Here is a 55,694-nt window from a genome sequence, read left to right as displayed (position 1 = left end):
TGCACCGGTGATGGTGAAGCCTTGGTCATACAAGAGGTCGCGGATGCGGCGAATCATCAGCACTTCGTGGCGCTGGTAATAGCGGCGATTACCGCGACGCTTCATGGGACGCAGCTGCGTGAATTCCTGCTCCCAATAGCGCAGCACGTGCGGCTTGACGCCGCACAACTCGCTCACTTCACCAATGGTGAAATAGCGCTTGGCTGGAATGGGAGGAAGGAGGGATTTCTCCATGAAAATCAGTAGCTTGTAAACGGGACCGCAGAGGTTACACGAAGAACAGCCCTGAATCTTATCGCCTGACAGTTTTATCAAAAAAAAGAGGCCTGCTCGGCCTCTTTTTCAATCAGTTGTCAACTTTGGAATTACTGTCGCCCTGTATTTGCTCTTTCAATTTGTGACTCGCATGGAAAGTCACCGCACGTCGCGCCTCAATCGGAATTGACTCCCCTGTGCGCGGGTTACGACCAGGTCGTGGTGCCTTGGTGCGAATCTGAAAATTGCCGAAGCTTGAAATTTTCACATCGGTGCCATCGACCAAACTTTGTGCGATGAGATCAAAGAAGGCATCAATCATGTCTTTGGACTCACGCTTGTTCAAACCGATTTGCTCAAACAACAAATCAGCCAACTGCGCTTTGGTCAAGGCTGGCGTTTCTAAGCTCTCAAAAGAAAGTTCCATACGGTTCTCTTGTTAACGTGTGAACATCAAGCGCGCAAACGCGCAGAGACTTGAGCGGCCAATTCGGCCAGCACGGCTTGCACCACACCTTCGATTTGGGCTTCGTTCAACGTAGCTTCATCGCTGTTGAGCGTGAGGCGCACGGCCAAGCTCTTCTCGTCCATTGCCATGGCGGCACTTTCAGCCTTGGGGCGATACACGTCAAACAACACGGCGTTGCGCAGCAAACCTTGTGTTTTGGCGGCGTGCACGGCAGCCATCAATTGGGCGTGCGTGACGCTGTCTTTGACGATCACAGCAATGTCGCGCTCGACGTTAGGGAACTTGGCCACACCGGTGGACTTGGGCACATCGCGGTGCAACACGGCATCGAGCGAGAGCTCAAACATCACAGGGGCTTGGGCCAAGTCCCAGCTTTGACGCCAGCGTGGGTGCAACTCACCCACATGACCCACGGCTTGGCCATTGACCAACACCTTGGCACAACGGCCGGGGTGCATGGCTGGGTGCTCAGCCGCTTCAAACTGCGGGACAGCGGGGGCCAACAGAGCTTCCACATCAGCTTTCACGTCGAAGAAGTCTGCGGCTTGTTCTTTGGTGCCCCATTGCAAAGGTGCAGCGCTGCCAAAAGCAATGCCTGCCACTTGCATGGGCTGGTCAAAGCCTTGCACGGTGGTGTCTGTGTTTTGCACCGAAGCGTCTTTGTGAAACACGCGACCCAGCTCAAACACGCGCACGCGTGAGGCCTTGCGATCGACGTTGAACTTCACCACGTTGAGCAAGGAGCCCAATAAGGTGGACCGCATCACGCTCATTTGGCTGGCAATGGGGTTGAGCAATTTGATGGGGTTGGCATTGCCTGCCAACTCGTGCTCCCAACGCTCATCCACAAAGCTGTAGTTGATGGTTTCTTGGTAGCCCAAAGCTGCCAAGTGGTGGCGCAAAGCGTGTGGGCTACGTTGCGCTTCTTGACACGCGCTGGCCGTGATGGGTGCCAACGGTGGCGTGGTGGGCAGGTTGTTGTAACCCACCATGCGCGCCACTTCTTCGATCAGGTCTTCTTCGATTTGTAAATCGAAACGGAAGGATGGGGGCTGCACGGTGACAACACCTTCGCCTTCTGTCACGGGCAAGCCCAAGCCACGCAAAGCATCCGCCACGCGTTGCTGGGTCAGCGGCATGCCAATGACTTTTTCAGCACGTGCCACGCGCAACGTGACAGGCTTGGCCACAGGCATGTTCACACGTTGATCATCAACCGGGCCCACGGTCGTGTTGGGTGTGCCGCAAATGTCGATCACCAACTGGGTGATGCGCTCGATGTGCTCCACCGTCAACTCAGGATCCACACCACGTTCAAAGCGGTGGCCAGCATCGGTGCTGAAGTTGAAGCGGCGTGAGCGGCCTGCAATGGCCGAGGGCCACCAGAAGGCGGCTTCGATATAAATGTTTTGCGTGTCGTCATTCACGGCAGTGGCGTCGCCGCCCATGATGCCAGCGAGTGACTCGACTTGATGCGCGTCAGCGATGACGCCCACTTTGTCGTCCACGGTCACGGTGTTGCCGTTCAAGAGCTTAAGCTGTTCACCGGCTTTGCCCCAACGCACCTCCAAGCCGCCTTGAATTTTGTCGAGATCAAAGATGTGTGAAGGACGACCCAGCTCGAACATCACGTAGTTGGAGATGTCGACCAAGGGGCTCACGCTGCGCTGACCGCAGCGGGCCAAGTGGTTCACCATCCATGCAGGGGTTTGTGCCTTGGTATTCACGCCACGCACCACGCGGCCAGAGAAACGGCCGCACAAATCAGACGCGCTGATCTTCACAGCCAAGGTGTCTTGGTTTGTCGCGGCGATGCTTGAGAAAGTAGGCGCCTTCAAAGGTGCACCTGTGAGGGCTGACACTTCGCGGGCAATGCCGTACACGCTCAAGCAATGCGCCAAGTTAGGCGTGAGCTTGCATGTCATCAAGGTGTCGTCGAGGTTCAGGTACTCGCGGATGTTTTGACCCAAAGGTGCATCGGCTGGCAACTCAAGCAAGCCACCGTTGTCGTCAGCAATTTTGAGTTCTTTGGCCGAACACAACATGCCTTGACTTTCCACGCCACGCAGCTTGCCCACTTTGATTTTGAAAGGCTTGCCGTCTTCGCCGGGCGGCAGTTCAGCGCCAACAGTGGCACATGGAATTTTGATGCCCACGCGTGCATTCGGTGCGCCGCACACGATGTTGAGCAATGCGCCCTGCCCCACGTCCACTTGGCAAATGCGCAAGCGGTCAGCGTCTGGATGCTGCACGGCTTCTTTGATTTCACCGACGACGATGCCTGTGAAAGGCGGTGCAACGGGTTGGAGTTCTTCCACTTCCAAACCGGCCATGGTCAATATGTCGGCCAGCTCTTGGGTGGTGAGTGAGGGGTTGCAGAATTCGCGCAACCAGGATTCGGGGAATTGCATGATGAATCTCGTGTGTGCGTGAAGTTATTGGAACTGGCTCAAGAAGCGAATGTCGCCATCGAAGAACAAGCGCAAGTCGTTCACGCCGTAACGCAGCATGGTGAAACGGTCCATACCCATGCCAAAGGCAAAGCCGATGAAACGCTCAGGATCGAGGCCCATGTTGCGCACCACGTTCGGATGCACTTGGCCTGAGCCACCCACTTCGAGCCAACGGCCCGCCAAAGCGCCGCTTTGGAATTGGATGTCAATCTCAGCGCTGGGCTCTGTGAATGGGAAGAAGCTGGGGCGAAAGCGCAGCACCAAATCGTCGCTCTCAAAGTAAGTGCGGCAGAAATCGGTGATGACCACTTTGAGGTCTTTGAAACTCACATTCTCACCAATCCACAAGCCTTCGCATTGATGGAACATGGGCGAGTGCGTGGCATCGCTGTCCACACGGTAGGTGCGGCCGGGTGCGATGACGCGAATTTCGGGCATGCCTTGACCGGCATCCAAACGTGCTTGGTAGCGCTTGACGTGTTGCACGGCGTGGCGCACTTGCATGGGGCTGGTGTGTGTGCGCAACAAGTTGGGCGCTTCGGCGCTGCCACCTTCCACATAGAAGGTGTCGTGCATGGAGCGTGCAGGATGGTCTTCCGGCGTGTTGAGCGCGGTGAAGTTGAACCAATCGGTTTCGATCTCTGGGCCTTGGGCCACTTCGAAACCCATCGATCCAAAAATGGCTTCGACGCGTTCAAGTGTGATGGTCACAGGGTGCAAGCCACCAGCCATGCGAGCGCGACCGGGCAAGGTCACATCCAAGGCTTCGGCTTTGAGTTGGGTCTCGAGTTCGGCATCGGCCAAGGCTTGGCGGCGTGCCGTGAGCGCGGCTTCAATCGCTTGCTTGGCCACGTTGATGGCGGCACCGGTCGATTTCTTTTCTTCGACGCTCAATGCGGCCATGCCTTTCATCATCTCGGTGATGCGGCCTGACTTGCCCAAGAACTGGGCCTTGGCGTTTTCAAGATCAGCCGGTGTGGTGCTTTGTGCAAACAGGGCCTGGGCACTGGCGACCAGAGAGTCCAACTCGTTCATAAGAATTTGGGGAGAGGAGAAAACAAAAAAAGGGATTGAAGCTGTGTAGCCCCAACCCCTTTACTCGTGGGTGGTTAACCCTTGACTATCAAGCGGCCAATTTGGCTTTGACTTGATTCACGATACTGGCGAAAGCAGCCATGTCGTGAACGGCCAAGTCGGCCAACATCTTGCGGTCGATTTCGATCGCTGCCTTTTTCAGGCCGTTGGCGAATTGGCTGTATGTCAGACCGCACTGACGTGCAGCAGCATTGATACGAGCGATCCACAGCTGACGGAACACGCGCTTTTTAGTGCGGCGGTCGCGGTAAGCATATTGACCAGCCTTCATCACCGCTTGTTTAGCGATGCGGAAGACGTTACCGCGACGACCGCGGAAACCTTTGGCTAAAGCCAGAACTTTTTTGTGACGGGCACGGGCCGTAACACCACGTTTAACGCGAGGCATATTTTTTCTCCTTGTTCGTCAGTTAATTACAGGCCGCACTTGGGCAGCATTTGCGCCATGTGACCCATGTTGGTCTCATGCACATTCACTGCACCACGCAAGTGACGCTTGTTCTTGGTCGTCTTCTTAGTCAAGATGTGACGTTTGAAGGCTTGACCGCGTTTAACGGTACCGCCTGGACGAACGCGGAAGCGCTTTTTAGCGCTGCTTTTGGTCTTCATTTTGGGCATTTAGATGCTCCTTTAATTTGTGCTCGCGAGGCGCCTACGCAGGGTGCGTAGTCTTGTAAGCCCCGAGACACTAATCTGCGTCGCCTTTTATGCAGACGCTGCCGGAGCAGCTTCTGCAGCGGGTTTGGCGGCGCCACCCGATTTCTTCTTACCAGGCGCGATCATCATGATCATCTGACGCCCTTCAAGCTTGGGGAACTGCTCAACAACGATCAGGTCCGCCAACTCATCACGGATGCGCTGCAACAGCGCCATACCGATTTCTTGATGCGTGATCTCGCGGCCACGAAAGCGCAGCGTGATCTTGCATTTGTCACCGTCATCTAAGAAGCGCTTGATGTTGCGCATCTTGATGTTGTAGTCACCATCATCGGTACCGGGACGGAACTTGATTTCCTTGACCTCGATGACCTTTTGCTTGGACTTCGCTTCGGCAGCCTTCTTTTGCTCTTGGTACTTGAACTTACCGTAGTCCATCAAACGGCACACCGGCGGCACAGCCGTGGCGGCAATTTCAACCAAGTCAACGTCAATCTCACCGGCCATACGCAAGGCATCAGCCAAGCTCACGATACCGAGGGGTTCGTTGTCAGGACCTGAAAGGCGGACTTCCGGGGCCATGATTTCCCGGTTAAGGCGGTGTTTGCGTTCCTCGCGCTGGCGGCGGTCGCGAAATTCTGTAGCGATGGTGACTATCCTTAAAAATCAAAAACAAACCGACACACGTGTGCGACGCACAACTCTTGGCAATTCCTAAATGAAATTAGCTTTTGAGAGAGATGTCAGAGGCAATCTTTTGGGAGAAGGCTTCGAGGGACATCACACCGAGGTCTTGGTTGCCTCGGGCGCGCACTGCGACGGCGCCAGCTTCCTTCTCTTTGTCGCCTACGACCAAGATGTAGGGAAGCTTTTGCATTGAATGCTCACGTATTTTATACGTGATTTTCTCGTTGCGGAGGTCTAAATCGACCCTAAGCCCTTGATTTCGCAGTGTTTTCGCAACTTCTTTGCAATATTCAGCTTGTGAATCGGTGATATTGAGCACCGCCACTTGGGTTGGCGCCAGCCAAGTGGGCAAGGCGCCAGCGTGCTGTTCGATCAAAATTCCAATGAAACGCTCCATGCTGCCCACGATGGCGCGGTGCAAGATGACGGGGCGTTGACGTGAGCCGTCTTCAGCTGTGTACTCGGCATCCAAGCGCTCTGACAGGTTGAAGTCGACCTGAATCGTGCCGCACTGCCACTCACGGCCAATCGCATCTTTCAGGGTGTATTCAATCTTGGGGCCATAGAAAGCGCCATCGCCTTCAGAGATGACGTACTCGCAACCCGACGCCGTCAAGCTGTCCATCAATGCCTTTTCGGCCTTATCCCACAACTCGTCTGAACCAATGCGGGCTGCCGGACGGGTCGAGACTTTGTACAAAATGTTGGTGAAGCCAAAATCTTCGTAGACCTTCTTGAGCACCTTGGTGAAGGTGTCGCACTCAGGCAAGATTTGGTCTTCGGTACAGAAGATGTGGCCATCATCCTGCGTGAAACCACGCACACGCATGATGCCGTGCAAGCCGCCCGATGGCTCGTTGCGGTGACATTGGCCAAACTCGCCGTAGCGCAGTGGCAGGTCGCGGTAGCTCTTGATGCCTTGCTTAAAGATCAAGATGTGGCCAGGACAGTTCATCGGCTTCAGAGCGTAGTCACGCTTTTCAGACTCGGTGGTGAACATGTTGTCGCGGTACTTGTCCCAGTGACCAGTTTTTTCCCACAGCGACTTGTCAATGATTTGCGGGCCTTTGACTTCAAGGTAACCGTTGTCACGGTAAACCTGGCGCATGTACTGCTCGATGGTCTGCCACACGCTCCAACCCTTGGGGTGCCAGAACACCAAACCAGGGGCGTGTTCGTCGATGTGAAACAAATCAAGTTCGCGACCCAGCTTGCGATGGTCGCGCTTCTCAGCCTCTTCGAGGCGCTTGAGATAGAGCTGCAAATCGTCTTTGCTGGCCCAAGCTGTGCCGTAGATACGTTGCAGCATTTCGTTTTTGCTGTCGCCGCGCCAGTAGGCACCAGCCACTTTCATCAGCTTGAAATGCTTGAGCTTGCCAGTGCTGGGCACGTGTGGTCCACGGCACAGATCTTCAAAATTGCCTTCGCGGTACAAGCTCACGTCTTCGTTGCTAGGAATGCTGGCAATGATTTCTGCTTTGTAGTGCTCGCCCAAGCCCTTGAAATAAGCCACGGCTTCGTCGCGCGGCAACACACGACGGACCACGGCCTCGTCTTTGTTCGTCAACTCGGTCATGCGCTTTTCAATGGCGGCCAAGTCTTCAGGCGTGAAGCCACGCGTGAATGAAAAGTCGTAAAAGAATCCGTCGTCAATAACAGGGCCAATGGTGACTTGCGCCTCGGGGAACAGCTCCTTCACCGCATAGGCCAACAAATGGGCGGTGGAGTGACGAATCACCTCCAAGCCTTCAGCGTCTTTGGCTGTGATGATGGCCAAGCTCGCGTTGCTGCTCATCGTGTAGCTGGTGTCCACCACCTTGCCATCGACCTTGCCTGCCAATGCAGCCTTGGCCAAACCAGCGCCAATCGATGCGGCCACCTCGGCCACGGTCACGGGGCCTGGAAATTCACGTTGCGAACCGTCGGGAAGAGTAATTTGAACCATGTGTTTTCAATGAAAAAAGCGCGGCAAAGGCCGCGCTTGGAATGAGTGCCTAAACGCCAAGCAATGATTTTAGCGCTGAGCCTCACAGATGCAGGTTACAAAAAATTTCTCACTTTTGACTTTGGTACGAACCAGGTACTTGGCAACTCTTTTGATTCATCAAATTAGCCAAATTAACCTTACGGTTTTCTGCCGCTGCAATCGCTTCGTTTGCATTCATATATGTGCCGATGATGGCTGGCCAAAACAGCAAGCGCGCTGCGTTACCACCCGTTACGCCCTTTTCGCCCTCTGCTTCTTTTTTGAAGCGATCTGCATCTGAGTATTCATTTTGCAATTGAGCACAAGACAAACCCGCGTCACCAGGTTTCATGCTCTGAACAACCGTTGGTGACGCGCAACCGATCAATGACGCAACAACTACCAACAAAAAAAGGTATGTATTTTTCATATTTTTTCCAAATTCTTTAAAAAGTTCATTTCGTTTTAAACGGACACCTTCATTTGAGAAGCAAACTCCGTAGATGCAAGCTTAGCATATTGGGATGCTTCTAGGGTGTCAGCCAAACCAACTCCTCCCAAAAAGAAACCCGCGAAAAATGACCTCCGCGGAGTACTTGCATGGCATATCCGGACGCTGCGGGTTGAAAAAGGATGGTCGCAAGAAAAATTAGCCCTCTCCTGCGATCTCGACAGAACTTATGTGTCAGCGGTCGAGCGAAGTGTTTGGAACGTGTCGTTGGCTAATATCGAACGCCTCGCCGAAACTTTAGGCGTTGAGCCATGGATGCTGTTAGCACCAATTGATATGCACATTAATTCAAAATAAGAGGCTATTCACCACATGACACTCAATGCAGGAATATGCACAACGAAGTTGAAGCTTCTCAGTGGCTGCATCATCTCGACATCCTTGTTGATGGGGTGCGCCAACAGCTTCCTCAAACCAGCCGCGGGCTCTGAACGCGTATTGCTGATGAAGACCAATCAAGTGACACACTGTCAGTCACTTGGCAAAGTCAATGTAATTGTCGTCACCAAAGTGGGCATCTACAACCGCGACGCGGATGCCGTAGAGGCCAACTTGCTGCAGCTTGGGCAAAACAATGCGGTGGAATTAGGCGGCGACACGCTGGTGAAAGACGCCACACCAGAATTTGGCAAGCAGATATTTGCGGTCTACAAATGCAAGCGCTGACCGTCTGAATAAAAAACCACCCAACGCTCGCGCGCTGAGTGGTCTCAAGCCCTATTTAAACCAAGAGACAGCCTTCTCAGGCCATCTCTTCATTGACGTGCTTGGTGGAACTGTTTTTCTTCAGTAGAACCTGTGAGGGCTTTCACAGAAGATGAACCGCCTTGGATCACAGTAGTCACGTCGTCGAAGTAGCCTGCGCCCACTTCTTGTTGGTGTGACACGAAGGTGTAACCCTTGTCGCGTGCTGCGAATTCAGGCTCTTGCACCATGTTGACGTAGTGCTTCATGCCTTCGCCGTTAGCGTAGGCATTGGCGAACTGGAACGTGTTGATCCTTCCGAGCCAGTTGAAAACTCTAATAGTTTCATTAGCTTAGGGATAAAACGGCGGCACTAAAAGGACACCACGCACCGGCATCCCAAAGTCACACCAGAAACAGAGCTGATTTTCCAGATCGGGGGCACCAAAACTCGTTAGGGGTGACCTCCCACCAAATTTTCATCGGTAGAAGTTGGGGGAAGGATGGAGGGGAAAAATTATCAACACGTTTCCAACGCCCCTGCGCTTTGTTAAGCCAAGGTAAAGCCTCGTTCAAGAGGAAGCAATATAAATATAAGCATGCTTTAATATAAAAACTTAGAAGGATCAAAAAATGAAGAACGTCGGTAAATTAGATCAATTCATTCGAATCGCAATTGGCACAATGTTCATCGTCATGTCATTCTTCTGGCTAGCACAGCCATGGATGATCGCTAGCTACATCGCAGGTGCAATCATGCTTGTTAGCGCAGTCTTCAGCTTCTGCCCACTATATCGATTGGTACATTGCAAAACAAATGCTGCATCGTCGGTCAGCACGAAAGCATGGCTCGTTTTAGCACTCATTGTTTGTAGTGCTGCGTATGCAAGCGCTTGGTTCACAAAGAAGAACTTCCTTGAAGACTTCAATCAAATGAACAACCATTACAAGCAAACGCTATTTTTGACAGGCAAAGGCGAGCGCTCATCAGCAATCGCCAACTATGAAAAATGGGCTCCAGCCTATTCTGAGTTCCAACTTAAATACGCGAACTATCGACCATTTGCATTAAAAACAGATAAGCAATTCGATAGTGATCTAAAAACTGTCAGCACCATTCTTCGTGACGTTGAAGTTTTAGTTCGCACTGGTGACTTACACCAAGCACACCTAGACCTTGAGAAGGTTCGTCCTGTTTTTCAAGAACTTTTTAAACGCAATGGTTTTTCAATGCTATCTATCGCATTGATTGATTTCCACGATGCAATGGAGCTTATTCTTGAAGCTGCTGAACACAAAGATGCCAGCAAAACAACGACACTGTATGAAGAAGTGTCTGGCAAACTGAAGGCCGTTGAAGAAGTTGCCAATGACCCTGAAATTAAAGCCATTCGAGCGAACTTAGACAGCCTTCAGCAATCGGCTCTCCGCGGTGAAAAAGAGGTACTCCCCACAAAAGCTGCCACGCTGAAAAGCAGCTTTGTTAAGGTGTATTTGACTCGCGGCTAATCAAAAAAACCCAGCTCACCAATTGTGTAAGTGAGCTGGGGTTTCCTAACTACGAGCCCCCACAGGGTCCCAGTTCACATCTATAGCTTGAGCCACTGAATCAGCCGCAGCAGAAAGCGTCTCTTGCGATAGATGCGAATACCGCTCTGTATTCTTGAGCGATGCTGGCATTCACGGATTACCAACAAACTCAGCAATCTTGCCTGTCATCATCCAATCTGCTATAGCTTCCAAAGCATCAAGCTCCCGTCCTTGGTAAGAGTGATAGTGACCTGCTCTACATGGGTCCCCTTCAGGAATACCGCCTCGAACTGTGATGAGATTTTTTCCTGCAATCGCTTGTATCGGTGCATAGGCGGTACCAGCACAGGCGTCAGATTCGTTGTGAACGAAAACCCAAGGCGCACTCGCCTTACTCATATCCATCTGTTTAATGGAGCGACCGTAATCAAAAAATCGCCCACCACCCGAAATAGACATAGAAGCGGAATGAATGCTTCCTTGAATTTGGTCACCCAATCGGGTAGCTAGCCAGCGTGAAGATACGCTTCCGTAACTGTGGCCCCAAATGAAAACTCGCTCAATTCCTTTTTGATCTTTCAGATGTTTGATTAATTGAGAGATGTCTGCGGCGTGCTGCTCTGATGAACGGTAAGTGTCACTACAGCCAAAAGGATCAGCAGATCTAACGCTACTACCCCACTGATCTGTTGGGCAATCTACAGCTACAAAGGTCACGCCTTTAGAGGGGAAAAAATCAATCTTGGTAAAAGCATACAAGCCGCTTCTGCTTGCGGCTTTTAGAAATCTTTGAGGATCAAGTTTTTCAGGTATCCAAAGAATCCCTGGCCATCCTGTAAAAAACAGGACTGCGGTTTTTGGTTTTGTATTTTCAACATTCGCGGATATCGCCCTCAGCACTGCAGGTGACTTGCTGAAAAGTCCATACTCACGGCCAAGATCAATTTGAATCGTCTCGACATCTAACGCTTGCGATCTGGCTGTCGTTGAAGCGAGCCCGAGGAATATTGAAAAAGCTAGTTGGAGAAGTATTTTCATAAGGACCAAGATAAATTAATGTTGATCTGACAAATTTAATCACAAACACTTTACCCAAGAAAAAACCACCCAACGCTTTCACGCTGAGTGGTCTCAAACCTTGTTCAATCCAAGAGACAGCCCTTACAGACCATCTCTCAATTGAAGTGCTTAGTGGAACTGTTCTTCTTCAGTAGAACCTGTGAGGGCTTTCACAGAAGATGAACCGCCTTGAATCACGGTAGTGACGTCGTCGAAGTAGCCTGCGCCCACTTCTTGTTGGTGTGACACGAAGGTGTAACCCTTGTCGCGCGCTGCGAACTCAGGCTCTTGCACCATGTTGACGTAGTGCTTCATGCCTTCGCCGTTGGCGTATGCATTGGCAAACTGGAAGGTGTTGTACCAGTTGATGTGGATACCAGCCAATGTGATGAACTGGTATTTGTAACCCAATGCTGACAAGTCTTCTTGGAACGAAGCGATTTGGCTGTCGTTGAGGTTCTTCTTCCAGTTGAAAGAAGGTGAGCAGTTGTAAGACAACAGCTTGCCTGGGCATGCAGCGTGCACAGCTTGTGCGAATTCGCGAGCGAAGCCGATATCTGGCACGCCTGTTTCGCACCACACCAAGTCAGCGTAAGGAGCGTATGCAACGCCGCGGCTGATGGCTTGTTCCAAACCGTTTTTGACGCGGTAGAAACCTTCTTGAGTACGCTCGCCTGTCAAGAATGGCTTGTCGTTGGCGTCGTGGTCAGAAGTGATCAAGTTAGCAGCTTCAGCATCGGTACGTGCCAACACGATGGTGGATGTACCCATGACGTCAGCAGCGAAACGTGCAGAGATCAATTTCTCGCAAGCTTCTTGTGTTGGCACCAACACTTTGCCGCCCATGTGACCGCATTTCTTCACAGCAGCCAATTGGTCTTCGAAGTGAACGCCAGCAGCGCCAGCAGTGATCATGTTCTTCATCAATTCGAAAGCGTTCAGCACGCCACCGAAACCGGCTTCAGCGTCAGCCACGATTGGCAAGAAGTAGTCGATGAATTCTTTGTCGCCTGGGTTGATGCCACGGCCCCATTGAATTTCGTCAGCGCGTTTGAATGTGTTGTTGATGCGGCGAACCATGGTTGGCACAGAGTCGTACGCGTAGAGCGATTGGTCTGGGTACATGGTTTCAGATGTGTTGCCGTCAGCAGCAACTTGCCAGCCTGACAAGTACACAGCTTCCAAGCCAGCTTTGGCTTGTTGCATGGCTTGACCAGCAGAGATCGCGCCGAATGCGTTGACGTAGCCTTTCTTGGCGCCACCGTTGACTTTTTCCCAGAGCTTTTCTGCACCGCGCTTGGCAAGTGTGTGCTCGATAGGCATGCTGCCGCGCAAGCGCACGACGTCAGCAGCAGAGTAACCACGCTTCACGCCTTTCCAGCGTGGGTTGGTCGCCCAGTCTTTTTCGAGGGCGGCGATTTGTTGTTCGCGGCTGAGTTGTTCGTTCAGTGATTGAGGCATGGTTCGCTCCAGAAAGTTAAGTGGTTATCGATGGATCGACTATAAGTCTTATAGAAGACTTGATTCGCGTCTTATGTCTTATATAAGAATTTATTTTTATTCAATCAAATCAATATGTTACTGAACTTATTCTGCATTGTGGAACTTGATTTCTCATATCAAGAAAAAATATTGCACCGCAGCATATCTATATATTGCAATATGAAATGATTTTTCAAATATGAGCAAGCGCGACAGCACAGTCCTGATTCAGAACATGCGTCGCTGGCACAGACACACTGGGCATGTCATGACAACCCCTCGCAAAAAACAACATCCTCCAATGAAAAAGTTGTTTTTAGCTTGGAAAGACGTGCGTTCTCAATTAGCATCCGCATTGCTCTAGAGCGATATCTCTAAGGCTTGCAAACAAAAACTTCTAGAAGGAAATCAACCATGGCAACTGCAAAAAAAGCTCCGGCTAAAAAAGTGGCAGCAAAGAAAGCTGCTCCAGCTAAAAAAGTAGCAGCGAAAAAAGCTGCACCTGCTAAAAAAGTAGCGGCGAAAAAAGCTGCACCTGCTAAAAAAGTAGCGGCTAAGAAGCCTGCCGCTAAAAAAGTAGTTGCTAAAAAAGCCCCAGCGAAGAAAGCTGCCCCCGCTAAAAAGCCAGTAGCCAAAAAAGTTGCTGCTAAAAAGGTTGTCGCCAAGAAAGCCCCAGCTAAAAAAGCTGCGGCCAAAAAAGCACCTGCAAAGAAGCGCACGCCCAATGCTGCGTTCATGAAAGCCCTCACACCTAGCGCCGCATTGGCTGCTGTGATCGGTAACACTGCAGTGCCACGCACTGAAGTCGTGAGCAAAATGTGGACGTACATCAAAAAGCACGGTCTGCAAGACAAAGTCAACAAGCGCAACATCAACGCTGACGACAAGCTCAAGCAAGTGTTTGGCAAAGCCCAAGTCACCATGTTTGAATTGGCTGGCTTGATCGGCAAGCACCTGAAGTAATTCAGACTCTGCCTCAATGAAAAAGGGACCTCACGGTCCCTTTTTTATGGCCTGTACATGTCAATCAGACATGCGCAGTTCTGCGCCCCACCCCCAGCGCCACGCCCACACTGAGCATCAACACCACAGCGGCGCCTAGCAAGGTGGCACCGTACCAGCCGTGATCCATGAAGACACCAAAGATCAATGGTGAAATGGCAAAGCCCGTGTCCAACCCCGAATACACCATGCCATACACGCGACCTGTGGCTCCCTTGGGCGTGGCTTTCTTGATCATCATGTCACGCGATGGACCGCCAACGCCAATGGCCAAACCCGTGGCGGCCAAGATGACCATGGTGAGTTCTGCACTCAACCACCCACTGCCACACAAGGCCATACAAATGGCACCTGCTGTCATGCAGCCTGCCACCACCTTGTCACTTTGGCGAGGCCAACGTGCAGCCACAAAGCCGCCTACAAACATGCCAGCTGCGGCGCACAGCATGTACGCCGTCAAGGTGAAGGTGGCCGCTTCAAAGGTGACGTGGTGCAGTGCTTGCAAAATTGACACAGCAAAGCTTTGCACCACGGCCAGGGTCATGGTGGAGAGCAAGAAAAAACCAAAGCACCACCACACCACGGGGATTTTTAAAAAGTCCAAAGTACTGGCGTCTCCCGCCGTGGGCTTGTGGCTCACCACATCAGCGTGTAGTAAATCACGCTGCCACAGCAACACTGCCAAGATCGCAACAAACAAGAGGGCAGCACACACATAGGCCGTGCGCCAATCAAACGCTGCACTCAAGCCCACCATGAACACGGGCGCCAGTGCCCAGCCCAAATTACCCGTTAGCCCGTGTGCGCTGAAGGCATAGCCCAAGCGAGGCGCGGACACTTTTTGGTTGAGGATGGTGAAGTCCACCGGATGAAACGAACAGTTGCCCAGCCCTAGCAACGCAGCGCCCAACATCAGCCCCACATAGCTGTCAGCTACCGACACGACCAAACAGCCTGCGGCCATCAACAACAACGCAACAAACAACACGGGGCGTGCACCCAAACGGTCCACCACAAAACCCGCTGAGGCTTGGCCGATCCCCGAGACGACAAAAAACACCGTCATCAAAAACCCAAGCTCCGAATAGCTCAAGCCAAACGTGCTGATGAACACCGGGAACATGAGGGGCAACAACAGGTGCGAGAAGTGCGAGCTGGCGTGTGCAACGCCCACCAAGCCAATGACGGCAGCATCATCGCGCCAAGGGTTGGATGCGGGGTTTAAGGAAGTCATAAAAAAAGCGCAGCAGTGTGGGATGAAACATCCTAACTGCTGCGCTTGATGAACGCGGTCGACTGAGGGACAAGCCCCCTGACCCGACAAGGGGCAAGCCCACTTAGCTGCCGAGTGTCAAACCTCGGCTTTGGTGAAGGCAAACTCGCCGGGCGCACGCACGGGATCGACGTTGACCGCAATCGTGTCTTTGGGCAAGAACTTGCCCTCCAGCAGCAACTTCGACAACGGGTTCTCAATGCGCTGTTGAATGGCACGCTTCAACGGACGCGCACCAAACACGGGGTCAAAGCCCACCTTGGCCAGCTCGGCCAATGCGGCGAGTGACACATCCAAGGTCAAGTCCATCTTGGTCAATCGTGCACCCAAGATTTTGAGCTGAATGCCCGCAATGCTGGTGATGTGCTCGGCATCCAAAGCGTGGAACACCACGGTCTCGTCAATGCGGTTCAAGAACTCAGGACGGAAGTGCGACTTGAGTTCATCCCACACCGCATCTTTGATGTCTTGCGGGTCTTGCCCCACCATGCTTTGGATGATGGGCGAGCCGATGTTAGAGGTCATAACGATGACGGTGTTTTTAAAGTCCACCGTACGGCCTTGGCCATCGGTCAAACGGCCGTCGTCAAGCACTTGCAGCAAGATGTTGAACACATCAGGATGAGCCTTCTCCACCTCGTCCAGCAGCAACACGCTGTAGGGGTTGCGGCGCACGGCTTCGGTCAAATAGCCGCCCTCGTCGTAGCCCACATAGCCAGGGGGCGCACCCACCAAGCGGCTGACCGAATGCTTCTCCATGAACTCGCTCATGTCGATGCGAATCATGTGGTCTTCGCTGTCAAACAAGAAGCCGGCCAAAGCCTTGCACAGCTCAGTTTTACCCACACCGGTTGGGCCAAGGAACAAGAACGAGCCTGTCGGACGATTGGGGTCACCCAAACCAGCACGCGAGCGGCGAATGGCGTTGGCCACCGCCGTGATGGCCTCTTCTTGGCCCACCACACGGTCATGCAACTTGTCTTCCATTTGCAAGAGCTTGTCGCGCTCGCCTTGCATCAGCTTGGACACAGGGATGCCTGTGGCACGCGCCACCACTTCTGCAATTTCTTCAGCACCCACTTGCGTGCGCAGCAAGCGGTTACCGCCTGCCGCATTGGCCTTGCCGCTTTCGCGCGCGTTGGCTTCCTTCATGCGCTTTTCAAGCTCGGGTAATTTGCCGTATTGCAACTCGGCTACTTTGTTGAACTCGCCCTTGCGCGTGAGCTCTTCAATTTGATGACGCAAACGGTCAATCTCTTCTTTGAGTTGCGCACCGCCGTGGGCAGATGATTTTTCGGCCTTCCAAATCTCGTCCAGATCGGCGTACTCTTTGCCAATCTTTTCAATCTCTTCTTCGAGCAGCTCCATGCGCTTCTTAGACGCTTCGTCTTTTTCTTTGCGCACGGCTTCGCGCTCAATCTTGAGCTGAATCAGGCGGCGGTCGAGCTTGTCCATTACCTCGGGCTTAGAGTCGATTTCAATTTTGATTTTGGCGGCTGCCTCGTCAATCAAGTCAATCGCTTTGTCGGGCAAGAAGCGGTCGGTGATGTAGCGGTGGCTCAACTCGGCCGCTGCCACGATGGCGGGATCGGTGATCTCTACCCCATGGTGCACTTCGTACTTCTCTTGCAAGCCACGCAAAATGGCAATGGTGGCTTCGACCGAAGGTTCGCCCACGATGATTTTTTGAAAACGACGCTCTAAAGCTGCATCTTTTTCGATGTACTTGCGGTATTCATCCAAGGTGGTCGCGCCCACGCAGTGCAGCTCGCCACGCGCCAAAGCGGGTTTGAGCATGTTGCCTGCGTCCATCGCGCCTTCGGCCTTGCCAGCACCCACCATGGTGTGGAGCTCGTCGATGAACACAATGGTTTGGCCTTCGTCTTGCGCCAATTCTTTGAGCACACTTTTCAAGCGCTCTTCAAACTCACCACGGTATTTCGCGCCGGCCAGCAATGAGGCCATGTCGAGCGACAACACGCGTTTGCCTTTGAGCGAATCAGGCACCTCGCCTGCCACGATGCGCTGTGCCAAGCCCTCGACAATCGCGGTCTTGCCCACGCCTGGCTCACCGATGAGCACGGGGTTGTTTTTGCTGCGACGTTGCAGCACTTGAATGGCACGGCGAATTTCATCGTCACGGCCAATCACGGGATCGAGCTTGCCAAGCCGCGCACGCTCAGTCAGGTCCATGCAGTATTTTTTGAGCGATTCGCGTTGGCCTTCGCTCTCGGCGTTGTCCACTTTTTGGCCACCGCGCACGGCTGTGACCGCGGCCTCTAGCGATTTACGATTTAGGCCGTTTTGCGTGGCGAGCTTGCCCCAGTTGCCTTTGTTGTCGCACATGGCCAACAAGAACAATTCGCTGGCTACAAACTGGTCGCCGCGTTTGATGGCTTCTTTTTCAGCGGCCTGAATCAAGGACACGGTGTCGCGCCCCACTTGCACCTGCTCTTGGCCTTCGACTTTGGGCAATCGGTTCATCGCGTCTTCGGCTGAGGACAGCAAGCCCGACACATTGGCACCCGCGCGCTGCAACAGGGATTTAGGGCCATCGTCTTGGCGCAGCATGGCGACCAACACATGGGACGGCTCGATGTAGGCGTGGTCGCCCCCGAGGGCGAGCGACTGGGCATCGCCCAAAGCTTCTTGAAACTTGGTGGTGAGTTTGTCAATACGCATGGAAACTCCGAGTTATTTGTTGAATTAGTCAGTATTTGAGGCTACTGGCCGCTATTTCAAGTGGGCCTAGAACAGTCGGCTTTGACGTGGATCAAAGCACCGCAGATTCAACCATTCGCCCACGCCTTTGTCCGTGCGGTGGCGCACACCGTTAAGGCGCGACGGTATTGCTGGCTTGTATGCCCCAACGAGCCAAGGCTTGGTCGTCACTCACACGGGCATCGACCCAGCGTGCGCCTTCGGGCGTGACTTCTTTTTTCCAAAATGGCGCTTGGGTTTTGAGGTAGTCCATCAAAAACTCGCAAGCCTTGAAGCTCTCGCCGCGGTGGGCAGAGGTCACCGCCACGAAGACGATTTGATCTTCTGGGTGCAACAAACCCACGCGGTGGATCACACGCGCAGCAAAGATGTCAAAGCGTTTCTTGGCTTCGTCCATCATGGCCGAGATGGACTTCTCGGTCATGCCGGGGTAATGCTCTAGCTCCATGCTGGCGACCGAGCTGCCGTCATTGCGCTCGCGCACTGTACCTAAAAACGAGCACACCGCCCCCACCCGCGCATCGCCCGTACGCAAGGCGGCAAGCTCTTGGCTCACATCAAAGTCTTGGGTTTGGATGCTGACGGTGAAGGACATGGTTTGCCTTCTGCGTTAACCGCCGGTGACGGGCGGGAAGAAGGCCACTTCGCAGCCTTCGCTCAACATAGCCGTGTCTTCGCACAGATCTTGGTTTAAGGCCATGCGCACGGCGCGGCCATGGGCCAGCACTTCGGCGTAAGCGCCACCGCGAGCAATCAGTTCATCACGCAAAGCTTTGAGCGTGGCGGCTTGTGTGCTCACGCTTTCGCTGCCCTGCCCAATGGCTTCGCGAATGGACGCAAAGTACTTGAGGTTCACGCTGTAGGTCACGCTCATGCCAGCCACTCCGCAAAGGAAATAAAGCGAACGGTATCGCCTTTGGCAATGGTTTGACCAGCAGGGTTATCCACCACGCCATCGCCCCACACCGCCGAGGTGAGCACACCGGAGCTTTGGTTCGGGAACAAATCGAGACCACCTTGGGCATTGCGTTTGACACGCAAAAACTCGCGGCGTTTGTCAGCCCGGGGCCAATCGAAGTGCGCTGTTATTTCAGTGCGTGCGATGTCGGTCTTCGTGACGCCTTGCAGAGCCAACACAAACGGACGCACCAACAACAAGAAGGTGACAAAGCTGGACACTGGGTTGCCGGGCAAGCCCATGAAGTGGCAGTCATCACTATCAGCATCACGGTTCACCTTGCCATAGGCAAAGGGTTTGCCAGGTTTGATGGCCAGTTGCCACAGGTTCAATTCGCCCAAGCTTTCCACAGCAGGTTTGATGTGGTCTTCTTCGCCCACCGACACGCCGCCGCTGGTGAGAATCAAATCATGGTGCTGGGCCGCATCGCGCAAAGCGGCGATGGTGGCCTCGCGTTTGTCGGGCACGATGCCAAGGTCAGTCACCTCGCAGCCCAAGCGCTGCAACATGGCGCGCAAGAAAAAACGGTTGGAGTTGTAAATTGCACCAGCGGGCATAGCCTCAGGGGCTACATCGCCAGGCATGACCAACTCATCACCCGTGGAGAACAACGCCACACGCGGGCGTGCGGACACCTGCAACTGAGCCAATCCAATGCTGGCGGCCAAGCCCAACTCAGCGGGTGTCAAGCGTGTACCCTTACTCAGCACCGTCGCACCGCGTGTGACGTCTTCGCCCGAGCGGCGAATCCACTGTCCTGCCGGCACAGCCTTGCTCACCTTGACTTGATCGCCCTCTAAGGCTTCGCAGTCCTCTTGCATGACCACAGCATCAGCACCAGGCGGGATGGGTGCGCCGGTGAAGATACGGGCAGCCTCACCCGCATTGAGCTGCGTGCCGTGTGTGCCAGCGGGAATGCGTTGCGTCACGCGCGACACAGCATCTGCTTGCGCGCAATCAGACGCACGCACGGCATAACCATCCATCGAACTGTTGTCTTGCGGGGGCACTTGCAAGGCGGCAACCACGTCTTGTACGAGCACGCGACCATCGGCCTCAAACGTCGACACGGTTTCTACGCGAGGCAATGCAACAGCTTGCGCCAGCAATTGCGGCAACGCGTCATCGAGTGAAAGCAAAGCAGGACGGGTCATAGCAAAGGTGGGTTGTATTCGAAACGGTCTTCGTTGGCCACCAACCATTCGGTGATGGCATAGGGGTCATTCAAATCAAGCACAGGACGCTGCGTGGCCTCTGGCATGTCTTGCGGTGAATCAGTGGCAATGGCCACCACAAAGTCATCATGCGGGTAACGCACAGGCTGCTCAGACGCTTTACGCCAAACCTCAACCTTGAGCAAATCGCTTTTCTTAAAGCCCTCGACCAAGACCCAATCGACGCCGTCGTACACCTCGGCCAACAGGTGGTGCACCGAGAGCTGCGCAGGTTGTTCAAACTGACGCTGCAATACCAAGCGTTGGTTCGATGCCACCAGCACCTCAAACGCGCCTGCTTCGCGGTGACGCCAGCTGTCTTTGCCGGGCTTGTCGATGTCAAAGTTGTGATGCGCGTGTTTGACCACAGACACGCGCAAACCTTTCATGCGCATACAGCCAATCAGCTGCTCCACCAAAGTGGTTTTTCCTGAGCCGGAGTAACCAGCAAAGGCGACGACTTTCATGCGTGGTCGCAATGCTGGGTGATGTACGCCTTAATTTGCGCCACATCTGCCTTCATCACCTGCACGCGCTTAGGCAAGGCTTCGATGCCTTCAAACTTGGCCGGCCGATGGGGCTCTTGGCCCAAGGCTTCCACGATGGTGGCCGCAAATTTGATGGGCAAAGCAGTTTCCAGCACGATCATCGGCACGCCAGCCTTGATGTGTTCACGCGCCACTTTCACGCCGTCGGCGGTGTGCGTGTCGATCATCTCGCCAAAGCGTTTGTGCACGTCTTGGATGGTGGCCAATCGGTTGGCATGTGTGCTCTTGCCGCTGGCAAAACCGTAACGCGCTGCTGCTTCTGCAAAGTGTGGATTGCCACTCAGGTCGAACTTGCCGTTCTTCGAGATTTGTGGTCCAAACAAGTCTTTGGTGAGCGCCGCGTCGCGACCGAGTAAATCGAACACAAAGCGTTCGAAGTTGCTGGCCTTGGAAATATCCATCGATGGGCTAGAGGTTTCGTGCGTGTCAGCACTTCCGCGCACGCGGTACACGCCGGTGCGGAAGAACTCGTCGAGCACATCGTTTTCGTTGGTGGCAGCCACCAAGGTGTCCACAGGCAAGCCCATCATGCGGGCCACATGGCCTGCGCAGACGTTTCCAAAGTTGCCACTCGGCACAGTGAAGCTCACCTTTTGGCTGTTGGCGGTGGTCGCTTGGAAATAGCCTGCGAAATAGTACACCACTTGGGCCAACAAACGCGCCCAGTTGATGGAGTTGACCGTGCCAATTTTGTATTTGGTTTTGAAGTCCAAATCGTTGGACACGGCCTTGACCAAGTCTTGGCAATCGTCAAACACGCCTTCGATGGCGATGTTGTGGATGTTCTCATCCATCAAGCTGAACATTTGCGCTTGTTGGAACGGGCTCATGCGGCCGTGTGGGCTGGTCATGAACACGCGCACACCTTTTTTGCCACGCATGGCGTATTCGGCCGCGCTGCCAGTGTCGCCACTGGTCGCGCCAAAAATGTTCAATTCTTCGCCACGGCGTGCCAACTCGTATTCAAACAAGTTGCCCAGCAGTTGCATGGCCATGTCTTTGAACGCGAGCGTTGGTCCGTTGGACAAAGCCTCGACCCACAAGCCGTCTTCTAACTTGCGCAGAGGCACGATGGCCTCGGTGCCGTAAACCTCTTTGGTGTAGGTCTTGGCGCACAAGGCTTTTAAGTCAGCCGCAGGAATGTCGTCGATGTAGAGCGACAGCACTTCAAATGCCAATGCTGCGTAGCCTTGTGTGTTGAACGTGTTGCGCAAACGCGTGAGCGCTGCATCGTCCACCTGTGGGTAGTGCTCGGGCAAATACAAACCACCATCGGGGGCCAAGCCCTCGAGGAGGATTTCACAAAAACGCTTGCGCTCGGCATGGCCGCGCGTGGACAAATACAGCATCAGTTCAACTCTTCTTTGCGGATGCGGGTGATCGGGGCCAACACGGTGGTCAGCTTTTGCATTTCAGCAAGGGCTTCATTCATCTTGGCTTCCACGCAATCGTGGGTCAAGATGATGAGGTCGGTGTGGCTCTCGCCCTCACCGGCTTCGCGCTGCAACACGGCATCAATGCTGATGTCGGCGTTGGCCAAAATACCTGTGACCTTGGCGAGCACACCCGCTTGATCGGCCACGCGCAAACGCAGGTAGTAGCTGGTGACCACTTGGGCCATTGGCAGAATCGGCAAGTTGCTCATCGCGTCTGGCTGGAAGGCCAAATGCGGCACTCGGTTGAGTGGGTCTGCGGTATGCAAACGTGTGATGTCCACCAAGTCGGCGATCACCGCGCTGGCAGTGGGCTCGCTGCCAGCGCCTTTGCCGTAATACAGCGTGGTGCCCACGGCGTCAGCGTGCACCATCACCGCATTCATCGCACCTTCAACGTTGGCAATCAAACGCTTGGCGGGCACCAAGCAAGGATGCACGCGCAGCTCAATGCCTGCAGCGGTGCGCTTGGAAATACCCAAGAGCTTGATGCGGTAACCGAGTTGTTCGGCGTACTTGATGTCTTGTGATTCGAGCTTGGTGATGCCTTCGACATAGGCCTTGTCAAACTGCACAGGTACGCCAAACGCAATGGCCGACATGAGCGTGGCTTTGTGCGCGGCGTCCACACCTTCGATGTCGAAGGTCGGGTCAGCTTCGGCATAGCCCAAGGCTTGCGCTTGCTTGAGCACGTCGTCAAAGGTCAAACCCTTGTCGCGCATCTCCGACAAGATGAAGTTGGTCGTGCCGTTGATGATGCCGGCCAGCCACTGAATGCGGTTGGCCGTCAGGCCTTCGCGCAAAGCTTTGATGATGGGAATACCGCCAGCAACTGCAGCTTCAAACGCCACCATCACGCCCTTTTTGTGGGCGGCGGCGAAGATTTCTGTGCCGTGCACGGCGAGCAATGCCTTGTTGGCTGTCACCACATGCTTACCCGCTTCGATGGCTTCGAGCACGAGTTGTTTGGCGATGCCGTAGCCACCAATGAGTTCGACCACGATGTCGATATCTGGGTTGGCAATGATCTTGCGCGCATCGTCCACCACTTGCACATTCACACCCACGATGCTTTTGGCACGTGCCACATCGAGGTCAGCCACCATCGTGACTTCAATGCCGCGACCGGCGCGACGTTGGATTTCTTCTTGATTGCGTTTGAGCACTTCGTAAGTGCCGCTGCCCACAGTGCCAATGCCTAAGAGGCCAACTTGAATCGGTTTCATGCTTTTCTGTTTCGGTAGTTTTCTAAGAATTTTGCGATGCGTGAGATGGCCTCACGCAAGTCGTCTTCGTGGGGCAAGAACACGATACGGAAGTGGTCCGTGGTCTTCCAGTTAAAGCCCGTGCCCTGCACCAACATGACCTTGGTTTCTTGGAGCAACTCTAAGAAAAACTGTTGGTCATCTTTGATGGGGTACACCTTGGGATCCAAGCGCGGGAACATGTACAGCGCGGCTTGCGGCTTCACGCATGTCACGCCAGGAATGGCGGTAATGAGTTCATAGGCCAAGTCACGTTGCTTGCGCAAACGGCCGCCCTCGCCCACCAAATCGTTGATGCTTTGGTAGCCGCCCAAGGCGGTTTGAATGGCCCACTGGCCTGGCACGTTGGCACACAAGCGCATGTTCGAGAGCATGTTGAGGCCCTCGATGTAATCGGCTGCAGGCTTTTTGTCACCCGACACCACCAGCCAACCCGCGCGATAGCCGCATGAGCGGTAGCTCTTGGACAGCGAGTTGAAGGTGAGCGTCAACACGTCTTCGCTCAAGCTGCCAAGCGGCGTGTGTTTGACGCCGTCGTACAAAACTTTGTCGTACACCTCGTCGGCAAAAATGATCAAGCCATGCTTGCGTGCGAGGTCGACGATTTGCATCAGCAATTCGTCTGAATACAAAGCACCCGTTGGGTTGTTGGGGTTAATGACCACAATACCCTTGGTGTTCTTGGTGATCTTCGAACGAATGTCTTCGATGTCAGGCATCCAACCATTCGCTTCGTCACACACATAGTGCACGGGTGTGCCGCCAGACAAGCTGACCGCTGCAGTCCACAACGGATAGTCGGGCGCAGGCAACAGCAACTCGTCGCCGTTATTCAGCAAGCCGTTGGTGGCCATGACGATGAGTTCACTCGCGCCATTGCCCAAGTAAATGTCATCGAGCGTGACGCCTTTGATGCCTTGCTTTTGCGTCTCGTGCATCACCGCTTTGCGGGCGCCAAAAATGCCTTTGCTGTCCGAGTAACCCGCCGAGGTGGGCAGGTTGCGGATCATGTCTTGCTGAATTTCTTCAGGCGCATCAAAGCCAAACACGGCCAAGTTGCCGATGTTGAGTTTGATGATCTTGTGGCCTTCCTCCTCCATTTGACGCGCTCGGTCCATGATGGGACCGCGAATGTCATAACAGACGTTGGACAGCTTGTTGGATTTTTGGATCTTCTTCAAAGTCCCTCCGAGGGCTCTTTTACAGGGTGAAACCTATAATTTGACCACAGATCTCAAGGCATTTATGAAATTACAACCCGATCGCATCGAGACCCAGTCCGTCACCGCCTATGGCCCAGGATGGATTGCCATCCAAGGCGAAAAAATCGCGCACAGTGTGCTGATCACCTCCGAGGGGCTGCGCCTCGATTGGGATTGCCAAAGTTTTGAAGATTTAGGCCCACAACACTTCGCACAACTGGCCGAGTTAGATGTGGAGTTGGTGATCTTTGGCAGCGGTGAACGTTTGCGTTTCCCCAAGCCCGAATGGCAAGTGGGCTTGATGCAGCGCCGCTTAGGTCTAGAGACCATGGATACACAAGCGGCTTGCCGCACTTACAACATCTTGGCGGGCGAAGGCCGCAAAGTAGCGGCGGCATTATTAATCGAAGCTTCTACAAGTAAGAATTAAGAACACGCTTCGCCGCGCATCTGCTTGATGCGTTGATTCGTATGCAAGCCTAGGTTTCTAAGTTAAAATAGTGGGTTGCCGGAAGGGGGCTGTCTCGACAGTCGCCTCCTTCATCCGGCCGTTTGAACTGTCACACCTGATTGAGCGCTATGGCAATTGTTGTCAACAAACCCCTCCCCGAATTTGAAGCCAACGCCACAGGCGGCATTAAGGTAAGCAACACCTCGCACAACGGCCAAGTGATGGTCTTGTACTTTTACCCAAAGGACAACACACCTGGCTGCACCACAGAGGCCATGCAGTTCCGCGACAAGTACAAAGACTTCGTCAAAGCTGGCGCCATGGTGTTTGGCGTGTCACGCGACAACATGAAGTCGCATGATGAATTCAAAACCAAACTCGAACTGCCCTTTGAGCTGATTGCTGACACAGAAGAAAAAATGTGCCACATGTTTGGCGTTGTGAAAAACAAAATCATGTACGGCAAAAAAGTCAAAGGCATTGAGCGCAGCACCTTCTTGGTGGGCGCTGATGGCTTGCTGAAAGAAGAGTGGCGCGGCCTCAAAGTGCCAGGCCATGTGGACGAAGTGCTCAAAGCGGTCAAGGCTTTGAAGAAAGCCGCTGCAGCCGCTGCTTAATACCCCCGCTAAAACTGTCACAGAGCTCGGTTATAGTGGCTCCATGACATTGACAGAAGCGAACACGTTTCCAACAAAAAGCCGCCTTGGCCTCCAGGCGGCTTTTTCGCTTTTTGAATCTAAATTCCGGTTTTTTCTTTGCGTTTCAACTCTTTAAGTTTCATCTATGCCACTGCCTCCCGCCCCCGCCAAACGTGCCGCTTTGTTGAACACCGAGGGCTTAGATGCCGCAGCGCCTAAATCGCGCAGCACACGCAAATCGGCACCGCGCCGTGACACCCACGAAGTCGAAGCACCAGTGCCCACCAAAGCACCAGAAGCGCCACTCGCCGCACGCAAATCCGAACCCATGCCCGCCTACAAAGGCGAGCGCAAAGCAGCCGCCCCCGCGCGTGCAGCCGCTCCTAAAAAGAAACACACAGGCCCTACTAAGCTGTTTGTGCTCGACACCAATGTGTTGATGCATGACCCGATGTGCTTGTTCCGCTTCGAAGAACACGATGTGTTCTTGCCCATGATCGTGCTCGAAGAGCTCGATGGCCACAAAAAAGGCATGACCGAAGTGGCGCGCAACGCGCGCCAAACCAGCCGTTCGCTTGATGCTTTGGTGGCTTCGCACGGCGCAGACATCACGACAGGCATTAAGCTTGACGGCACAGGCCACATTCAAGTGGGGGGCCGTTTGTTCTTCCAAACCGAGCCGCTTGATTTCACCCTGCCTTCTAGCCTGCCCCAAGGCAAAGCCGACAACCAAATTTTGGGAGTGGTCGAGGCCCTGCGCATCAAGCACGCACCGCGCGAAGTGGTGTTGGTCTCCAAAGACATCAACATGCGCGTCAAAGCACGCGCCTTGGGTCTGGCCGCTGAGGACTACCAAAACGACAAGACTCTGGAAGACGGTGACCTCCTCTACTCGGGCGCCATCGCCCTACCCGAAGACTTCTGGCTCAAGCACGCCAAAGAGGTGGAAAGCTGGCAAAGCGGCAGCCACACCTTCTACCGCCTAAGCGGCCCTTTGGTACCCGACCTGCACATCAATCAGTTTGTGTATTACGAGTCAGCCGGTGAGCCAAGTCTCTATGCCCGTGTGACCGAAATTCGCGGCAACACCGTGGTGTTGAAAACGCTCAAAGACTTCACGCATCTCAAAAATGCCGTCTGGGGCGTGACCACCCGCAACCGCGAACAAAACTTCGCGATGAACTTGCTGACCGATCCAGAAATTGACTTCGTCACCCTCACTGGCACTGCAGGCACCGGCAAGACCTTGATGGCCTTGGCCGCAGGCCTGACGCAAGTATTGGACGACCGTCGCTACACCGAAATCATCATGACGCGTGCCACCGTGAGCGTGGGCGAAGACATTGGTTTCTTGCCCGGCACCGAAGAAGAAAAAATGGGTCCATGGATGGGCGCCTTAGACGACAACCTTGAAGTGCTGGCCAAGACCGACACCAACTCGGGCGACTGGGGCCGTGCCGCGACCAATGATTTGATTCGCAGCCGCATCAAGATCAAGAGCTTGAACTTCATGCGTGGACGCACGTTCTTGAACAAGTACCTCATCATCGATGAAGCCCAGAACTTGACGCCCAAGCAAATGAAAACGCTCATCACGCGCGCAGGTCCTGGGACCAAGATTGTGTGCATGGGCAACTTGGCACAGATCGACACGCCTTACCTGACAGAAGGCTCATCGGGCCTGACGTATGCGGTAGACCGTTTCAAAGGTTGGCCACATGGCGGCCACATCACCTTGGCCCGTGGCGAGCGCTCACGCTTGGCTGACTTTGCCAGTGAAGTGCTTTAAGCCTTAAGAGCTAGCTAGTAGTCGCCACCACTGCTGTAGCCACTGGCCAAGCTTTCGAACTTGGTGAGTGGCTTCAAGAAAGCCAGCTTGACGGTTCCAGTGGGGCCGTTACGCTGCTTACCGATGATGACCTCGGCTACGCCTGGTTCTTTGGATTCTTTGTTGTAGTAATCGTCGCGGTAAATGAACATAATCACGTCCGCGTCCTGCTCAATCGCACCCGATTCACGCAAGTCACTCATCATGGGACGTTTGTCGGTGCGTTGTTCCACGCTTCGGTTGAGCTGGGACAAGGCGATCACAGGGCATTGCAGCTCTTTGGCGAGCATTTTCAATCCACGAGAAATTTCGCCAATCTCGGTGGCACGGTTGTCGCCACCGCTGCTGCTAGAGCCGCTCATGAGCTGCAAATAGTCGACCACGATGAGACCAAGCTTGCCGCATTGACGCGACAAGCGACGCGCGTTGGCACGCAGCTCACTCGGGGTCAAGCCTGGTGTTTCGTCAATGTGCAGCGACACATTGCGTAACTTCTCAATGGCCTCGGTCAGACGCGGCCACTCGTCATCGCTCAACTTGCCCGTGCGCAAGTGGCCTTGGTCCACACGGCCAATCGAACCCACGATACGAACCGCCAACTGCGCGGCACCCATTTCCATCGAGAACACCGCCACGGGCAAGCCTTCGTTCAAGGCCACATGCTCGGCAATGTTGATGGCCAACGCTGTTTTGCCCATGGATGGACGCGCTGCCAACACAATCAAATCGCCGGGCTGCAAGCCTGAGGTCATGCGGTCAAAGTCAATGAAGCCCGTGGGTACACCCGTAATATCGCTCTGGCTGTCCGCCATTTCCTGCACACGGTCTAACAAGTCAACTACCAACTGCGGCATGGCTTGAAAACCTTGCTTCATGCGCGAGCCTTCTTCACCGATGTTGAAGATTTTTTGCTCAGCTTCATCCAAGATTTGGGCCACCGCTCTGCCCTGCGTGTTGAAGGCGTTGGTGGCAATTTCATCGCTGGCCGTCACCAGCTTGCGCAGGATAGAACGCTCGCGCACGATTTCGGCATAACGTCGGATATTGCTGGCGCTCGGCACGTATTGCGCCAAAGCGTTGAGGTAACCCAAGCCGCCGATTTCCTCGGCTTTGCCTAATGCTTGCAAGTGTTCATACACCGTGATCACGTCAGCCGGACGGCTGGTGTTCACCAAGGCGCCAATGGCGGCATACACCTGCTTGTGCTCGTAGCGGTAGAAGTCACCATCTACCAACAAGTCGCCAACCCGGTCCCAAGCGCCGTTGTCCAGCAACAAACCGCCCAAAACGCTGGACTCGGCCTCGATAGAGTGCGGCGGAATGCGCAGTTGTGCAATTTGCTGGTCGTGAGAGAAGCTCTCATCAAAGCTGTTAGAGGCGGCTGACATGGTGATCCTGTAAAACACACATCCTAAGCCCAGAGGCGTTCAAAGCTTGGGATAACTCTGTGGATAAGAGGTGGGTTAGCTGGGGAAATGCAAAGAACAAATAAAAAAGCCGCTCCGAAGAGCGGCTTCATGTGATGCAGAAAAGCTTAAGCAGCTTCGCCGTACACAGAGACAGTGATCTCAACGATCACGTCGGTGTGCAACGCCACACCCACGGTGCTGTCGCTCACAACCTTGATAGGGCCGTGAGGCATGCGGATTTGGGCTTTGGCCACTGCGAAACCTTCTTTTGTCAACGCTTCAGCGATGTCATGGTTGGTCACAGAGCCAAACAAGCGGCCATCCACACCGGCTTTTTGGCCGATCTTGACGGCTTTGCCGGCCAATTTTTCGCCTTGAGCTTGTGCAGCAGCCAATTTCTCAGCAGCAGCTTTTTCGAGTTCAGCGCGGCGAACTTCGAATTCTTTGATCGCTGTCTCAGTGGCGCGACGTGCGCGGCCTGATGGGATCAAAAAGTTACGGGCGTAACCATCTTTCACACGGACGATTTCGCCGAGGTTGCCGAGGTTCACGACCTTGTCGAGCAGAATAATTTGCATGGTCGGTCTCCTTAGATCTTGTGCTGGTCGCTGTATGGCACCAAGGCCAAGAAGCGCGCGCGCTTGATGGCAGTGTTCAGCTGACGTTGGTAAATGGCGCGTGTGCCGGTGAGGCGTGCGGGAATGATCTTGCCGTTTTCGGCAATGAAGTCACGCAATGTGTCGACGTCTTTGTAGTCGATTTCTTCAACGCCAGTGACGGTGAAGCGGCAGAAGCGCTTGCGCTTGAAAAGCAATGATTGCGTGTTGCGCTTTGGACGCTTGTCTTTGTTGAATTTCTTGAATGTGGCCATGATCTGGGCCTCCTATGAAATTTGCTGAAAATCTTGAATATGAAAAACGACGTTTTTGCTGTTACGAGGTGAGGCCAAAAAGCCGCTGAACTGCCAAAGGCTACCGAGGGGAAGTTGAGCGAGACGCTCAGCTAAAGATCCCAAGGCGACTGTTTTGACGGTTGCTTTGACTTGTCGCTTTTGCCCTGCTTCTTGTATTTCAGACTCGTGTTCGAGACTCAAATCAATGGCGGGTAAACCGGCTGGGGTGTATCGCAGGGCCGAAGCCTCCACAACACAAGCATTCAAAACAACGTGGTTCAAACCTTGTAATGAGTCAGCAATTAGCCCGCGAACTCAGCTTGCTGGTTCTTGCGAGCTTCTTCGCGCTCGACTGTCTTCATCATGATGGAAGGCGCGGTGTCGGCCTTCTTACGCAAGACAGTCATGTGGCGCAACACAGCATCGTTGAACTTGAACGCGTGTTCGAGTTCAGACATCACAGCTTGGCTAGCTTCGATGTTCAAGCAAATGTAGTGAGCTTTGGCAAGCTTGTTGATCATGTAGGCCAACTGGCGGCGACCCCAGTCTTCCGTACGATGAATAGCACCACCACCTGCGGTGATCATGCCTTTGTAACGCTCCAGCATGGCTGGAACTTGTTCGCTTTGATCCGGGTGGATCAACAAAATGATTTCGTAATGACGCATGGACACTCCTTGTGGATGTGAAGCTGCCTACGGCGTCTGACGCGGGCAGCAAGGGAAAAGCCCACGATTATAGTCAATTTTTTAGCGTGTTCGAGAGCTTGCTGCCCGCCACGCCAAGTAACAGCCCTACGGGCACCCCAAAAACGCCCGCGCACACGGGGTCAAGTCCAAACCACAAGGTGTCAGCGGCCTGCAGTTGAAAGCGCATTTGTAACCAAGGGTGGTTGACCGCGATGTAATACAAAGTGACGACCAACCCAGACACCATGGCCATCAAAGCCCCTACACGGTTCATGCCGCGCCAGTAAATGCCCAGCAACAGCACGGGGAAAAACGTGGCCGCGGCCAAAGAAAACGCACATGTGACCCAAAATAAAATACTCACGGGGCGGTTAGTGGCAAACCAAGCAGCCATCAGTGCCACCACCATCAGCAAAATTTTGGACAACATCACACGGCGCAACGGGGGCGCATTGGGCTCTGCTGTTTGAAAGTACAAGTCTTGCGCCAGGGCGTTCGAGATGGTCAACAACAAGCCATCCGCTGTTGACAAGGCCGCAGCCAACGCGCCAGCAGCCAACAAGCCCGTGAAGACCGACGAGATGTGCGTGATCTCTGGCACGCCCAGCACCAAGTAATCGTTGAACAAACGGATGTCTGCAAACTGCACGATGCCGTCTTGGTTGTAATCTTGAATACTCAACAGCGCCAATTTGCGCAGCTTCAAGCGATCCGCCCAATCTGGCAGTTGGTCCAAGTGCGAGCCGACCAACTCGGTCAGCACAAACGATTTGAGCAAGACCGCGAGCGCAGAAGCGCAAAGGTAAACCACCACGATGATGCCCAAAGCCCAAACCACCGAGCGCTGAGCCTCTGCAGGTGTAGACGTGGTGTAAGAGCGCACCAAAATATGTGGCAACGCAGCCGTGCCCAACATCAAGCAAAACACAAGCCCCAAGCTGTTGAACCACCCCTGGTTCCAGCCATTGAGCAAAGGCACTTGAAAGCCCACGGGACGATAGATGGCCTCAGCCAACACCTCGCGCTCAGCTTGCCACGCCCCCACCAAGCGATCCACCGATGTCTCACGCCAAGCAGGATTGGCCTCTAGCTTTTGAATCTCACGCAGCGAAGCCCCCTCGGCTTTGGCCCTTGCCACTTGACGAGCCACAGCTTGGCGTTCGACCTCGCGGGCGTATGTGGGCTCAGCAATCTTCACATCCAAATTGCTCATGCGCAAACTGATGATGTCACGCGTACTCAACTCAGCAGGATCTGTTTCAATTTGCTTGGCGCGCTGCTGGATTTCAGGCAACGACTGAGCCGCTGCAATCGTCACAAAAGGATGACCTTGCGTCTTGAAAGACACGGCCATGCCGAGGACCACCATCGACACCACGATGACCACACATTGCACACCCTGCGTCCAAGTGACGGCGCGCATGCCACCCAAGAATGAACACAGCAACACACCACCCAACGCCAAGAACACACCCAACTCAAAGGTCAAGCCCGAGAGCATGGAAGCCACAAGGCCAATGCCGTAAATTTGCGCCACCAAGTAAATACTGGAGCACAAAATAGCGCCCCACGCAGCGAACCAACGCACAGCCGCACTGTCAAAGCGACGGCCTAAGAAATCAGGGATGGTGATGGATTGCGAGAGGTTGAGCTTGGCGGCAAATAAAAAACCGAGCAAACAAAAACCGCCTGTCCAGCCAAGTAAATAAGCCAAGCCGCCGGGATGCTGACCATCGCCGACAAAGCCATCCGACAACAACAAACCTGTGAGGCCAATGAACGAGGCGGCAGAAATCCAATCAGCCGCTGTCGCCATGCCGTTGAGCGGTGCGCTGATGCGTCGCCCTGCGACAAAATATTCTTCAGGCGTGGTGGTGCGGCAAAACATGCCAATCACGGCATAACCGATGATGGAGATCACCAAGAAAAAACCGTTCACAACGCCCTTGGGTACGCCTGCAAAGTCAGCAAGCAGCAACAACAGTGTCAGCACAACCAGCCCAGCAAAGCTGAGCAACAACAAACGCCAAGGCCAAGACTTAAGACGCATCATCGGTCGGATGCGAAGCTTGCGTGCCCCACCAAGCGAGCAGCAAGTACAGAACAGGCACGGCTTGCGCCACCCACAAAAAATGCAGTAACGTGGCATCTGGCAAGAGCCAAGCCATGCCCAAAGACCCCACCGTCAAAACCACCAGCCCCGCCGCACCCCACAACGCACGTCTGGGCAAAGCCGTGACTTCGATCGTTGTGGGACGCGGCGCCTCTGAGTCAGAGGCTGTAGAGGGCTGCGGCATCAAAGCGGTATTACTTGGCCAATGATTTCCAAGTGTCGATCACGCTGTCTGGGTTCAGCGAGATGGAGCTGATGCCCTCATCGGCCAACCAGTGCGCGAAGTCGGGGTGGTCGCTGGGGCCTTGGCCGCAGATACCCACGTACTTGCCTTGCGCCAAACATGCCGCGATGGCTTTGCTGAGCAAAGCTTTCACAGCAGGGTCGCGCTCGTCAAAGTCAGCGGCCAACAACTCCAAGCCAGAGTCACGGTCCAGGCCCAAGGTGAGTTGGGTCAAGTCGTTCGAGCCAATCGAGAAGCCGTCAAAGAACTTCAAGAAGTCGTCAGCGAGGATGGCGTTGCTAGGCACTTCGCACATCATGATGACTTTAAGGTCGTTCTCGCCGCGCTTCAGGCCGTGCTCGGCCAACAAGTTGGTCACACGCTCTGCTTGGCCCAAGGTACGCACGAATGGCACCATGACTTGCACGTTGGTCAAACCCATGTCGGTACGCACGCGGCGCATGGCTTCACACTCCATCGCAAAGGCTTCACCGAAGTCTTCGCTGATGTAGCGTGCGGCGCCACGGAAGCCCAACATTGGGTTTTCTTCCTCTGGCTCGTAGCGGCTGCCACCAATGAGTTTGCGGTATTCGTTGGACTTGAAGTCCGACATACGCACGATGACTGGCTTTGGCCAGAACGCCGCAGCGATGGTGGCAATGCCTTCGGCCACTTTGTCCACGTAGAACGCGCGAGGCGAAGCGTGACCGCGGGCCACGGACTCAACCGCCTTCTTCAAATCAGCATCGACATTCGGGTAGTCAAGAATCGCCTTAGGGTGCACACCAATGTTGTTGTTGATGATGAACTCCAAACGGGCCAAGCCCACACCTTCGTTGGGCAACTGGCAAAAGTCAAACGCCAACTGTGGGTTACCCACGTTCATCATGATCTTGGTTTTGATGCTGGGCATTTCGCCGCGTTGCACTTCGGTCACTTCAGTCTCTAACAAACCGTCATAGATCAAACCGGTGTCGCCTTCTGAGCAACTCACAGTCACGAGCGTGCCGTCTTTCAAGCGCTCGGTCGCGTCACCGCAACCCACCACTGCAGGAATACCCAACTCACGCGCAATGATGGCGGCGTGGCAAGTACGGCCACCACGGTTGGTCACGATGGCGCTGGCGCGCTTCATCACAGGTTCCCAGTTGGGGTCTGTCATGTCGGTCACCAACACGTCGCCAGGCTGGACAGTGTCCATCTCGCTGATGTTGTGCACCAAGCGCACAGGGCCGGTGCCAATCTTTTGGCCAATCGCGCGGCCTTCGGCCAACACAGTGCTGTGACCTTTGAGTTTGTAGCGGAACTCGGACTGACCTTTGGCTTGGCTCTTCACAGTCTCTGGGCGCGCTTGCAAGATGTAGAGCTGGCCGTCTGTGCCGTCTTTGCCCCACTCAATGTCCATAGGACGGCCGTAATGGGCCTCAATCACCATGGCGTAGTGGGCCAATTGCTCCACGTCAGAGTCAGTCAATGAGTAGCGGTTGCGCAACTCGGTGGGCACATCCACGGTCTTGACCAATTTGCCTGTGGCTTTTTTCTCTTCAGCAGTGGAGAACACCATTTCAATGAGCTTAGAGCCCAAGTTGCGGCGAATCACAGCGCGCTTACCTGCCTTCAAAGTTGGCTTGTGCACATAAAACTCGTCGGGGTTCACAGCACCCTGCACCACGGTCTCGCCGAGGCCGTAGCTGGAGGTGATGAACACCACATCTTCAAATCCAGATTCGGTGTCGATGGTGAACATCACACCGGCAGCGCCCGTGTCAGAACGCACCATGCGTTGCACGCCGGCTGACAAAGCCACATCGGCGTGGGCAAAGCCCTTGTGCACGCGGTAGCTGATGGCGCGGTCGTTGTACAACGAGGCAAACACTTCCTTCATCTTGTGCAGCACTTCGTCAATGCCGTGCACGTTGAGAAAAGTTTCTTGTTGGCCCGCGAAAGACGCGTCTGGCAAGTCTTCAGCGGTGGCGGATGAACGCACCGCAAAGGTGGCGGCAGCATTGCCTTCAGACAAAGTCGCGAACGCTTCCGCAATGGCTTTTTGTAAATCGGCAGGGAAAGGCTGAGCTTCCACCATGGCGCGAATTTCGGCGCCAACTTCGGCCAAAGCACGCACATCTTCGGTGTCGAGCTTGTCCAAGCGGGCGTTGATTTTGTCGACCAAACCGTCGTAAGCCAAGAACTCACGGAAGGCATGGGCCGTAGTGGCAAAGCCGGTAGGCACGCGAACGCCCGTGGGCAATTGCGAAATCATTTCGCCGAGGCTGGCGTTTTTGCCGCCAACGGATTCGACGTCCGTCATTCGAAGTTTTTCGAAGGGAACCACCAAGGCGGTAGGGCTGAAAAGTGCAGTCATAGACAAGCTCCAAAAGTTAAAACGGTGCAGCCATACAGCGCGGCGACTTTGTATTTTTTCGAATGGGTCGATCAGTCTGCGTGGCGAAATTCGGATAATGCAGCATTGTAGGTGGCCGACAGGGCCCCTTCTCTGCCCAACCCCGTGGTTCCTATTGAAAGTTTTTCATGCCCAATCCCACCGTTTTCTTTGTGTCTGACGGCACAGGCATCACCGCAGAAACCTTTGGCAACGCCATCTTGGCGCAGTTCGAGGTGAAATTTCGTCACATCCGCATTCCGTTTGTGGACTCGGTGGACAAAGCCCACCAAGCCGTGCGTCAAATCTTGCACACAGGCGAGGTCGAAGGCCGTAAGCCGATTGTGTTTACCACGCTGGTGAACATGGAGGTGTTGAGCGTCATCTTGGAAGGCTGTAAAGAAAAAACCATGCTGATGGACATGTTCAGCATCTTTGTGAACCCGCTCGAAAAAGAACTGGGCATCAAGTCCAACCACCGTGTGGGCCGCTTCTCAGACGCCAGCAAGAGCCAAGAGTACCGCGACCGCATCGAGGCCATCAACTTCAGCTTGGCCCATGACGATGGCCAGCTCAACCGCGACTTGGAGTTATCTGACGTGATTTTGGTAGGCGTGAGCCGCAGCGGCAAAACCCCCACCAGCTTGTACTTGGCCATGCAGCACGGCTTGAAAGCCTCCAACTACCCGCTCATCCCCGAAGACTTCGAGCGCCGCCAACTGCCGCCAGCTCTGATGCCACACAAAAAGAAAATCTTTGGCCTGACTATTCAGCCCGAGCGTCTGAGCGAAATTCGCAACGAACGCCGCCCCGACTCCAAATACGCCAGCTTGGCCAACTGCCGCCACGAAGTGGCAGAGGCCGAGGCCATGATGCGCCGTGCGGGCATTCGCTGGCTATCCACCACGCACAAGAGCATCGAAGAAATTGCCACCACCATCCTGCAAGAAATCAATCCTGAGCGTTTGATTTACTAAACACAGCGCCCTTCAACGCAAAAAAGCCCCGCAGCCAAAACTGCGGGGCTTATCTTTGAGAGCGCGCTGATTTAGAGACCGATGGCGGCAATGCCAGCCTTGGCAATTTGCGCGTCTTCGTTGGACTTGACGCCGCTCACGCCCACCGCGCCGATGCACTGGCCGTCTTTCATGATGGGCACACCACCTTCGAGCATGCCTTTGACTTCAGGCGCAGTCACAAACGACACGCGACCGCCGTTGATGACGTCTTCGTAAATCTTGCTTTCACGACGACCCAAGGCTGCGGTGTGCGCTTTGGCTGGGGCGATGTGTGAAGAAATGGCAGGAGCGCCGTCCAAACGGTGCAGGTTCAACAAATGACCGCCATCGTCCACGATGGCGATGGTCACAGCCCAGTTGTTTTTCAAAGCTTCCGCTTCGGCGGCGGCGGCAATGGTTTTGACATCTGCGGATTCGAGGAAGTGTTTGGTTTTCATGTGAAGCGAGTTTGAAAAGTAAGAAAACCCCAAGCATACCGACTCTGATCGCCCCACTACCCTCGCCCAAGACAAAAGAAACCTCAATAAAAGTAAGCGATAGCCTTGCGCGACTTGAAACATCTAGAATTCGCCCCATCTGAATCATCAGGTTTATAGGAGAGCTACACATGAATGACAACATTCAAACCGTTGATTACCACGTCTTACCGACGGCTGAACGCAACCGCGTGGTGCGCAACACTTACTGGTTGCTCGCCATCAGCATGCTGCCCACCGTCTTGGGCGCATGGGTTGGCGTGACCACAGGCATCAGCTATGCCATCTCTGGCGTGATGGGCATGATTTTGATGCTGGCTGGCGTGTTCGGCTTCATCTACGCCATCGAGCGCACCAAAGAAAGTGCCACTGGCGTCTACGTGCTTTTGGGCTTTACCTTCTTCATGGGCCTCATGCTGTCACGCATGATTGCCATGGTGCTGGGTTTCAAGAACGGCGCTGATTTGGTGATGACTGCATTTGCAGGCACCGCAGGCGTGTTCTTTGTGATGGCCAGCTTGGCCACCGTCATCAAGCGCGACTTGTCTGGCATGGGCAAATGGCTCATGGTGGGTGCTGTGGTCTTGATGGTGGGCAGCATCATCAACGTGTTCGTCGGATCCTCTGCCGGCATGATGGTGATATCCATGTTGTCCATGGCCATCTTCAGCGCGTTCATGTTGTACGACTTGAAGCAAGTGATGGACGGCGGCGAAACCAACTACATCAGCGCCACGCTGACCTTGTATTTGGACATCATCAACGTGTTCCAAAGCTTGCTGGCCTTGCTCGGCATCTTTGGTGGCGAACGCGAATAAGCGTTTGTTACGCCAACTAAAAAGGGACCTCACGGTCCCTTTTTTACGCCTGTAGATTTTCAAGCGCTGCGGTTTAGACCAAATCAAACACCGCCATGCTCTCGACGTGCGCTGTGTGCGGGAACATATTCACCGCACCCGCAAACGACATGCGATAGCCAGCTGCATTGACCAATACACCTGCGTCACGCGCCAAGGTGGCTGGGTTGCAGCTCACATACACAATGCGCTTCGGTGGTGTCCAGCCCTGACGCAGCTCTGGCTGCTGATGCATCTCGGCCAAGGCCTGCACCAACGAGAAAGCACCTTCACGTGGCGGGTCGACCAACCACTTGTCTGCGGCACCATCTTGGCGCAGCAACTCGGGCGTCATCTCAAACAAGTTACGCGCCACAAAGCTTGTTGGCGCCAAAGGCTTGTCGCGGTTGGCTTGGTTGAACAGGTAGTTCTCGCCGGAGCGCGCCACCAAAGCCTCGCTGCCCTCAATGCCCAAGACTTCGCGGGCGAGCGTGGCCAAAGGCAAGGTGAAGTTACCCAAACCGCAGAACCAGTCAATCACACGTTCGGTCGGCTGCACATCGAGCAAACGCAAGGCACGCGTGACCAACACACGGTTGATGTGCGGATTGACTTGTGTGAAATCGGTGGGCTTGAAAGGCATGGTGATGCCAAATTCAGGCAAGGCGTAAGACAGTGGCTCGCCCAAGGCACCTTCCATCAAACACACCGTGTCTGGGCCTTTGGATTGCAACCACCATTGCACGTTGTGTTTGGCCGCAAAGTCGCGCAAAGCAGCCATGTCATGCGCGCTCAACGGCTCCATGTGGCGCAACACCATCGCAGTCACGTGGTCGCCACAAGCCAGTTCAATTTGCGGCAAAGTCTCACGCGCCTCCATGCAGCCAATGAGTTTGCGCAAAGGCAATAGCATGGCATCCACATGGGGCGGCAAGATGGGGCACTGGCGCATGTCGGCCACATAGCGGCTCTTGCGCTCGTGAAAGCCCACCAGCACTTCGCCCTTTTTCACCACATAGCGCACCGACAAACGGGCGCGGTAACGGTAGCCCCATGCAGGGCCTTGGATGGGTCGCAAAATGGTTTCTGCTTTGACCTTGCCCAAGTGCCAGAGGTTGTCTTCTAAGGCGCGTTGCTTGACGGCGATTTGTGCAGCCGCATCCAAGTGCTGCATCTTGCAGCCACCGCACGCCCCTGCGTGCAAGCCAAAGTGAGGGCAACCGGGCGTGACGCGCTGCGACGATTCGTGCAGCACTTCCAGCAGCGAGGCTTTTTCCCAGTTGTCTTTTTTGCGGTGCACATTGGCGCGCACCACCTCAAAGGGCAAAGCCCCATCCACAAACACCACTTTGCCATCGGCGCGGTGGCCCACGCCTTGCGCTTCTAGGTCCATCGATTCGATGGTGAGCGCATTGTCAGGCCATTGCTTTTCTGTCGTGACTTGGGTCATCAGTTCGCCGATAAGTATTTAGCTGGGTCAACCGGCTTGCCTTGACGGCGAATTTCAAAATGCAACTTCACTTGGTCTGCATCGCTGTTGCCCATTTCGGCAATCTTTTGACCGCGTTTGATGGCTTGGTCTTCCTTCACCAACAAAGTTTGGTTGTGCGCGTAAGCCGTCAAATACGTGTTGTTGTGCTTCAAGATGATGAGGTTGCCATAGCCGCGCAAACCTGCACCGGCGTAAACCACACGGCCATCGGCAGCGGCCAACACAGGGTCGCCCACTTTGCCGCCAATATCCAAGCCTTTGTTTTTGGACTCGTCAAAACCAGAAATCAAATTGCCGCGTGCGGGCCATTGGAAGCTGATGGCATCCTCGACGGCAGACGGTGCAGCAGGGGCCACAGCAGATGTCGTGGCAGGCGATGAAGGTGCCGAAGCCACAGGCATAGGCGCTGTTGCCGTGGACGATGTGGCAGGTCGCACCACCGCCACTTCAGGCGCAGGCGGCGCCACACGCAGCACTTGGCCTGTTTCGATCAGATTGGGGTTGTCTAACTTGTTCCAACGGATGATGTCGCGCCAGCTTTGGCCGTTGTCCATGCCAATGCGAATCAAGGTATCACCAGGCTTGACGGTGTAGTAACCGGGCTTGCCTGCGTTCTCCGCACCAGGCAACACACGCGTGGTGCCACGCGCACCACCTATCGAGTGGTCATCCATGGGGGCGAGGCGGCCTTTGTTAGAGCAACCCGACAGCGCTAAGGCTGCCACGAGGGCGGCAAGACCCCACATTCCGGCACGAAACATTCTGATTTCCCTGTGTTCAAGCAATGCCTGATTTTAGAGGTACAAAGTTCACGGCTTCGAGGAGCGTTTGTTGCAAGCCTTGCGGCGTTTTATCAATCACCACCAAGGCTTGTTGGCCCGTGCTGGTGTGCGTGGGCGCCACCAAACGGCCGCCCATGGCGAGCTGGTCAATCCAAGCTTGCGGCACGTTCTCGCCACCTGCAGCCGAGATGATGGCGCTGTAGGGCGCCCCTTGTGCATAGCCCAACATGCCATCGCCAAAAATCAGATGCACGTTTGGCAAACGCATGGGGCGCAAGTTATCGCGCGCTTTGTCATGCAAGCCACGCAAACGTTCAATGCTGTACACCTCACGCGCCACGCAAGCCAACACCGCTGCTTGATAGCCACAGCCTGTGCCAATCTCCAGCACACGTCCCATCAGCGGTGCAACTTGCAGGCCCGGCGCTTCGCGCAGCAGGGCAATCATGCGGGCCACCACATTGGGTTTGGAAATGGTTTGGCCCAGGCCAATCGGCAAACTCGTGTCTTCGTAGGCTTGGTTGACCAACGCACTGTCCACAAAGCGATGGCGTTCCACGCGGCCCATCGCTTCAAGCACCACCGCATCATCGATGCCCTGCCCCGCAAGTTTTTGCACCATGCGCACGCGAATGGCCGATGAATCTAGCCCCACCCCCGTGGGACTGACCACGCCCGCAGGCTTCACACGCACGGGTGATGGCGGCATGACCACACGGGTCGCGCCCATCAAAGTTTTAGGTGCGGCTTGTGGCTTACCCGTGTCTAAGCGTGCAGGAAAGCTGGGGCGCTGCTTCATGCGTGCGCTCCGCGCAAGCGTTGCGTCCACGCAGGCAAGCTGGCGTGTTCGGTCAAGTCCACATGCAGCGGCGTGACCGACATATGGCCTTCAAACGTGGCGTGGAAGTCGGTGCCATCGCTATCGTCTTTGGCGGCGCCTGCACTGCCAATCCAATACATGGTTTCGCCACGCGGGCTGGTTTGCGTGATGACACGCTCTGCCGAATGGCGACGCCCCAAGCGCGTGACACGCAAGGGTTTGATGTGCGCAACGGGTTGATTGGGGATGTTCACATTCAGCAACCAAGGCGCGCCCGCTGCAGGTGGCTGCGCCAGCATCTGTTGCACCAGTTCACGGGCTTTGGCAGCGGCGGCATCAATGTGGCCCCAGCCTTTCTCAACTTGTGAAAAGGCGATGGCCGGAATGCCAAACAAATAGCCTTCCATCGCAGCGCCCACAGTGCCAGAGTAAATCGTGTCATCGCCCATGTTGGCGCCGTTGTTGATGCCAGACACCACGAGGTCGGGTTTGTAGTCGAGCAAACCCGTGAGTGCGATGTGCACGCAGTCCGCGGGTGTGCCGTTGACGTAGCGAAAGCCATTGCTGGCTTGGCTCACGTACAGCGGCGAGTGCAAGGTGAGTGCGTTGGACTTGGCGCTGTTGTTGTGCTCAGGCGCGACCACTTCGACGCGGCCCAAATCTTTGAGCGCTTCGTACAGGGCCACGATGCCCGGGGCTTGGAAGCCGTCGTCGTTGGAAATCAGAATATTCATGGTGCCTTCAAGGTTGCACGCAAATTGTAGGTTCGGACAGCGGCAGGCCTCAGCGGCTATGGGTTTGCACGGAACACGCCATAAGCCAGCATCAACAAGGTGCCGGTCAACAAAGCAGGCACCAAGCGGCGTTGCGGGCTAGACACCATCACGGACAAGCTGAGCGCGCAAATCACCAAACGCAGCCACACAGGCACGGTGGCCAGCAAACCCAGTGGCATCAAAATCATGCGTACGGTCAAAGCCGCCACCATGGCGTAGGTCACCGCAGACAGCCAACGAAACACCTCGCTGTCTTGGTGAATATGGCCCGACAACTTCACGCCAGCGGCACGGCAAACATAGGTGCCAATACACGCAGCACTGAGCGCCAACCACACGCCCCACCCTTGCATCTCGGCGTTCATGTGTGCACCTCCACAGGCTTTGGGCGCAGCCAGCGGCGGTCAACAACATAGGCCAACGTGCCCGCCACCAAACCCGTCAACAGCAAACTGCTGTCGGCATCGAACACATAAAAAACAGGACCCAAGATGCAACCCAAGCCAATGGCGATGCGATTGGCCCAAGGCTTCACATCGGTGAAGGTGAGCAAGAAAAACAAGGGGTTGATGAACACCAAACCCAAGGTGACCGCAGCTGGCACCCAGCCCGCCACAAAATAGCCCAGCACCGTGCCCATCGGTGAAATCAGCCAACACGGCAAAGCCAAACCGATGAAGTAATTCAAGCGGTGCTGAGGGGACATGCGGGGGAACTCGCGCATCGACACCGCCCATGCGGTCATGGCCAGCATGTGCACCCACAGATACAGCAGTGGGTTGCGGTCGCGTCGGTGGAGTTGGGGAAACAGCGTCACCACCATGGTGACAAAACGGGTCGAGGTCAGCGTCACGGCAAAGCCAATAGCCAACAAGGATGAACCAGAGATGAACATCTCCAGCATCACCACCTGACCGGGCAGCGCAAACATCAGCAAGCTGGTCAGGCCGGTCATCCAAGCATCGAAACCATGGGAACGCCCCATGGCACCGAAACCGACCATGCCTGCAAATAAAACTAAAACGGGAGCGCCTAGGGCATCGCGGATGCCCTGCCAAAAGGCTTCGCGCCGATTGGCGAACCGATTCATTTCTGGTTCATATTGCCTTTGAACTTACCGCCGCGTTGGATTTCCAACTCGTGGTATTCCAAGGTGCCAGACACTTTGCCTGTGCTGTGAATCAACAAGTGTTCTTTGCAAACGATGTCTTCGTTCAGTTCGCCGTGCACATCGATTTCGCGAGCACGCACAGTACCGGTCACTTGACCTTTGGTGCCAATCAACAAATCGTCAGCCGTCAATTCGCCGGTGACATTGCCATTGATGACGGCTTTGCCAGGCGCAGAAATAGAGCCTTTGAAAGTAACGCCTTCACCGATGACGAGGTTATTGTTGGTTGGGTTGATATCTGCCATGCTGAACTCCTTTGAATGGCCCATCATACCTAAGCAAACTCAAGCAAACCCACGCACCTAGGATGCTGGCGACCCCCAAGCCCAATGCCGTCATCACCTGCGCGACATCCAGGGGCGCCAAATAAAGCGGGGCAGCCAACCATGGCACATACACCCCCAACACCACCAAGCCCATTGCCCCTGCCATGACCCACAGGGCAACAGCATTGCGCGCCCCATTCACAAAAATCAACATGGCATTGGCGGCCACCAAGGTGATGAGCACCATGGCGCGCTGCACTTCTGTAGAGAAAACCATGGCGTGCCAGTACGCCGCCCCCGTTGCTGCCAACACGCACACCCCCTGAAAAAAGGACGCCAACATTTGTTGGAAACCAAAAATAGGCGCCAAGGTGTCACGCGGTGGGCGCTGCATCATCTGGGGCTCTGCAGGCTCGTTCTCAAACGCGATGGAACAAGAGGGGTCAATCACCAACTCCAACAACGCAATGTGCAAAGGCATCAACAAAGGTGGCAACGCAAACACCATGGGCACCAGCGCCAAGCCGGCAATCGGAATGTGAATCGCAAAGATGTACGCCATGGACTTTTGCAGGTTGCCAAAAATGCGGCGGCCTAGGCGTATGCCTTTGACGATGGATGCAAAGTTGTCGTCCACCAAGACCAGCGACGAAGCCTCGCGCGCCACATCGGTGCCGCGTGCGCCCATGGCGATGCCCACATGGGCGGCGCGCAATGCGGGCGCATCGTTCACGCCATCGCCCGTCATCGCCACCACCTCGCCACTGCGCTTGAGGGCTTGCACGATGCGCAGTTTTTGATGCGGTGAAATGCGGGCACACACGCTGACGGTTGTGAGATGTGCGCTCAGCGCTTCGTCCGACATGGCGTCAATCACATCCCCCGTCAAGGTGTCACCGCCCTGCAAGCCGGCTTGGTTGGCAATGACACGTGCCGTGTGCGGGTAGTCACCGGTAATCATGATGACTTTGATGCTGGCCGAATGGCAATCGGCAATGGCTTGCGGAATTTCAGAGCGTAAGGGGTCACTCAAGCCCATCAAGCCCAGCCACTCAAAATCAAAACCATGCGCGGAGCTTGGCCATGCGTCGCCCACAAAACGTCCCTGCGCCACGGCCAACACGCGCAAGCCGTCGGACGCCATGGCATGCACCACGGCTCCCCACTGCGCTTGCAACGCGGGCGAGAGATGACACAACGCCATCACCGCCTCTGGTGCCCCCTTGGCAGACACGATGTGCGCCGCATCTTCGCTGGGACGCCACACATGCGACATGGCACGTAACTCAGGGCTCAACGCATAGGTCTGCACCAAATCCCAATCGGGATGTAAATGCTCAGAGTCGCTCAGCCACGTTTGACCCAAGGCATGAAAGGCGACTTCCATTGGGTCAAAAGGTTCAGGCGCGCTGGCCAAGATGGCGTGTTCGACCAACCCATGAAATTCATCTGGCAGCGACTCGCCGTTGATCTTGAACAAACGTGGCGCAGAAGCCTCCCCCACCGCCAAGGCCGCCACCGTCATACGGTTTTCCGTCAAGGTGCCCGTTTTGTCGGTGCACAACACGGTGGTCGCGCCCAAGGTTTCAATCGCGTTGATGTGTCGCGTCAACACGCCTTGTTGCGCCAAGCGATGCGCACCCAAGGCCGGAAAAATGGCCATCACCACCGGATACTCTTCGGGCAAGATGGCCATCGCCAACGCAATGCCCGACAACAACGCCGGCAACCACGCCCCATTGCGCAAGCCCAAGGTGAGGATCATCAGCACGCACAAACCAAACGTGATCCACGCCAACACCTTCACCAACTGAGTGGTTTGCTTTTGCAGTGGCGTCAGCACGGTTTTAATGTCATTCAACGATGCACCAATGCGCCCCATCTGGCTATGCATGCCTGTGGCTGTGACGCGCACCACCCCTTGCCCACGGACCACAAAGGTGCCGCCAAAGACAGCGGCCAACTCATCGCCACCCGGCTGTAGGTGGCGCGCCAACGCCTCATCAAAAGCATCGCCCACTTTGGTCACGGCCAAGGACTCGCCCGTCAACAACGATTCATCCACTTGCAGTTGGTCCGCTTGCAACACCCAGGCATCCGCCGCAATGCGATCCCCCTCGGCAATGAACAACACATCCCCCACAACCACGTCACGGGAAGGCACGCTGATGCGTTGGCCATCACGCATCACTTGCGCAAAAGGCTGGCTCAGTTGCCGCAAGGCATCAATGGCGGCTTCTGACTTGCCCTCTTGGTAAAACGTCAAACCCAACACCGCCAACACAAACACAAACAACGTGACGCCTTCGGTCAAATCGCCTAACACCAAATACAGCGAAGCGGCCAGCACCAACAACGCAAACATGGGCTCCATCAACATCGCCCATAGCCGAGCCCACACGCTGCGGCGCTGAGCGGCATCTAGTGCGTTGGGTCCATCGTGCGCGCGTTGCTGCGCGGCCTGCTCAGACGTGAGGCCTGTGAAAGAGGGGGGCGTTGTCGAGTTCACCGCATGCTTTCAAAGACAAACCGAGAATCAGGCTCTGATTCATGACAGCACTTGAACAACAGCTGCTGCGTCACATCGACTTTGATTTTGTAGTCGTCTGCGGCCATGGCTGTTGTACAGGCACACAGCGCCAACCACGCACACCCCAGCTGTTTCATTGAATGCCCCTCGATTGATCTGGTCATATTAACGGAACCTTGAAACCCAGCACTTGAAAACAGAACAATACGCCCCATATCAAATGTGCACGCATGGCAACGACAGCCATCGCTGAGCTTTTTATTCTTTCAGAACCTTCAGAAATTGCACATGACGACACCTCAGCTTTTCCAACCCACACGCATCGGCGACATTGAAGTGGCCAACCGCATCGTCATGGCCCCACTCACCCGCAGCCGCGCAGCTGACGGCGACATCCCCGGCAGCGCGATGAACGTGGACTATTACCGCCAGCGCAGTGGTGCGGGCCTCATCATCAGCGAAGGCACACAAATCTCGCCCGTGGGCAAAGGCTACATGGCGACCCCCGGCATTTATTCAGACGCCCAAGTCGAAGGCTGGAAGCCCATCACCCAAGCCGTGCATGAGGCAGGCTCCAAAATCATCGCGCAAATTTGGCATGTGGGCCGCATCACGCACCCAGACCTGACTGGTGGTGCGCAGCCCGTGGCCCCTTCGGCCATTCAGCCCAAGGTGGTGGCCTACACCCCCAATGGCAAAGTCGATGTGCCCGTGCCACATGCTTTGACAACCGCTGAAGTGCAAGAGGTGGTGCAGCAATTCCGCCAAGCCGCCGCCAACGCCATTCGTGCGGGGTTTGATGGGGTGGAAATTCACGGTGCCAATGGTTATTTGGTCGACCAGTTCATCCGTGACGGTGCCAACCAACGCACCGACGCGTACGGTGGTTCGATTGAAAACCGCTGCCGCTTTGCCCTCGAAGTGGTGGATGCCTGCGTGGCCGAAATCGGCGCGGGCCGCGTCGGCATTCGTTTGTCGCCCCTCACCCCCTTCAACGACTTGGCTGACAGCAACCCACAAACTGTGTTTGCCTATCTGGTGGAAGAGCTCAACAAACGCGGCATCGCGTTCATTCACTTCATCGAAGGCGCCACGGGCGGCCCACGTGACGTGCCTGGCTTTGACTACGCCTGGGCGCGCCAAGCGTTCCAAGGCACCTACATCGCCAACAACGGTTACGACCGCCAAATGGCCATCGACGCCATTGACTCAGGCAAGGCCGATGCCGTTGCATTTGGTCGCTTGTTCATCTCTAACCCCGACTTGGTCGAGCGTTTGAAATTGAATGCCGTGCTGAACGAGCCCAACCCCAACACCTTCTACACACCCGGCCCCGTCGGTTACACCGACTACCCCACCCTTTAAAGAAAGGCTCGCCATGAAATACCTACACACCATGGTGCGCGTGACTGACCTAGAAGCGTCGTTGCGTTTTTACCGCGATGCGCTGGGCCTGACGGTCCTGCGCACCAACGAGTACCCGCAGGGTCGCTTCACACTGGTCTACCTCGCCGCACCTGGCGATGAAGATGCGCAAGTGGAGCTCACCTACAACTGGGACCCAGAGGTCTACACCGGTGGTCGCAACTTCGGTCACTTAGCTTATGCCGTCGACAACATTTACGCCACCTGTGAGCAGTTGCAAGCGCATGGCGTCACCATTCTTCGCCCACCTCGCGATGGCCGCATGGCCTTTGTGCGCTCACCCGATGACATCTCGGTGGAGTTGCTACAAAAAGGTGAAGCCTTAGCGCCAACCGCGCCGTGGGTGGACATGCCCAACATCGGTCATTGGTAAAAAAAGGGTTTGCAAAACATTGCAAACCCTTTTCTATATCAGCGCTCTGGCGTTTCAGTTGCTGAATGCAGCAATCCCAGTGATGGCGCGACCCAAAATCAAAGCGTGCACATCGTGCGTGCCTTCGTAGGTGTTCACCACTTCCAGGTTGACCAAATGACGTGCCACGCCAAACTCATCGCTGATGCCGTTGCCGCCCATCATGTCGCGAGCCATGCGTGCAATGTCTAGTGCTTTGCCACAGCTGTTGCGCTTAAGGATGGATGTGATGTCGACGCTTGCGGTGCCCTCGTCTTTCATGCGGCCCAAGCGCAAACAGCCTTGCAGGCCCAATGAAATTTCAGTCAGCATGTCGGCCAGTTTCTTTTGAATCAGCTGATTGGCGGCGAGTGGGCGACCAAACTGCTGACGGTCCAGCACGTATTGGCGAGCGCGGTGGAAGCAATCTTCAGCAGCACCCAAAGCGCCCCAAGCAATGCCGTAACGCGCGCTGTTCAAGCAGGTGAACGGACCTTTGAGGCCACGCACATCTGGGAACGCGTTTTCTTCTGGCACAAACACCTCGTCCATCACGATTTCACCTGTGATCGAGGCTCGCAAGCCCACTTTGCCGTGCACCGCAGGTGCACTCAAACCCTTCCAGCCTTTTTCCAAAACGAAGCCGCGAATCGCGCCTGCATCATCTTTGGCCCACACCACAAACACATCGGCAATCGGGCTGTTGGTGATCCACATCTTGGCGCCTGACAACGAATAACCCCCCGTCACTTTCTTGGCACGCGTGATCATGCTGCCAGGATCTGAGCCGTGGTTGGGTTCGGTCAAACCAAAGCAACCAATCCACTCGCCTGTGGCGAGCTTGGGCAAGTACTTTTGCTTTTGGGCTTCGGTACCAAATTCATAAATGGGCACCATCACCAAAGACGATTGCACGCTCATCATCGAGCGGTAGCCTGAGTCCACGCGTTCGACTTCGCGAGCCACCAGGCCGTAGCACACATAGTTCAAACCCGCACCGCCATAGGCTTCAGGAATGCTGGGGCCCAACAAACCCAGCTCACCCATTTCACGAAAAATAGACGCATCGGTTTTTTCATGACGGAAAGCTTCCAACACACGTGGCGCCAAACGCTCTTGGCAATAAGCCGCCGCCGCATCTTTGACCTGACGCTCATCGTCGGTCAATTGCTGGTCAAGCATGAAAGGGTCGCCCCAGTGAAATTTGGTCGATGAAATGGACATGAAGACTCCTCAATGATCAGACGATTTTCTCTCTATTCACAAGGCACAACTATAAACATGCGTGGATTGGCCCATTACTTGCGAGTTAGCAAAGGCACCGCAAAGGCATCCCCACATTCACCCCGCATGAAAAGCAAGTTTCCCCATTCCAAGTCACCCACCGCACTGAAAATCGTGGTGGTCGCACCTGACTTGGATATTCAAGACGCGAGCGATGAACACGCCGTGTCACAAGCCGAACGATCTAGGGCGCTGCGCATTGGCTTGCTAGAAAGCGGCTTCAACCTGATTGCCACCTTGCCTGCCGATGTGTTTTTGGCAGACCGCATCCATCAGCTGCAACCCGACCTGATCATCGTGGATGCGGAATCTGAAGCACGTGATGCCTTAGAACACGTGGTGTTCGCCACCCGCGACGAGCGCCGCCCCATCGTGCTGTTCACCGACGACAACGACACCACCCATGTGCGCGACGCGGTGGCGGTGGGCGTGTCGGCCTACATCGTCGATGGCCTGTCGAGCACACGCATTCGCCCCATCTTGGATGTGGCCATGGCACGCTTTGAATACGAAGAACGCCTGCGCGGTGAGCGCGACGACGCACGCCACGCGTTGCAAGAGCGCACAGTGGTTGACCGCGCCAAAGCCCTGTTGATGGAACGTCAAGGCCTGAGCGAGCAAGACGCTTTCACCAAGCTGCGCAAAGTGGCGATGGACAAAGGTTTGAAGATGGGCGACGTGGCACAACGCACACTCGACATGGCCGACCTGCTGTCCTAATTTGGTGCGCCTTCTTGGTGCACATCGATGCAAACGCCCCGCCATGGGGCGTTTTTTCATACGGGAGAACCCTCAACAGCTGGCACAGCAATTGCAATCAGTTCACAGCAAGAACCAATGACGGTTCAAGGACAAAGGCGTCCCCACCCATGCACCCCAAGTGCGTGCGGTGAGGACGCCTTTGTCGTTTCTGCCCCAGTTTTTTTATAGAGGAGTGATGTCATGACGAAACTTTTGGAGACCCCCATGAGCCGCCGCAATGTCTTGCAAGCCGCCACCGCAGGCGCTCTCACCATCGCCCCTGCCTTGCGTGCCGCGGTGTACGCCCAAGGTTCAGACAAACCTGAAAAAGAAGAAGTGCGCATCGGCTTCATTCCCCTCACCGATTGCGCCAGCGTGGTGATGGCTTCGGTGCTGGGCATCGACAAAAAATACGGCGTCAAGATCATCCCCACCAAAGAGTCCAGCTGGGCAGGTGTGCGCGACAAATTGGTCAACGGCGAGCTCGACTTTGCCCACGCTCTGTACGGCCTGATTTACGGCGTGCACATGGGCACTGCCGGGCCGAAGAAAGACATGGCCGTGCTCATGAGCTTGAACCAAAACGGCCAAGCCATCACGCTGTCCAAAAAGCTCGCCGACAAAGGCGCGGTCGATGCAGCCAGCCTCGCCAAGTTGATGGCCACTGACAAACGCGAATACACCTTCGCCCAAACCTTCCCCACCGGCACACACGCCATGTGGCTGTATTACTGGTTGGCCAGCGCGGGTATCAACCCACTCAAAGACGCCAAGGTCATCACCGTGCCGCCGCCTCAAATGGTGGCCAACATGCGCGTGGGCAACATGGACGGCTACTGCGTGGGCGAGCCTTGGGGCCACCGCGCCATTGCCGATGGCATTGGCATCACCGCCGCCACCACCCAAGACATTTGGCGTGACCACCCCGAAAAAGTGCTGGGCACCACCGGCGACTTCGTCAAGAAATACCCCAACACCGCACGCGCTGTGACCGCCGCCATTTTGGAAGCGGGCAAGTGGATTGACGCGGGCTTGCAAAACAAAATGAAGATGGCTGAAACCATCGCCGACAAGTCGTATGTCAACACCAGCGTGGATGTGATCAACCAACGCATCTTGGGCCGCTACCAAAACGGTTTGGGCAAAACGTGGGACGACCCCAACCACATGAAGTTTTTCAACGACGGCACGGCCAACTTCCCTTACCTCTCAGACGGCATGTGGTTCCTCACGCAACACAAGCGTTGGGGCTTGCTCAAAGACCACCCTGACTATTTGAAGGTGGCCAAAGAGATCAACCAAATCGACATCTTCAAACAAGCCGCTGCGGCCAGCAAAACGCCAGTGCCTAAAGACGTGATGCGCACCAGCAAATTGATGGACGGCGTGGTGTGGGACGGCAAAGACCCAAAGAAATACGCCGACAGCTTCAAAGTTCACGCTTAAAGCATCCACGAACGCTCTCGCACAAGGACACATCTCATGCATTTGAAACACCTGTTGTCACGCGTGGTGCCGCCCTTCATGGGCTTGGCACTGCTGGTGGGCATTTGGTCGCTGGTGTCTGTCACCAGCACCAACAACTTTCCCAACCCAACCGACACCTTCTGGCAAGCCGTGGATGTGTTCAGCAACCCGTTCTACAGCAACGGCCCCAACGACCAAGGCGTGGGCTGGAACGTGTGGAGTTCTCTCAAGCGCGTGGCACTGGGTTTTGGTTTGGCCGCGTTGGTGGGCATTCCTTTGGGCTTTCTGATTGGACGCTTCGAGTTCTTGTCGCGCATGTTCAACCCGCTCATCAGCTTGTTGCGCCCTGTATCGCCCTTGGCTTGGTTGCCCATTGGTTTGTTGGTGTTCAAAGGCGCCAACCCTGCGGCCATTTGGACCATCTTCATCTGCTCCATTTGGCCCATGGTCATCAACACCGCCGTCGGTGTGCAACGTGTGCCGCAAGACTACATGAACGTGGCGCGTGTGCTCAACCTCTCGGAATGGAAGATCGTCAGCAAGATTTTGTTCCCTGCGGTGTTGCCCTACATGTTGACCGGCGTGCGCTTGGCCGTAGGCACAGCGTGGTTGGTCATCGTCGCGGCTGAGATGCTGACCGGTGGCGTGGGAATTGGCTTTTGGGTGTGGGACGAATGGAACAACCTGAATGTGAAAAACATCATCATCGCCATCTTCGTGATTGGCATCGTGGGCTTGGTGTTGGAGTACGCCCTCATCAAACTCGCCACCGCATTCACCTTTGAGGAGGTGCAGTCATGAACGCATCGTTGACCACCAAGTATTTGCAAATTCAGGGCGTGGCCCAAACCTTTCGCACCGCCAAAGGCGACTTCCCCGCCTTGCGCGACATTGACCTGACCGTGGGCAAAGGCGAGTTCGTCGCTCTCATCGGTCACTCGGGTTGCGGCAAGTCCACCTTGCTCAACCTCATTGCAGGTTTGACCACACCCACGCAAGGCACCTTGATTTGCGCCAACCGCGAAATCGCAGGCCCAGGCCCCGAGCGTGCGGTGGTGTTTCAAAACCATTCACTCTTGCCTTGGCTCACTTGCTTTGAAAACGTTTACCTCGGAGTGGAACGCGTGTTCGGCCAAACCGGCATCGTGGACGGCAAGCCCAAAGAAGACAAAGCCCAACTCACCGCTCGCACCCACGCGGCACTCGACATGGTGGGCTTGAGCCACGCAGCCTTCAAACGCCCAGGCGAAATCTCAGGTGGCATGAAACAACGCGTGGGCATTGCACGTGCCTTGGCCATGGAGCCGCAAGTGTTGTTGATGGACGAGCCCTTTGGTGCGCTCGACGCCCTCACTCGCGCCAAGCTGCAAGACGAGTTGCTGGCCATCGTGGCCAACACCCAAAGCACCGTGGTGATGGTGACGCACGATGTAGACGAAGCCGTGTTGCTATCCGACAAGATTGTGATGATGACCAATGGCCCCGCCGCCACCATCGGCGAAGTGCTGCATGTGGACCTGCCTCGCCCCCGCTCACGCGTGACGCTGGCCGACGACCCTGGCTATTTGCACTACCGCAAAGCCGTGATTGACTTTTTGTACACGCGCCAAGCGCACGTGGAAAAACACTGAGGAGCTGAACATGAGTCACAAACTCAAACTCGTGATGGTGGGCAACGGCATGGCCGGTGTGCGCACCTTGGAAGAGCTCATCAAGCTGACGCCAGACCTTTACGACATCACGGTCTTTGGCTCAGAGCCACACCCCAACTACAACCGCATCTTGCTATCTCCCGTGCTAGCGGGTGAACAAACCTTGGATGAAATCATCCTCAACCCACTCGATTGGTACAGCGACAACCACATCACCCTGCACACCAGTTGGACGGTGACTGAGGTGGACCGCGTCAAACGCATCGTGCATGCCACCAACGCCGCAGGCGAAGTGCAAAGCGCAGCGTATGACCGCTTGATTTTGGCCACCGGCTCTAACCCTTTCATGCTGCCCGTGCCGGGCCGCGAGTTAGAGGGCGTGCTGGCCTACCGCGACATCGCCGACACACAGGCCATGATTGATGCGGCCACCCAGTACAAACATGCAGTGGTGATTGGCGGCGGTTTGCTCGGCCTCGAAGCAGCCAACGGTTTGATGAAACGCGGCATGCGCGTGACCGTGGTGCACGTCGGTGAATGGCTGATGGAGCGTCAGCTCGACAAAGTGGCAGGCGGCTTGTTGCAACGCTCGCTCGAAGAGCGCGGCATGCAGTTCCGCATGGGCGCGCACACGCAAGAACTACAAGCCGACAAAAACGGGCGCGTGGCATCGGTCTTGTTCAAAGACGGTTCATACGTGCCCGCCGAGTTGGTTGTGATGGCCGTGGGCATTCGCCCCAACACGGCGTTGGCCGAAAAAATGCACCTGCATTGCGAGCGCGGCATTGTGGTCAGCGACACGCTGCAAACCGTGACCGACCCACGTATTTATGCTGTGGGCGAATGTGCGGCCCACCGTGGCATTGCCTACGGTTTGGTGGCGCCTTTGTTTGAGCAGGGCAAAGTGTTGGCCAACCATTTGGCTGAGTTCGGCATTGGCCGCTACACCGGCTCGCTCACCTCGACCAAGCTCAAAGTCACCGGCATTGATTTGTTCAGCGCAGGCGACTTCATGGGCAGTGACGATGGCAGCACCGAAGAGATTGTGCTGAGCGACCCGCACGAAGGCGTTTACAAAAAACTCGTCATCCGCAACGACCAATTGGTGGGCGCGTGTTTGTACGGCGACACCGTGGACGGCAGCTGGTACTTCAAACTGCTGCGCGATGGCCGCAGCGTGGCCGACATCCGCGAGAAGCTGATGTTTGGTGAATCGAACATTGGTGACGTGGGCCATGAAGGCCACAGCAAAGCCGCCAGCATGCCCGACGATGCCGAGGTGTGCGGTTGCAACGGCGTGAAAAAAGGTGCCATTTGCAAAGCCATCAAAGACAAAGGTTTGTTCACCTTGGACGAAGTGCGCAAGCACACCAAAGCCAGCGCCTCGTGCGGTTCCTGCACGGGCTTGGTGGAACAAATTTTGATGTTCACCGCAGGCGGCGATTACTCGGCCACGCCGAAGAAAAAAGCCATCTGCGGCTGCACCGACCATAGCCACCAAGAAGTGCGCGATGCGATTCGGGACCAAAAGCTGTTGACCAGCGACGCGGTGTTCCAATTTCTAGAGTGGAAGAGCCCAACAGGCTGCGCCACTTGTCGCCCTGCCATCAACTATTACCGCATGAGCAGCTGGCCCAAAGAAGCGTTAGATGACCCGCAAAGCCGCCTCATCAACGAGCGCAGCCACGCCAACATCCAAAAGGATGGCACTTACAGCGTCATCCCTCGCATGTGGGGTGGTGAGACCACCGCCGACGAATTGCGCCGCATTGCCGATGTGGTGGACAAGTACAACATCCCCACCGTCAAGGTCACGGGGGGGCAACGCATTGACTTGCTCGGTGTGAAGAAAGAAGACTTGGTCAATGTGTGGAAAGACATTGGCATGCCGTGCGGCCACGCCTACGCCAAAGCTTTGCGCACCGTCAAAACCTGCGTGGGCAGCGAGTGGTGCCGCATGGGCACACAAGACAGCACGCAAATGGGCAAAGACCTTGAAAAAGCCATGTGGCGCATGTATGCCCCGCACAAGGTGAAGTTTGCTGTGTCGGGCTGCCCGCGCAACTGCGCAGAAGCCGGCATCAAAGACGTGGGCATCATCGGCGTGGACAGCGGCTGGGAGATGTACATCGCAGGCAACGGCGGTATCAAAACCGAAGTGGCCGAGTTTTTTGTGAAAGTGAAAACCTCAGAAGAAGTGATGGAGTACACCGGTGCCTTCATGCAGCTTTACCGCGAAGAAGGTTGGTACTTAGAGCGCACGGTGCACTACGTGAACCGCGTGGGCATGGACTACGTGAAGAAAAAAATCTTGGACGACGAAGCAGGCCGCAAAGCCTTGTGGGCACGTTTGCAATTTGCACTCGACGGCGAACCCGACCCATGGTTTGAGTTTGACAAAGCACAAGTCGACACGCGCCAGTTTGAAGCCATCACCGTTTAAGGACACACACCATGACCGAATGGAAAGTCATTTGCAAAGTTGACGACATCCCCGTGCTGGGCGCACGCCGCGTGCAGCGCGCCAAGGGGGTGGAAGTGGCGGTGTTTCGCAACGCCGAAGACAAGGTGTTTGCCCTGCTTGACCAATGCCCGCACAAGCGTGGCCCTCTGAGCCAAGGCTTGGTGTTTGGCGAAACCGTGGTGTGCCCGTTGCACAACTGGCACATTGGTTTGGTCGACGGCTGCGCCCATGCGCCCGATGAAGGCTGCACCACCCGCTTTGCGGTGCGTGTGGAGAACGGCAATGTGGCCTTGGATGTGAACGAGCTCAACACGCTCGCCATCGAGGACGCCACTGTAGCCATGGTCGCGAACTGAACCACCCCAACCGCTCGAAAGCCGCCATGAAAGAAACGCGTTCAACCTGCCCCTACTGCGGTGTGGGCTGTGGCGTCATCATCGAATCGAACGCGGGCCACATCACTGGTGTGCGCGGCGACCCTGCACACCCGGCCAACTTTGGACGCTTGTGCAGCAAGGGGTCTTCACTGCACCTCACAGCCAGCCCTGCCATGGCTGCACAAACGCGTTTACTGCAACCCATGCGTCGCTTGGTGCGTGGCGGCAGCTTGCAACCTGTGGCGTGGGACAACGCCATGCAAACAGCCAGTCACACGTTGGCAAGCATCGTGCGCACACACGGGGCCGATGCGCTGGGGTTTTATGTGTCGGGTCAGTTACTGACCGAAGACTATTACGTGTTCAACAAACTGGCCAAAGGTTTGCTGGGCACCAACAACATCGACACCAACTCGCGCCTGTGCATGAGCAGCGCGGTGGCGGGCTACAAGCTCACGCTCGGTGCTGATGCCCCACCCGCTTGCTACGACGATGTGATGCACGCCGATTGCTTGTTCATCGCGGGCAGCAACGCAGCATATGCACACCCTGTTCTATTCAGACGCATCGAAGACGCGCGTGCGAAGAACCCCAACCTCAAAATCATCGTGGCCGACCCGCGCCGCACTGACACCGCC

Annotated in this window: 58 protein-coding genes and 1 pseudogene (2 of these 59 only partly in view); 19 read left to right on the top strand and 40 right to left on the bottom strand. The window is 55.3% G+C overall.

The genetic code is table 11. From position 1 onward, the window contains the following. The 9 genes from LINBF2_RS04555 to LINBF2_RS04515 all read right to left on the bottom strand — a co-directional run. Positions 1 to 234, bottom strand: partial view of a MerR family transcriptional regulator gene (locus tag LINBF2_RS04555; protein ID WP_281890760.1) — the 5' portion only. Its footprint begins 231 nt before the window's first position; only the first 234 of its 465 coding nucleotides appear in the window; its start codon is at positions 232 to 234; its stop codon lies beyond the left edge, outside the window. A 112-nt stretch (positions 235 to 346) separates the two neighbouring features. After that, positions 347 to 682, bottom strand: coding sequence for an integration host factor subunit alpha (locus tag LINBF2_RS04550; RefSeq protein WP_281890758.1), 336 nt, complete (start codon positions 680 to 682; stop codon positions 347 to 349). A gap of 26 nt (positions 683 to 708) precedes the next feature. Further along, the gene (pheT, locus tag LINBF2_RS04545) at positions 709 to 3,135 is read right to left on the bottom strand and encodes a phenylalanine--tRNA ligase subunit beta (RefSeq protein ID WP_281890757.1); all 2,427 of its coding nucleotides are present in this window, start codon (positions 3,133 to 3,135) and stop codon (positions 709 to 711) included. Between the two features lie 24 nt (positions 3,136 to 3,159). Further along, positions 3,160 to 4,212, bottom strand: a complete 1,053-nt coding sequence (gene pheS, locus LINBF2_RS04540; protein WP_100134216.1) for a phenylalanine--tRNA ligase subunit alpha — start codon at positions 4,210 to 4,212, stop codon at positions 3,160 to 3,162. 88 nt (positions 4,213 to 4,300) lie between these two features. After that, complete coding sequence (gene rplT / locus LINBF2_RS04535) at positions 4,301 to 4,660, bottom strand: 50S ribosomal protein L20 (RefSeq protein WP_104800201.1); 360 nt, start codon at positions 4,658 to 4,660, stop codon at positions 4,301 to 4,303. Between the two features lie 26 nt (positions 4,661 to 4,686). Next, a complete protein-coding gene (gene rpmI, locus LINBF2_RS04530) occupies positions 4,687 to 4,890 on the bottom strand; it encodes a 50S ribosomal protein L35 (RefSeq protein ID WP_108282355.1) in 204 nt (67 codons plus the stop codon). 87 nt (positions 4,891 to 4,977) lie between these two features. After that, complete coding sequence (gene infC, locus LINBF2_RS04525; RefSeq protein ID WP_108282354.1) at positions 4,978 to 5,586, bottom strand: translation initiation factor IF-3; 609 nt, start codon at positions 5,584 to 5,586, stop codon at positions 4,978 to 4,980. A 67-nt stretch (positions 5,587 to 5,653) separates the two neighbouring features. After that, the gene (thrS, locus tag LINBF2_RS04520; protein ID WP_281890756.1) at positions 5,654 to 7,561 is read right to left on the bottom strand and encodes a threonine--tRNA ligase; all 1,908 of its coding nucleotides are present in this window, start codon (positions 7,559 to 7,561) and stop codon (positions 5,654 to 5,656) included. A gap of 109 nt (positions 7,562 to 7,670) precedes the next feature. After that, positions 7,671 to 8,012 (bottom strand): hypothetical protein, encoded by a 342-nt coding sequence (locus tag LINBF2_RS04515; RefSeq protein WP_281789764.1) that lies wholly within the window; start codon positions 8,010 to 8,012, stop codon positions 7,671 to 7,673. A gap of 105 nt (positions 8,013 to 8,117) precedes the next feature. On the opposite strand from LINBF2_RS04515, the gene LINBF2_RS04510 reads away from it, so the two are divergent. Then, entirely contained in the window at positions 8,118 to 8,390 is a 273-nt protein-coding gene (locus tag LINBF2_RS04510) for a helix-turn-helix transcriptional regulator (protein WP_281789763.1), read from the top strand. 15 nt (positions 8,391 to 8,405) lie between these two features. Continuing rightward, entirely contained in the window at positions 8,406 to 8,759 is a 354-nt protein-coding gene (locus tag LINBF2_RS04505) for a DUF4156 domain-containing protein (RefSeq protein WP_281890755.1), read from the top strand. An 89-nt stretch (positions 8,760 to 8,848) separates the two neighbouring features. On the opposite strand, the pseudogene LINBF2_RS04500 reads toward LINBF2_RS04505, so the two are convergent. Continuing rightward, positions 8,849 to 9,088, bottom strand: a pseudogene (locus tag LINBF2_RS04500) (isocitrate lyase); the annotation flags it as partial. Between the two features lie 322 nt (positions 9,089 to 9,410). Here LINBF2_RS04500 and LINBF2_RS04495 point away from each other — a divergent pair. Beyond that, positions 9,411 to 10,286 carry a DUF2892 domain-containing protein gene (locus tag LINBF2_RS04495; protein ID WP_281890753.1) on the top strand — a complete coding sequence of 292 codons (876 nt, stop codon included), beginning with the start codon at positions 9,411 to 9,413 and terminating at the stop codon, positions 10,284 to 10,286. A gap of 171 nt (positions 10,287 to 10,457) precedes the next feature. Here LINBF2_RS04495 and LINBF2_RS04490 read toward each other — a convergent pair whose 3' ends face one another. Together LINBF2_RS04490 and aceA are read right to left on the bottom strand one after the other, a co-directional pair. Then, positions 10,458 to 11,345 carry an alpha/beta hydrolase gene (locus tag LINBF2_RS04490; protein ID WP_281890752.1) on the bottom strand — a complete coding sequence of 296 codons (888 nt, stop codon included), beginning with the start codon at positions 11,343 to 11,345 and terminating at the stop codon, positions 10,458 to 10,460. 150 nt (positions 11,346 to 11,495) lie between these two features. Further along, on the bottom strand, positions 11,496 to 12,827 hold the full coding sequence (gene aceA, locus LINBF2_RS04485; protein ID WP_281890749.1) for an isocitrate lyase: 1,332 nt from the start codon (positions 12,825 to 12,827) through the stop codon (positions 11,496 to 11,498). Between the two features lie 435 nt (positions 12,828 to 13,262). On the opposite strand from aceA, the gene LINBF2_RS04480 reads away from it, so the two are divergent. Beyond that, positions 13,263 to 13,811 carry an SWIB/MDM2 domain-containing protein gene (locus LINBF2_RS04480; protein ID WP_281890747.1) on the top strand — a complete coding sequence of 183 codons (549 nt, stop codon included), beginning with the start codon at positions 13,263 to 13,265 and terminating at the stop codon, positions 13,809 to 13,811. Positions 13,812 to 13,875: 64 nt separating this feature from the next. Here the strand turns inward: LINBF2_RS04480 and LINBF2_RS04475 are convergent, their stop codons facing one another. The 9 genes from LINBF2_RS04475 to LINBF2_RS04435 form a co-directional block, all read right to left on the bottom strand. Further along, positions 13,876 to 15,084, bottom strand: a complete 1,209-nt coding sequence (locus LINBF2_RS04475) for an MFS transporter (RefSeq protein ID WP_281890745.1) — start codon at positions 15,082 to 15,084, stop codon at positions 13,876 to 13,878. A gap of 117 nt (positions 15,085 to 15,201) precedes the next feature. After that, complete coding sequence (gene clpB / locus LINBF2_RS04470; RefSeq protein ID WP_281890742.1) at positions 15,202 to 17,805, bottom strand: ATP-dependent chaperone ClpB; 2,604 nt, start codon at positions 17,803 to 17,805, stop codon at positions 15,202 to 15,204. Positions 17,806 to 17,956: 151 nt separating this feature from the next. Beyond that, the gene (gene moaE, locus LINBF2_RS04465) at positions 17,957 to 18,439 is read right to left on the bottom strand and encodes a molybdopterin synthase catalytic subunit MoaE (protein WP_281890740.1); all 483 of its coding nucleotides are present in this window, start codon (positions 18,437 to 18,439) and stop codon (positions 17,957 to 17,959) included. Positions 18,440 to 18,454: 15 nt separating this feature from the next. Then, positions 18,455 to 18,718, bottom strand: a complete 264-nt coding sequence (moaD, locus tag LINBF2_RS04460; protein WP_281890738.1) for a molybdopterin converting factor subunit 1 — start codon at positions 18,716 to 18,718, stop codon at positions 18,455 to 18,457. Then, positions 18,715 to 19,956: a gephyrin-like molybdotransferase Glp gene (gene glp, locus LINBF2_RS04455; RefSeq protein WP_281890736.1), complete on the bottom strand. Its 1,242-nt coding sequence runs from the start codon at positions 19,954 to 19,956 to the stop codon at positions 18,715 to 18,717. Before glp ends, moaD begins: the two co-directional genes overlap by 4 nt. After that, positions 19,953 to 20,483: a molybdopterin-guanine dinucleotide biosynthesis protein B gene (gene mobB, locus LINBF2_RS04450; RefSeq protein WP_281890735.1), complete on the bottom strand. Its 531-nt coding sequence runs from the start codon at positions 20,481 to 20,483 to the stop codon at positions 19,953 to 19,955. The genes glp and mobB overlap by 4 nt, the downstream gene beginning before the upstream one ends. Beyond that, entirely contained in the window at positions 20,480 to 21,913 is a 1,434-nt protein-coding gene (gene thrC / locus LINBF2_RS04445) for a threonine synthase (protein ID WP_281890733.1), read from the bottom strand. The genes mobB and thrC overlap by 4 nt, the downstream gene beginning before the upstream one ends. Then, positions 21,913 to 23,223 (bottom strand): homoserine dehydrogenase, encoded by a 1,311-nt coding sequence (locus LINBF2_RS04440; RefSeq protein WP_281890731.1) that lies wholly within the window; start codon positions 23,221 to 23,223, stop codon positions 21,913 to 21,915. The genes thrC and LINBF2_RS04440 overlap by 1 nt, the downstream gene beginning before the upstream one ends. After that, complete coding sequence (locus LINBF2_RS04435) at positions 23,220 to 24,443, bottom strand: pyridoxal phosphate-dependent aminotransferase (protein WP_281890729.1); 1,224 nt, start codon at positions 24,441 to 24,443, stop codon at positions 23,220 to 23,222. Before LINBF2_RS04435 ends, LINBF2_RS04440 begins: the two co-directional genes overlap by 4 nt. Before the next feature lie 64 nt (positions 24,444 to 24,507). Here LINBF2_RS04435 and LINBF2_RS04430 point away from each other — a divergent pair, with 64 nt between their 5' ends. The 3 genes from LINBF2_RS04430 to LINBF2_RS04420 all read left to right on the top strand — a co-directional run bounded on the left by LINBF2_RS04430 (position 24,508) and on the right by LINBF2_RS04420 (position 27,342). Then, positions 24,508 to 24,894: an Mth938-like domain-containing protein gene (locus LINBF2_RS04430; protein WP_281890727.1), complete on the top strand. Its 387-nt coding sequence runs from the start codon at positions 24,508 to 24,510 to the stop codon at positions 24,892 to 24,894. 149 nt (positions 24,895 to 25,043) lie between these two features. After that, positions 25,044 to 25,532 (top strand): peroxiredoxin, encoded by a 489-nt coding sequence (locus LINBF2_RS04425; RefSeq protein WP_281890725.1) that lies wholly within the window; start codon positions 25,044 to 25,046, stop codon positions 25,530 to 25,532. A 166-nt stretch (positions 25,533 to 25,698) separates the two neighbouring features. Further along, positions 25,699 to 27,342: a PhoH family protein gene (locus tag LINBF2_RS04420; protein WP_281890723.1), complete on the top strand. Its 1,644-nt coding sequence runs from the start codon at positions 25,699 to 25,701 to the stop codon at positions 27,340 to 27,342. 14 nt (positions 27,343 to 27,356) lie between these two features. Here LINBF2_RS04420 and dnaB read toward each other — a convergent pair whose 3' ends face one another. The 7 genes from dnaB to LINBF2_RS04385 all read right to left on the bottom strand — a co-directional run bounded on the left by dnaB (position 27,357) and on the right by LINBF2_RS04385 (position 32,539). After that, complete coding sequence (gene dnaB, locus LINBF2_RS04415) at positions 27,357 to 28,769, bottom strand: replicative DNA helicase (RefSeq protein WP_281890721.1); 1,413 nt, start codon at positions 28,767 to 28,769, stop codon at positions 27,357 to 27,359. A 146-nt stretch (positions 28,770 to 28,915) separates the two neighbouring features. After that, positions 28,916 to 29,368, bottom strand: coding sequence for a 50S ribosomal protein L9 (gene rplI / locus LINBF2_RS04410; RefSeq protein WP_104799312.1), 453 nt, complete (start codon positions 29,366 to 29,368; stop codon positions 28,916 to 28,918). An 11-nt stretch (positions 29,369 to 29,379) separates the two neighbouring features. Beyond that, entirely contained in the window at positions 29,380 to 29,661 is a 282-nt protein-coding gene (gene rpsR, locus LINBF2_RS04405; protein WP_044397946.1) for a 30S ribosomal protein S18, read from the bottom strand. Between the two features lie 12 nt (positions 29,662 to 29,673). Further along, entirely contained in the window at positions 29,674 to 29,964 is a 291-nt protein-coding gene (gene priB, locus LINBF2_RS04400) for a primosomal replication protein N (protein ID WP_104799311.1), read from the bottom strand. A 20-nt stretch (positions 29,965 to 29,984) separates the two neighbouring features. Continuing rightward, positions 29,985 to 30,350: a 30S ribosomal protein S6 gene (gene rpsF / locus LINBF2_RS04395; protein ID WP_104799310.1), complete on the bottom strand. Its 366-nt coding sequence runs from the start codon at positions 30,348 to 30,350 to the stop codon at positions 29,985 to 29,987. A 73-nt stretch (positions 30,351 to 30,423) separates the two neighbouring features. Beyond that, on the bottom strand, positions 30,424 to 32,424 hold the full coding sequence (locus LINBF2_RS04390; protein WP_281890719.1) for a VC_2705 family sodium/solute symporter: 2,001 nt from the start codon (positions 32,422 to 32,424) through the stop codon (positions 30,424 to 30,426). Further along, positions 32,411 to 32,539: a hypothetical protein gene (locus LINBF2_RS04385; RefSeq protein WP_255416370.1), complete on the bottom strand. Its 129-nt coding sequence runs from the start codon at positions 32,537 to 32,539 to the stop codon at positions 32,411 to 32,413. Before LINBF2_RS04385 ends, LINBF2_RS04390 begins: the two co-directional genes overlap by 14 nt. Here LINBF2_RS04385 and LINBF2_RS04380 point away from each other — a divergent pair. Beyond that, positions 32,538 to 32,693 carry a hypothetical protein gene (locus tag LINBF2_RS04380; RefSeq protein ID WP_161499713.1) on the top strand — a complete coding sequence of 52 codons (156 nt, stop codon included), beginning with the start codon at positions 32,538 to 32,540 and terminating at the stop codon, positions 32,691 to 32,693. The genes LINBF2_RS04385 and LINBF2_RS04380 overlap by 2 nt on opposite strands. On the opposite strand, the gene ppsA is transcribed toward LINBF2_RS04380, so the two are convergent. Next, complete coding sequence (gene ppsA, locus LINBF2_RS04375; protein ID WP_281890714.1) at positions 32,679 to 35,069, bottom strand: phosphoenolpyruvate synthase; 2,391 nt, start codon at positions 35,067 to 35,069, stop codon at positions 32,679 to 32,681. The genes LINBF2_RS04380 and ppsA overlap by 15 nt on opposite strands. 167 nt (positions 35,070 to 35,236) lie before the next feature. Between ppsA and LINBF2_RS04370 the strand changes: the two genes are divergently transcribed. Further along, the gene (locus tag LINBF2_RS04370) at positions 35,237 to 36,064 is read left to right on the top strand and encodes a pyruvate, water dikinase regulatory protein (protein WP_104799307.1); all 828 of its coding nucleotides are present in this window, start codon (positions 35,237 to 35,239) and stop codon (positions 36,062 to 36,064) included. A gap of 71 nt (positions 36,065 to 36,135) precedes the next feature. Here the strand turns inward: LINBF2_RS04370 and LINBF2_RS04365 are convergent, their stop codons facing one another. Next, positions 36,136 to 36,543 (bottom strand): heme-binding protein, encoded by a 408-nt coding sequence (locus LINBF2_RS04365; RefSeq protein WP_281890711.1) that lies wholly within the window; start codon positions 36,541 to 36,543, stop codon positions 36,136 to 36,138. A gap of 170 nt (positions 36,544 to 36,713) precedes the next feature. Here LINBF2_RS04365 and LINBF2_RS04360 point away from each other — a divergent pair, with 170 nt between their 5' ends. Beyond that, positions 36,714 to 37,400 (top strand): Bax inhibitor-1 family protein, encoded by a 687-nt coding sequence (locus tag LINBF2_RS04360; RefSeq protein ID WP_281890709.1) that lies wholly within the window; start codon positions 36,714 to 36,716, stop codon positions 37,398 to 37,400. Between the two features lie 73 nt (positions 37,401 to 37,473). Here the strand turns inward: LINBF2_RS04360 and rlmD are convergent, their stop codons facing one another. The 9 genes from rlmD to LINBF2_RS04315 are packed head-to-tail and all read right to left on the bottom strand — an operon-like array spanning position 37,474 to position 45,392. Beyond that, positions 37,474 to 38,868 (bottom strand): 23S rRNA (uracil(1939)-C(5))-methyltransferase RlmD, encoded by a 1,395-nt coding sequence (gene rlmD, locus LINBF2_RS04355; protein ID WP_281890707.1) that lies wholly within the window; start codon positions 38,866 to 38,868, stop codon positions 37,474 to 37,476. Continuing rightward, positions 38,868 to 39,671, bottom strand: a complete 804-nt coding sequence (locus LINBF2_RS04350) for a peptidoglycan DD-metalloendopeptidase family protein (RefSeq protein WP_281890705.1) — start codon at positions 39,669 to 39,671, stop codon at positions 38,868 to 38,870. Before LINBF2_RS04350 ends, rlmD begins: the two co-directional genes overlap by 1 nt. A gap of 16 nt (positions 39,672 to 39,687) precedes the next feature. Further along, positions 39,688 to 40,491 (bottom strand): protein-L-isoaspartate(D-aspartate) O-methyltransferase, encoded by an 804-nt coding sequence (locus LINBF2_RS04345; protein WP_281890703.1) that lies wholly within the window; start codon positions 40,489 to 40,491, stop codon positions 39,688 to 39,690. Then, positions 40,488 to 41,246: a 5'/3'-nucleotidase SurE gene (gene surE / locus LINBF2_RS04340; protein WP_281890701.1), complete on the bottom strand. Its 759-nt coding sequence runs from the start codon at positions 41,244 to 41,246 to the stop codon at positions 40,488 to 40,490. Before surE ends, LINBF2_RS04345 begins: the two co-directional genes overlap by 4 nt. A gap of 56 nt (positions 41,247 to 41,302) precedes the next feature. Next, the gene (locus LINBF2_RS04335) at positions 41,303 to 41,653 is read right to left on the bottom strand and encodes an AzlD domain-containing protein (protein ID WP_281890699.1); all 351 of its coding nucleotides are present in this window, start codon (positions 41,651 to 41,653) and stop codon (positions 41,303 to 41,305) included. Continuing rightward, positions 41,650 to 42,378 (bottom strand): AzlC family ABC transporter permease, encoded by a 729-nt coding sequence (locus LINBF2_RS04330; RefSeq protein ID WP_281890697.1) that lies wholly within the window; start codon positions 42,376 to 42,378, stop codon positions 41,650 to 41,652. The genes LINBF2_RS04335 and LINBF2_RS04330 overlap by 4 nt, the downstream gene beginning before the upstream one ends. After that, positions 42,375 to 42,704, bottom strand: a complete 330-nt coding sequence (locus LINBF2_RS04325) for a polymer-forming cytoskeletal protein (RefSeq protein ID WP_158268547.1) — start codon at positions 42,702 to 42,704, stop codon at positions 42,375 to 42,377. The genes LINBF2_RS04330 and LINBF2_RS04325 overlap by 4 nt, the downstream gene beginning before the upstream one ends. Next, on the bottom strand, positions 42,676 to 45,234 hold the full coding sequence (locus LINBF2_RS04320; RefSeq protein WP_281890695.1) for a cation-translocating P-type ATPase: 2,559 nt from the start codon (positions 45,232 to 45,234) through the stop codon (positions 42,676 to 42,678). Before LINBF2_RS04320 ends, LINBF2_RS04325 begins: the two co-directional genes overlap by 29 nt. After that, positions 45,231 to 45,392, bottom strand: a complete 162-nt coding sequence (locus LINBF2_RS04315) for a hypothetical protein (protein ID WP_281890693.1) — start codon at positions 45,390 to 45,392, stop codon at positions 45,231 to 45,233. Before LINBF2_RS04315 ends, LINBF2_RS04320 begins: the two co-directional genes overlap by 4 nt. A 151-nt stretch (positions 45,393 to 45,543) precedes the next feature. Here LINBF2_RS04315 and LINBF2_RS04310 point away from each other — a divergent pair, with 151 nt between their 5' ends. Together LINBF2_RS04310 and LINBF2_RS04305 are read left to right on the top strand one after the other, a co-directional pair. Further along, positions 45,544 to 46,620: an alkene reductase gene (locus LINBF2_RS04310; RefSeq protein WP_281890691.1), complete on the top strand. Its 1,077-nt coding sequence runs from the start codon at positions 45,544 to 45,546 to the stop codon at positions 46,618 to 46,620. 13 nt (positions 46,621 to 46,633) lie between these two features. Further along, positions 46,634 to 47,053 carry a VOC family protein gene (locus tag LINBF2_RS04305; protein WP_104799295.1) on the top strand — a complete coding sequence of 140 codons (420 nt, stop codon included), beginning with the start codon at positions 46,634 to 46,636 and terminating at the stop codon, positions 47,051 to 47,053. Positions 47,054 to 47,107: 54 nt separating this feature from the next. Here the strand turns inward: LINBF2_RS04305 and LINBF2_RS04300 are convergent, their stop codons facing one another. Further along, positions 47,108 to 48,295 carry an acyl-CoA dehydrogenase gene (locus LINBF2_RS04300; protein ID WP_281890688.1) on the bottom strand — a complete coding sequence of 396 codons (1,188 nt, stop codon included), beginning with the start codon at positions 48,293 to 48,295 and terminating at the stop codon, positions 47,108 to 47,110. A gap of 126 nt (positions 48,296 to 48,421) precedes the next feature. On the opposite strand from LINBF2_RS04300, the gene LINBF2_RS04295 reads away from it, so the two are divergent. The 7 genes from LINBF2_RS04295 to LINBF2_RS04265 all read left to right on the top strand — a co-directional run. After that, positions 48,422 to 49,075, top strand: a complete 654-nt coding sequence (locus LINBF2_RS04295; protein WP_281890686.1) for an ANTAR domain-containing protein — start codon at positions 48,422 to 48,424, stop codon at positions 49,073 to 49,075. A gap of 222 nt (positions 49,076 to 49,297) precedes the next feature. Beyond that, positions 49,298 to 50,542, top strand: coding sequence for a CmpA/NrtA family ABC transporter substrate-binding protein (locus LINBF2_RS04290; RefSeq protein ID WP_281890684.1), 1,245 nt, complete (start codon positions 49,298 to 49,300; stop codon positions 50,540 to 50,542). Between the two features lie 36 nt (positions 50,543 to 50,578). After that, positions 50,579 to 51,364, top strand: coding sequence for a nitrate ABC transporter permease (gene ntrB / locus LINBF2_RS04285; RefSeq protein ID WP_104799272.1), 786 nt, complete (start codon positions 50,579 to 50,581; stop codon positions 51,362 to 51,364). Next, positions 51,361 to 52,194 (top strand): ABC transporter ATP-binding protein, encoded by an 834-nt coding sequence (locus LINBF2_RS04280; protein ID WP_281890682.1) that lies wholly within the window; start codon positions 51,361 to 51,363, stop codon positions 52,192 to 52,194. Before ntrB ends, LINBF2_RS04280 begins: the two co-directional genes overlap by 4 nt. Positions 52,195 to 52,204: 10 nt before the next feature. Further along, a complete protein-coding gene (gene nirB, locus LINBF2_RS04275; RefSeq protein WP_281890680.1) occupies positions 52,205 to 54,658 on the top strand; it encodes a nitrite reductase large subunit NirB in 2,454 nt (817 codons plus the stop codon). A gap of 11 nt (positions 54,659 to 54,669) precedes the next feature. Further along, on the top strand, positions 54,670 to 55,035 hold the full coding sequence (gene nirD / locus LINBF2_RS04270; protein ID WP_281890678.1) for a nitrite reductase small subunit NirD: 366 nt from the start codon (positions 54,670 to 54,672) through the stop codon (positions 55,033 to 55,035). A 26-nt stretch (positions 55,036 to 55,061) separates the two neighbouring features. After that, positions 55,062 to 55,694, top strand: partial view of a nitrate reductase gene (locus tag LINBF2_RS04265; RefSeq protein WP_281890676.1) — the 5' end (the start) only. The gene runs 2,205 nt beyond the window's last position; only the first 633 of its 2,838 coding nucleotides appear in the window; its start codon is at positions 55,062 to 55,064; its stop codon lies beyond the right edge, outside the window.

The sequence above is a fragment of the Limnohabitans sp. TEGF004 genome (genome assembly GCF_027924965.1).
Lineage (GTDB): Bacteria > Pseudomonadota > Gammaproteobacteria > Burkholderiales > Burkholderiaceae_C > Limnohabitans.
The sequence above is the reverse complement of the archived record's forward strand: the minus strand, read 5'-3'. Positions and strand labels throughout refer to the sequence as shown.

Bases quoted from the DNA above. Each gene is read 5' to 3' on its own strand.
- LINBF2_RS04345 (WP_281890703.1), bottom strand. From the start codon at position 40,491: ATGAAGCAGCGCCCCAGCTTTCCTGCACGCTTAGACACGGGTAAGCCA.
- thrS (WP_281890756.1), bottom strand. From the start codon at position 7,561: ATGGTTCAAATTACTCTTCCCGACGGTTCGCAACGTGAATTTCCAGGC.
- ppsA (WP_281890714.1), bottom strand. From the start codon at position 35,069: ATGACTGCACTTTTCAGCCCTACCGCCTTGGTGGTTCCCTTCGAAAAA.
- pheS (WP_100134216.1), bottom strand. From the start codon at position 4,212: ATGAACGAGTTGGACTCTCTGGTCGCCAGTGCCCAGGCCCTGTTTGCA.
- thrC (WP_281890733.1), bottom strand. From the start codon at position 21,913: ATGCTGTATTTGTCCACGCGCGGCCATGCCGAGCGCAAGCGTTTTTGT.
- pheT (WP_281890757.1), bottom strand. From the start codon at position 3,135: ATGCAATTCCCCGAATCCTGGTTGCGCGAATTCTGCAACCCCTCACTC.
- glp (WP_281890736.1), bottom strand. From the start codon at position 19,956: ATGACCCGTCCTGCTTTGCTTTCACTCGATGACGCGTTGCCGCAATTG.
- LINBF2_RS04515 (WP_281789764.1), bottom strand. From the start codon at position 8,012: ATGAAAAATACATACCTTTTTTTGTTGGTAGTTGTTGCGTCATTGATC.
- rlmD (WP_281890707.1), bottom strand. From the start codon at position 38,868: ATGACCCAAGTCACGACAGAAAAGCAATGGCCTGACAATGCGCTCACC.
- clpB (WP_281890742.1), bottom strand. From the start codon at position 17,805: ATGCGTATTGACAAACTCACCACCAAGTTTCAAGAAGCTTTGGGCGAT.
- moaE (WP_281890740.1), bottom strand. From the start codon at position 18,439: ATGTCCTTCACCGTCAGCATCCAAACCCAAGACTTTGATGTGAGCCAA.
- rpsF (WP_104799310.1), bottom strand. From the start codon at position 30,350: ATGCGTCATTACGAAATCATTTTGTTGATCCACCCGGATCAAAGCGAA.
- ntrB (WP_104799272.1), top strand. From the start codon at position 50,579: ATGCATTTGAAACACCTGTTGTCACGCGTGGTGCCGCCCTTCATGGGC.
- nirD (WP_281890678.1), top strand. From the start codon at position 54,670: ATGACCGAATGGAAAGTCATTTGCAAAGTTGACGACATCCCCGTGCTG.
- LINBF2_RS04335 (WP_281890699.1), bottom strand. From the start codon at position 41,653: ATGAACGCCGAGATGCAAGGGTGGGGCGTGTGGTTGGCGCTCAGTGCT.
- LINBF2_RS04490 (WP_281890752.1), bottom strand. From the start codon at position 11,345: ATGAAAATACTTCTCCAACTAGCTTTTTCAATATTCCTCGGGCTCGCT.
- LINBF2_RS04505 (WP_281890755.1), top strand. From the start codon at position 8,406: ATGACACTCAATGCAGGAATATGCACAACGAAGTTGAAGCTTCTCAGT.
- LINBF2_RS04360 (WP_281890709.1), top strand. From the start codon at position 36,714: ATGAATGACAACATTCAAACCGTTGATTACCACGTCTTACCGACGGCT.
- LINBF2_RS04290 (WP_281890684.1), top strand. From the start codon at position 49,298: ATGACGAAACTTTTGGAGACCCCCATGAGCCGCCGCAATGTCTTGCAA.
- LINBF2_RS04300 (WP_281890688.1), bottom strand. From the start codon at position 48,295: ATGTCCATTTCATCGACCAAATTTCACTGGGGCGACCCTTTCATGCTT.
- LINBF2_RS04310 (WP_281890691.1), top strand. From the start codon at position 45,544: ATGACGACACCTCAGCTTTTCCAACCCACACGCATCGGCGACATTGAA.
- LINBF2_RS04380 (WP_161499713.1), top strand. From the start codon at position 32,538: ATGCCCAAAGACCCCACCGTCAAAACCACCAGCCCCGCCGCACCCCAC.
- LINBF2_RS04480 (WP_281890747.1), top strand. From the start codon at position 13,263: ATGGCAACTGCAAAAAAAGCTCCGGCTAAAAAAGTGGCAGCAAAGAAA.
- rpsR (WP_044397946.1), bottom strand. From the start codon at position 29,661: ATGGCCACATTCAAGAAATTCAACAAAGACAAGCGTCCAAAGCGCAAC.
- LINBF2_RS04420 (WP_281890723.1), top strand. From the start codon at position 25,699: ATGCCACTGCCTCCCGCCCCCGCCAAACGTGCCGCTTTGTTGAACACC.
- LINBF2_RS04430 (WP_281890727.1), top strand. From the start codon at position 24,508: ATGAAATTACAACCCGATCGCATCGAGACCCAGTCCGTCACCGCCTAT.
- surE (WP_281890701.1), bottom strand. From the start codon at position 41,246: ATGAATATTCTGATTTCCAACGACGACGGCTTCCAAGCCCCGGGCATC.
- LINBF2_RS04330 (WP_281890697.1), bottom strand. From the start codon at position 42,378: ATGAATCGGTTCGCCAATCGGCGCGAAGCCTTTTGGCAGGGCATCCGC.
- LINBF2_RS04495 (WP_281890753.1), top strand. From the start codon at position 9,411: ATGAAGAACGTCGGTAAATTAGATCAATTCATTCGAATCGCAATTGGC.
- LINBF2_RS04440 (WP_281890731.1), bottom strand. From the start codon at position 23,223: ATGAAACCGATTCAAGTTGGCCTCTTAGGCATTGGCACTGTGGGCAGC.
- LINBF2_RS04350 (WP_281890705.1), bottom strand. From the start codon at position 39,671: ATGTTTCGTGCCGGAATGTGGGGTCTTGCCGCCCTCGTGGCAGCCTTA.
- LINBF2_RS04425 (WP_281890725.1), top strand. From the start codon at position 25,044: ATGGCAATTGTTGTCAACAAACCCCTCCCCGAATTTGAAGCCAACGCC.
- moaD (WP_281890738.1), bottom strand. From the start codon at position 18,718: ATGAGCGTGACCTACAGCGTGAACCTCAAGTACTTTGCGTCCATTCGC.
- LINBF2_RS04295 (WP_281890686.1), top strand. From the start codon at position 48,422: ATGAAAAGCAAGTTTCCCCATTCCAAGTCACCCACCGCACTGAAAATC.
- rpmI (WP_108282355.1), bottom strand. From the start codon at position 4,890: ATGCCCAAAATGAAGACCAAAAGCAGCGCTAAAAAGCGCTTCCGCGTT.
- rplT (WP_104800201.1), bottom strand. From the start codon at position 4,660: ATGCCTCGCGTTAAACGTGGTGTTACGGCCCGTGCCCGTCACAAAAAA.
- LINBF2_RS04385 (WP_255416370.1), bottom strand. From the start codon at position 32,539: ATGGCTTGGCTCTTGCCAGATGCCACGTTACTGCATTTTTTGTGGGTG.
- LINBF2_RS04365 (WP_281890711.1), bottom strand. From the start codon at position 36,543: ATGAAAACCAAACACTTCCTCGAATCCGCAGATGTCAAAACCATTGCC.
- LINBF2_RS04550 (WP_281890758.1), bottom strand. From the start codon at position 682: ATGGAACTTTCTTTTGAGAGCTTAGAAACGCCAGCCTTGACCAAAGCG.
- rplI (WP_104799312.1), bottom strand. From the start codon at position 29,368: ATGCAAATTATTCTGCTCGACAAGGTCGTGAACCTCGGCAACCTCGGC.
- LINBF2_RS04325 (WP_158268547.1), bottom strand. From the start codon at position 42,704: ATGGCAGATATCAACCCAACCAACAATAACCTCGTCATCGGTGAAGGC.
- dnaB (WP_281890721.1), bottom strand. From the start codon at position 28,769: ATGTCAGCCGCCTCTAACAGCTTTGATGAGAGCTTCTCTCACGACCAG.
- LINBF2_RS04475 (WP_281890745.1), bottom strand. From the start codon at position 15,084: ATGACTTCCTTAAACCCCGCATCCAACCCTTGGCGCGATGATGCTGCC.
- LINBF2_RS04315 (WP_281890693.1), bottom strand. From the start codon at position 45,392: ATGAAACAGCTGGGGTGTGCGTGGTTGGCGCTGTGTGCCTGTACAACA.
- LINBF2_RS04390 (WP_281890719.1), bottom strand. From the start codon at position 32,424: ATGATGCGTCTTAAGTCTTGGCCTTGGCGTTTGTTGTTGCTCAGCTTT.
- mobB (WP_281890735.1), bottom strand. From the start codon at position 20,483: ATGAAAGTCGTCGCCTTTGCTGGTTACTCCGGCTCAGGAAAAACCACT.
- LINBF2_RS04280 (WP_281890682.1), top strand. From the start codon at position 51,361: ATGAACGCATCGTTGACCACCAAGTATTTGCAAATTCAGGGCGTGGCC.
- nirB (WP_281890680.1), top strand. From the start codon at position 52,205: ATGAGTCACAAACTCAAACTCGTGATGGTGGGCAACGGCATGGCCGGT.
- aceA (WP_281890749.1), bottom strand. From the start codon at position 12,827: ATGCCTCAATCACTGAACGAACAACTCAGCCGCGAACAACAAATCGCC.
- LINBF2_RS04305 (WP_104799295.1), top strand. From the start codon at position 46,634: ATGAAATACCTACACACCATGGTGCGCGTGACTGACCTAGAAGCGTCG.
- LINBF2_RS04370 (WP_104799307.1), top strand. From the start codon at position 35,237: ATGCCCAATCCCACCGTTTTCTTTGTGTCTGACGGCACAGGCATCACC.